The following is a 57,671-nucleotide window of genomic DNA, read 5'->3' as shown; positions in this document are numbered from 1 at the left end:
CTGAAGCTGGAGTTGGTACAGGTAAAACATTTGTGTATTTACTTTATGCCATTTGCTATGCGCGATATAAAGGTAAACCAGCAATTATCTCTTGTGCAGATGAAACGCTTATTGAGCAACTTGTAAAAAAAGGTGGAGATATTGAGAAGCTAGAAGAAGCTCTAGGTCTTAACATTGATGTTCGTTTAGCGAAAGCACGAGAAAATTATGTCTGCGTTAGAAAACTAGATGCTTTAATTGAACATACAGAGGATGAGAATATCTTTCGAGTTCATGATGAAATTCCTGATTTCGTATTTGATACAAGTGCAGCAAAGAAAAAATTCGAGCGCTATGGAGATCGGAAGGAGTACCCTTGGGTGCCGGATGAAACGTGGGAAAAAATTGCATGGGATCCACTACAACAATGTTCCACATGTGATTGGCGACACCGAAGTGGACAGACCCTGAACCGTGATTATTACCGTCATGCAACAGATTTAATCATCTGTTCCCATGATTTCTATATGGAGCATGTATGGACGAAGGACTCAAGAAAACGTGAAGGACAAATGGCATTACTCCCAGAAGCCAGTTGTGTCGTCTTTGATGAAGGGCATCTTCTAGAGTTTTCTGCGCAAAAGGGACTAACATACCGATTCAATGCAGAAACGTTAGAAAATGTGTTAACTGGATATATGGGACAGGATGTTACGGAGGAAACACTTTATCTTATAGAAGATATCCTTACGCTTCATGATGAATGGTTTCAAATGCTACAACAGTCTTCTTCATCTGTGAAGGGCTCTAATCGACAGCAAGTTTCTGTATCAAAAGATTTACTTCTAATTGCAAGAGATTTATATGAAAAGGTAGAACGATTGCTTGATCAACTCGTATTCGATTCAGAAATGTTTACGATCGATGACTACCATATTAAAATCATTGAAGAATATCTAGAGTTTTTCTTCCATGGACTGTCAATTTTCTTAAAAAGTGATGAAGGAATTTTTTGGTTGGAAGAGAATGAAAACACAACTTCCCTTGTGTTGATGCCACGATTGGTAGAAGATGTTTTAAACAAGGAAGTATTCTCAAAGGATATTCCTTTTGTATTTTCTTCAGCAACTCTTTCTCAAAATGATGATTTTTCTTATTTAGCATCAAGTCTTGGTATAGAAGACTTTGATTCATTTACGGTTTCTTCTCCTTTTGATTATAATGAGAAGATGACAATACGGGGTCATTTGGAATCGAATGATAAATGGGAGAAAATTGAAAATCAATTAACTCAAAATAAAGGCAAATCATTAATATTATTTTCAGATCGTGAGGAAATGGAGCAATTTCGTACCTCTGTCACTGAAAAAAATCTTATGTTCCAACTCCATTTTGAAGGTGATCGTGAAATAAGTGATATTGTTAGTGATTTTCAAAAAGATGTAAATTCTGTTTTATGTGCGTATCATTTATGGGAAGGATTAGACATACCGGGTGAGGCACTTACACAGGTTATTATTTCTTCACTGCCTTTTCCACCTAAAGACCCAGTCTTTCAGGCTAAACATAAACACGCTGTTGATCCATTAGTCGATGTTGATCTACCTTATATGCTGCTTAGATTGAGACAAGGAATTGGAAGATTGATTCGAACCAGTGATGATTATGGTTCCATACACTTATGGATGAAAGAGAAGGAAAAAGAGAAGTTTATTACGAATATAAATGAAGTTTTACCAGTAGAGATGCAATGGAAATAAGAACATCTTAAGAAAAGGAGGACAAGGTGATAACATGCAAGTCAAAAAGGTATTAAATAATAATGTTGTGATTGCCGAACAATCCTCCGAAAAAGAAGTGTTATTAATTGGTAAAGGTATTGGTTTTTCAAAAAAGGAAGGACAAGAAATAAGTGCTGATACAGCTGAGAAAGTCTTTCGATTAGAAGATCCAACTGAACAAGATAAATATAAACAATTATTACCACAACTAGATGAAGACTTTATTCAATTTATGCATGATGTTTTGAGCCATATTGAAAAGGAAATGGGTCAAATTGTTAATGAACATATTCATATTGGCTTAACGGATCATATTGCTTTTGCAATTAAAAGAGCAAAAGAAGGAATTAATATTAAAAATCCATTTTTGGTAGAAACAGAAGTCCTGTATCATAAGGAATATATGGTAGCGAAGACCATTGTTTCTATGATTAAGGAATTTAGTGGGGTTCAACTTCCTGATGGCGAAATAGGATTAATTGCTATCCATATTCACAGTTCAGTAACTGATAGAAATTTAAGTGATATCAATAAAAATTCAACCCTTGTTTTTCAACTTATTCAAATGATTGAAGATGGATTAGATATTACCTTAAAGAGAGACAGTATTAATTACTTTAGACTCGTTCAACATATTCGGTTTGCCATTGATCGTGTAAGTTCAGGGGTAGCTAATAAAGAACAAACAAGTTTAGGAAAAGTATTGAAAATGGAATACCCAATGTGCTATAATCTTGCTTGGAAAATCGTTAAGGTTATGCAACAAACTCTAAAAAAGCCAGTTGTTGATGCAGAGGTTATTTACTTAACCATCCATCTTCAGCGACTACTAAATTGAATAATATCATACCGTTTATTCATTCTATGCGTGTAACTGATTAAATTCAGGCATGAGCTAAGCAGAATAGCGTCATCAAGGGAGGAGTATACTCTCTTGGTTTCGCATTCGTCTTTGCTCATGCTTTTTTGCGTTTTAATAAAGGATTTCAGATGCATGCATTACCTTAACTGCTTATAATTTAATAACACTAGGAGGTTAAAGCATGTTTAAAGAAGCGTTCGGTTTACTACAACGAGTAGGTAAAGCGCTAATGTTACCTGTATCTGTTTTACCAGCTGCAGGTTTATTATTAGGGATAGGGCATGAAAATGTACTAGATATTCCAATTATGGCACAAGCCGGTGGAATTATATTTGATAATCTACCACTACTATTTGCGATTGGTGTAGCGATTGGTTTAGCTGATGGAGATGGAGTGGCTGGTTTAGCAGCTGTAATTGGGTTTTTAGTTATGAATGTCACGTTAGGAATAATGGCAGAATCTAAAGGTGTTGAAACCATTGAGATGCTGGGTATATCCACTCTACAAATGGGTGTTTTTGGTGGTATCTTAATGGGGATTGTGGCTGCCTATTTATATAAAAAGTTTTATCAAATACAACTACCACAGTTTTTAGGGTTCTTTGCAGGAAAACGTTTTGTACCAATTATTACAGCTGCAACAGCAGTTATATTAGGAATGCTGTTCTTCTATGTATGGCCACCAATTCAAGATGTTATTGACTGGTTCTCGGTATTAGCAACTGAAACAGGCTCTACTGTAGCAGCGTTTATTTTTGGGTTTGGACAACGTGCGCTAATTCCATTCGGATTACATCACATTTTCTACCAGCCATTCTGGTATGAATTCGGATCCTTCGTTAATGATGCTGGAAATGTTGTAAAAGGTGATATGACTCGTTACTTTGCAGGAGACCCTACCGCGGGAACGTTTATGACGGGGTTATTTCCATTCATGTTGTTTGGATTACCAGCTGCAGCACTAGCAATTTATCATGAAGCAAAGCCGGAAAACAAGAAAAAAGTAGCAGGTATTATGGCATCTGCTGCATTGACATCCTTTTTAACAGGGATTACAGAACCAATTGAATTTGCATTTCTATTTGTTGCACCAGTATTATTTTTAATCCATGCAGTATTTGCTGGATTATCATTTGTTGTAATGGACTTATTAAATGTAAAAGCTGGATTCACATTCTCTGGTGGATTTATTGATTATGTATTATATTGGGGATTATCTACTAATGCGTGGATGGTTATTCCAGTAGGTATTGGGTTTGCCTTTCTTTACTACTTCGGATTCCGATTTGCCATTCGTAAATGGAATTTAGCAACACCTGGACGTGAAGAAGATACAGGGGAAGAAGAGGGAGAAGTACAAGAAGCAGGAGACCTTCCGTACGATGTACTAGAAAGTCTAGGTGGTAAGGAAAACATTGCTCACTTAGATGCTTGTATTACTCGTCTTCGTGTGTCTGTTAATGATAAGAATAACGTAGATAAAGATAGATTGAAGAGGCTTGGTGCTTCAGGTGTTATGGAAGTCGGAAATAATATCCAAGCTATATTTGGTCCTAAATCGGATACAATTAAAGGGCAAATTGCTGATATTATTAGTGGAAAAACACCAAGAGTCACAAAAGAAAAAATACAAAAAGAAATCACAGTGGATGAAAAAGGAGAAACAAATATAACAGGCCCTATTAAAGGGAGATTACTACCAATAACGGAAGTGCCTGACCAAGTATTTTCTGGAAAAATGATGGGGGACGGTTTTGCGATCGAGCCGACTGATAATATGATTGTCTCTCCTGTCGACGGTGAAATTGTTAATGTATTCCCTACGAAGCATGCGATTGGTATTCAATCTGACTCAGGCCGAGAAATTCTCATTCACTTTGGTATTGATACAGTGAAGTTGCAAGGAGAAGGCTTTGAGGTATTTGTTCAAGAAGGGGATAAAATTAAAGCTGGTCAAAAACTGATGACGGTCGATTTGGATTATATTAAAACTAATGTTCCGTCTATAATTACTCCAATAGTGTTTACGAATCTTCAAGAAGATGAAGAAATAGTCCTTCTTAAAGATGGAGAAATAACCCTAAATGAGCAAAATATTATATCTATTAATAAAGCGTAATGTTAATTAGAGGCTGTCCCAATGAAGGGCAGCTTCTTTTTTTGATCATTTTAGAGACGTCTATCTGTGAGCAGTCAAAATCTTTTTATGATAAACTAAAAAGTAGAGAATTTACATAATCTTGGGAATAAGAGGAGGAGAACATCAATGGATTTAGGGTTATTATATTTAGGACTAGGATTAGCTGCTTTCGGATTTTTTATTGGCGATGGGTTAAAGAACTTTAAGAATCCTTCAGCAAAACTATCGGATGCCTTTGATGATGAAGAAGAAGAGTATAAGCTAATTAAGCAAAATGAGTTATATTGGGTTATTGGAGTATCGAAGGAGGATGCTAAGAAAATCATTGAAGAGTATCCAGACATTCCACATATTACGATAGATGGAAACGTATATTATCCGAAAAAGAAAGTAAAAGAGTGGTTAATGACGATAGGAGATAGGTAATAAGAGAGGGTCTCAATGCTACAATCTTTACTAAAAATTACGAACGAATCATTTTAAGAGGAGTAGTGGGACTGAATCCACTACTCCAATTTTTATTCCTTCATAAGGTCTAAAAAGTGACGTAAAATCTTAGCCGTTAATCCCCAAATCACCTTTCCATCGTATTGATAGAATAGTTCATTTATGTGCCTTACTTGCCAATTGTAATTTTCCCCACCTACGATTCGATCAAATGGAAAATCTTCTTCTGGAATGACTTGTAATTTAACTTTGTATGTTTCAGGAGGATTATTAAGAAGATAAGATAATGGAACCGTAAATACTTCTCCTACTTCTGCTTCATTAGGTTGTATTTTTTCTGGGGTAGTAATTGTCCCAACGAATGGATAAATGATTCTCCCTGTATCAGAGACAATATAGTCCAAGGGGTGTACGTTTTCAATTGATGCTTTTGAGACACCGAGTTCCTCCGTTGTCTCGCGAATGGCACAATGTAGTGGGGTACGATCATCTTCGTCTTTTCTTCCTCCAGGAAAACAAATATCACCTGGCTGACTGCGTAAAGTCATTGATCGTACTTCGAATAATACATGTGTTTCTCCATTTTTTTGAACAAGAGGTAGAAGCACAGCAGACTTTTTATAATGCTCATGATCAAGAATAGAAGCCTGTCTACCTAATAGTTTTACATTAATATCTGAAAGCTTCACTAGATCCCCTCCAAGGACATTGCTTTCCTTCATTATACAAATACTAGTATTGAAGTAAAACTAAAATGATTAATTGTTGACGGGAAGTAAAAAAAGGTTTATGATTTAAACATAAGTTTAATAATAAAACAAAAGTTTAAGGTGGTGCTTGGGTGGAATTAAATGAAAGAGAAAAACGAGTACTAGAACTTATTCAAAGGGACCCGTTTATTTCTCAGCAAGCATTAGCAGATGAATTAGAGTTATCACGTCCATCCGTTGCGAACATAATTTCTGGCCTTGTAAAAAAAGGGTATATTCGTGGCAAGGCATATATTTTAAATGAGCCAGAGCAAATAATTTGTGTTGGAGGAGCTAATCTCGATCGCAAATTCTATTTGAAAGAGGCCATGCAGCTTGGAACATCAAATCCAGTTAATTCTACTCAAAGTGCTGGTGGTGTTGCCCGTAATATTGCAGAAAATCTTGGACGCATGGGAGAAAATGTATCTTTGCTAACGGTCTGTGGAAGAGATGCAGAATGGGATTTTATTGAACAAGCATCTATACCTTATGTAAATATGGATCATGTTGAAAAGCTTTCCGAATCATCTACAGGTTCTTATACAGCTGTTTTAGATGAAGAAGGGAATATGAAGATTGCACTAGCAGATATGGATATATATGATCAATTGTCTCCAGAGATTATTCAGGAGAACGTCCCGATTTTGAAACAGTCAAAATGTATATTGGCTGATTTGAATTGCCCATCAGAGACTTTATCTTATTTAAGTCAGGTTGCTACAGGAAATAAGATCCCACTAGTAGTTATTGCAGTTTCTGCACCTAAAATGAAACGGTTACCGGAAAATTTAGGGGCATTAACATGGTTAATCACCAATCAAGATGAAACAGAAGGTTACTTTAATATAACGATTACGAATAAACAGGATTGGAAAGCTGCAGCTGAAAAATGGCTGGACCTCGGAGTAAAGAATATTGTTATTACCAGTGGAGACAAAGGAGTAATGATAGGCAACTCAGAAGAAGGGGTCGTACACATTCCAGCCGTGAAGGTCGATGAAGTAGTTGATGTTACAGGAGCAGGAGATGCCTTTTCTGCAGCTGCTGTTCATGCTTGGCTATCGAGTAATAGCATTGAGCAAATTGCAAAAGCAGGGGTTGTTAATGCTGCGAAGACATTGCAATCATCTTTTACTGTACGACAAAACCTTACGTCACAACAACTTAAACATGATATGGAGGAATTTTAAATGAAAAACTATATTGAATTATCATCAGAGGTACAACAAGCAAAAGAGGCAGGAAAACCAATTGTGGCATTAGAATCTACAATTATTTCACATGGCATGCCATATCCACAAAATGTACAAACTGCACGTGAAGTAGAGCAAATCGTTCGAGATAATGGGGCAGTACCAGCTACAATTGCAATTATTGATGGCAAGATAAAAATCGGTTTAACAGATGATGAATTAGAGGATTTCGGTAATAGTAAACATGTAGCGAAAGCATCACGACGCGATTTACCTTATTTACTTGCAACGAAACAAAAAGGAGCAACAACGGTTGCAGCAACGATGATTTGTGCTGAGTTAGCTGATATTAAAATCTTTGTAACTGGTGGTATTGGTGGGGTTCACCGTGGTGCCGAAACGACAATGGATATATCAGCAGACTTAGAGGAATTAGCGAAAACGAACGTAGCAGTTGTATGTGCTGGTGCTAAATCAATTCTAGATTTAGGTTTAACAATGGAATACTTAGAAACGAAAGGTGTACCGGTGATTGGATATCAAACGGAAACTCTTCCAGCATTCTATACAAGAAGTAGTGAGTTTGACGTAAACTTCCGTGCAGATGACGTAGAGACTGTTGCATCTACACTAAGAGCTAAATGGGATCTAGGATTACAGGGAGGCGCAGTTATTGCTAATCCAATTCCAGAAGAAAATGCAATGTCTGAGGAAGTTATCACAAATGCAATTGAATCGGCATTAAAAGAAGCAGAAGAAAATGGAATTAAAGGGAAAGATACGACTCCATTCTTGCTTGCAAAAGTTAAAGAATTAACAGAAGGTAAAAGCTTAGAAGCTAATATTGCTTTGGTAAAAAACAATGCAGTAATTGGTACTCAAATTGCAGTGAACATGTAGACAGGAAGCTGATTTAATTTAGTATAAATCACTTCTTCTCGGGGAAACTCATACCATGGGATTTTTTCCTGGAAATATTTTCTCGAGAAGGAGTCGTTCAAGTGGCAAATGTAAATTTAGCAGTAATTTATTACAGTTCAACCGGAACCAATTATCAATTAGCACAATGGGCTGAACAGGGAGCAGCTGAAATAGGTGCTGAAGTTAAAGTACGTAAAGTTCCAGAGTTAGCACCTGAAGAAGCCATTGCATCCAATGAAGCATGGAAAAGTCATTATGATGCAACTAAAGATGTTCCAGATGCAACCTCTGATGACATTGAATGGGCAGATGCGATTATTTTCAGTGTACCAACTCGTTTTGGAAATGTAGCATCACAAATGAAGCAGTTTATAGATTCACAAGGTGGCTTATGGGCATCTGGAAAAACAGTCAATAAAGTGGTAAGTGCAATGTCATCAGCACAGAACCCACATGGTGGTCAGGAAGCCACGGTTTTATCTCTTTACACATCCATGATGCATTGGGGGGCAATCATCGTTCCACCAGGATATTCCGATCAAGTATTGTTTGGTGCAGGTGGTAACCCATATGGTACAAGTGTTACCCAAGGACAAGATGGTAATATGGTAGAGGATGTAGAAGCAGCTGTAAAATATCAAGCAAAACGAACGGTAGAAATAGCGCAGAAAGTAAAAGGGAGCTAATAACTCCAAGGGCTAACATTAGGTTAGCTCTTTTTATTTGAATTAAGTTTTATATAGATGACAGAAGGCCAATTAATAAGTAAAATATATAGGGAGGAGGAAGCGTAATAAATGACTAATTTTAGACAAAAATGTGCACGAATCTCCGAAAATCCTCTATTTACAAATATAATAATAGGATTAATTATAGTTAATGCTATTTTAGTAGGTTTGGAGACTTATTCTTTTTTTACTGATCGTTTTCATCAATGGTTTTTTATTGTAGATGCAGTCCTTTTGTGGATTTTTTCAATTGAAATTATCATTCGTTTAATAGGTAGTAGGTCTGTGGGTTCGTTCTTTAAAGATCCTTGGAATGTGTTTGATTTTGTCATTGTTGCAAGTGGACATTTATTGGTTGGAAGCCATTATGTGACAGTACTACGTATATTAAGGGTACTTCGTGTATTACGTGCAATTTCTATCATTCCATCATTGCGTAAAATGGTTAATGCCTTAATTAAAACCATCCCTTCTATGGGGACGATTATGCTATTACTTGGTCTGTTCTTTTATATTTATGGTGTTATAGGTACGATGATGTTCAAGGACGTTGCTCCGGAATACTTTGGAACATTACATGAGTCATTATTATCCCTATTCCAAGTGATTACATTAGAATCTTGGGCGAGTGGTGTAATGCGACCAATATTAGAACTTGAACCATCATCATGGTGGTATTTTGTGACGTTCATTTTGGTTGGATCATTTGTCATTGTTAACCTATTCGTTGGTGTTGTTGTGGGGAATGTGGAAGAAGCAAACAGAGAAGAGACACCTACACCTACCGATATAAAGCTAGAAGAAGTGCAGAAGGAATTACAGGAAATTAAGCAGTTGCTAAAAAAAGAAAATAAGTAAGCCGCGATTATAGCTGAATCGCGGCTTTTCCTTTTACTCACTCATAAGTTCTGAAACAATCTCATACGAACGAAGGCGATCTTTATGATGATAAATTTGTGAGCTAATTATTAACTCATCTGCACCAGTTTCTTTTATAAAGCTTTCTAACCCTTGTCTCACCGTATCTTTATCCCCAACAAGTGTGGATTTGGAATCCAGTGTTTTACCTACAGCTTCAATTTCAAGAGGGGAATATAGCTCCTCTAAATTATCGACTGGTGGCTTCAATTGTGTTGGGTTTCCTCTTCGTAAGCTTAAGAATTGTTGTTGCTGAGAAGTAGCAATTCGTTTTGCTTCTTCTGTAGTGTCTGCAGCAATAACATTTACTCCAAGCATGACATAAGGTTTTTCAAGTACTTCAGAGGCTTGGAAATTATCTCGATATAAGCTGAGCGCATGGAATAAATGATCAGGTGCGAAGTGACTAGCAAATGAAAATGGAAGCCCCTTTTGTGCAGCTAGTTGTGCACTGAATCCACTTGAACCTAAAAGCCAAATTGGAATGTTTAATCCTTGACCTGGAACAGCCTTTACTCTCGATACAGGTTCATCTGAGAAGTAATCTTGAAGCTCGTTCACTTGCATAGGAAAATCTTCTACACTCATGTTTAATGTCCTTCTAAGTGCGAAGGCAGTTGCTTGATCACTTCCAGGCGCACGCCCCAATCCTAAGTCAATACGTCCCGGATATAGTGATTCAAGTGTACCAAATTGCTCTGCAATTACTAACGTCGCGTGGTTTGGTAACATAACTCCTCCAGCACCGACTCTCATATGCTTCGTTTTTCCTGCAATATGTCCAATTAATACACTTGTTGCAGAACTTGCAATCCCTGGCATATTATGGTGTTCGGCTAGCCAGTAACGGTTAAAGCCCCAGTTTTCTACATGTTGAGCGAGATCCACACTGTTATTGAATGACTCACTCGCATTACTACCTTCATTTATCGGAGCAAGGTCTAATACAGATAACGGAATATGATTGAATTTCTTTGCATGACTCGTAATCATGTCATCAACTCCTAACATTTACTTATTAAGAAATGATACGTGTTTTGTAAGGAAAGTTCCAACTTAGTGCTTGAATAATGTATTTGGGGTCTTTGCTTATCAGGACATATAATCAGTTATTTCTCCCAGTTTAAGATACTTTCTTAATTTCACGGACATGTAATCAGTTATTTGATAAAAAACACAATAAAATTCTCTATAATAATTCCTATAACGGAATGGATGTCCAAAAACCTCCGTCAACCTCCTTTTTCTACAAAATAACGGAACAAATGTCCATGGCGACACAGGATTGCATATCCCTTCCCCACAAATATCCATTTGCATTGGCTTCTTTTTTTCAGTAGTATAGATAGGTAGTATATCGATTTGAAACGAGGGTAAAACATGGAGAAGAAATCCATTTACGGATTAACATATGAGCAATTGACAGACTGGCTTATAGAAAATGGTCAAAAACGCTTTCGGGCAGACCAGGTGTGGGATTGGTTATATAAAAAGCGAATTCACTCATTTTCTGATATGAGAAATGTTAACAAAGAAACAATCGCTCTTCTAGAAGAACATTTTGTTGTTGAGACGTTAGAAGAAGAGATTAAACAAGAATCAAAGGACGGCACAATTAAATTCTTGTTTAAATTAGCCGATGGAAATTTAATTGAGACCGTATTAATGAGGTTTCCTTATGGATTATCCGTTTGTGTAACAACACAGGTAGGTTGTAATATTGGCTGTACATTCTGCGCTAGTGGTCTATTACGAAAAAGCCGTGACTTAAATAGTGGTGAGATTGTAGAGCAGATCATGAAGGTACAAAAGCATCTTGATCAGCAAGGAAAAGATGAGCGTGTTAGCCATATTGTCGTGATGGGAATTGGTGAACCGTTTGATAACTTCACGAATCTCGTTGACTTCATTAATGTTGTGAACGATGATAAAGGACTAAAAATTGGCCAGCGTCATATTACAGTTTCAACAAGTGGTTTGGCACATAAAATCTATGAGTTTGCAGATACTGGGCTACAAGTGAACCTAGCAATCTCATTGCATGCGCCAAATAATGAACTTAGAACGAGCATTATGAAAATCAACAAAGCCTTCCCTATTGAAAAGCTAATGAAAGCCGTTGATTATTATTTAGAGCAATCCAACCGACGCATTACGTATGAATATATCATGCTAAGGGATGTCAATGACCATAAGGAAGAAGCGTTGCAATTAGCGAAATTGTTACGAGATAAACGTCACTTATCTTATGTGAATTTAATTCCATATAATTCTGTAGAAGAGCATAACCAATACCAACGAAGCACAACAGAAGATATTCAAGCATTTTACGAAACATTAAAAAACCAAGGTATTAACTGTGGGGTTCGTTGGGAAAATGGTGCAGATATTGATGCAGCATGTGGTCAGTTAAGAAGTAAACAAATTAAAAAGAAAAATGTAGGTTAATTAGAAAACTTCCCGAATCTATTGGGAAGTTTTTTTACTCTTAAATTAAATTCTTCAAATCAATCCCCCCGATAATGGGAGAGTCCCTTCTTGTTTATACCACACTTTGATACCTCAGTACGAACTCGTTAAAGATAGACTTTCACAAAAAATCCCAAATAACCTTAAAAGAATTTCATTTAATGAAAACCAATTTAATATGTAATGGGTATATAGAATAGATAGCAAATATCCTTGCCGATTTTTAGATTAAAATACTATAAATTCGTGAAAACCTTATTGAATTTTACAGGGTATATATTATGAAGAAAAGGAGGTAAAGTATTGACATCACAGGATAAGAAACTCATCAAAAAGATAAAAAAAGGAAATCAACGTGCCTTTAAACAACTATATGAGATTCATTCAAATTATGCTCTACGCACTGCATATGCAATAACGAGAAACCAAAGTGATGCATCTGACATTGTCCAAGAAACTTTTATCAGAGTTTATAGGAATATTGATTCTTTTGATGTAAGTAAGCCATTCAAACCTTGGTTTTATCAGATTTTAATTAATGAATCAAAACGTTACCTGAAGAAAATGTCACAAGTAGAGATGAATGTTGAATTTGAGCATGTCTTAGATTACCTCTTTTATTTTTCCAATGAAGGTGACATGTCAATTCGAGAGGATATTGAATGGGGAATAGAGCAATTGGACGAAATCCATCGCCTCGTCATCACATTAAAATATCTGAATGGATTTTCCGTGAAAGAAATCGCAGAAATGTTAGAAGTAAATGTAAATACGATAAAATCTAGATTATTTAAAGGTCGTAAACAACTAAAATTAATTCTAGGGGGTACAAACAATGAGTAAGCCTGAATGGAATAAAAAAATTAAAAATCACCTTATTGACCAAACAGAGTCTATAACTGAACTAAAAGAGAGTACTTGGCAAAATATAGATAAGGAATTATTTCCCACGGTTAAAAAGAAAAAACGGAGACGGCGAACAAAACAGGTAATTGTATCCATCGCTGGAGCTGCAATGATTATGTTATTCATTATGTTTAGCTCAAATGAACAAGGATTAGCAATGATGCAAAGTATTAGAGAAATTTTTGTTGAAGAAAAGAAACAGATTGTGGAATTGGAGGGAAATAAGGAGGTAAGGGATGTTCATTTGAATAAAAATTATCAGCTTGAATATGTGTTGTATGTAGACGAATCGTATTATAAAGTTATTGAACAAGAAAACAGTGATTTGATTCTTCCTAAAATGGAATTTGAAGATATTGATGTTCCTGAAATATCTATGGAAATCATGCAACATACAGATATTTCCAAAGATGAGTTAATAGACGAAGTTATAACAGAAATTACTGACAGTGGCTTAACTATTAATCAAGAAGAGGAAGTTATGTATCCTCTAGAAAGTCTGGTAATTAAGGGAGTTGGTAATACTGAGGAATATGCTAACCCTGGAGATACACCTATCCACAGGTACTATATAAAAGATACGGGAAGTGGCCAGTTATTTTTAATTAAACAAGTTTACTTTTTAACGGCAGCCGAAGGGCATGGTGTTCGTCTTAACTCTATGTTAGAAACTTTTGAAGTTATATCTAATAATTGAAGCTAGTTGAGCTTCCTTCCAAAGGGAGCTCTTCTTTAATATAGAATTATTTTTTCAATAGAAGTCACCATATGGGGGGCATGCTTCATAAGTAATATGTAATAGGTCAATATTAGAAAAAAATAAATGGGGGCAATTAAGATGACCTTAAAATTGTTAAGTAAATGGTGTAGGTTATGTTTGGTTACGTAGGAATACTACCAAACGAGAGCTCAGAGAATACTTTAGATTATGGCTTTAGTGAGAATAAAAAAAGACCACCTATGCTGGAGGGGCTTAGTGTTCAAGATGAAACTAATTCTGCAATGTTCCAGTCAGATTTAAAGAGCAACAGCCAAATAATTCTTTTTGATCATGGCCGATATTTATTAATATTTAACGGTAATATTCTTAACAAGGAGTCTCTTATTAAAAAGTTAAAGAATAGAGGTTATTGTTTTAGGTCTAAATCTGATACAGAGGTAATCGCTTCTTTATTTCTTGAACAGGGATTAGACGCTTTTCTAGACTTAAGAGGAATGTTTACAATTGTAATTTGGGATTCAAAAACCAAAACAACGTACGGTGTGCGAGATCCATTTGGAATTAAACCAATTTACCTATTAGACAATGAAGAATCACTAGTATTTGCATCAGAAAAAAAGAAACTACTAACATTGGTAAATAGTCATACAGTTAATAAAGTAGCACTACAACAGTACTTTTCATTCCAATATGTTCCCCAACCAAGAGATATTGTTGAGGGAATTCAACAATTAGAACCTGGTCACTACTTCATCAAACCTACTAATAAACCTCTAAGAAAAATCCGATATTTTAATCCTACTTTCAATCCCGTTAAAAGTAATCAAAATTTAATCGTTAATCGTATTCAAGAAGTTTTAGTTGATTCAGTAAAACAACATATAATGAATGATGTAAAAGTAGGGGCATTCTTATCAGGTGGTATTGATTCAAGTTTTATTACTGCAATAGCAAAAGACTTTGTCCCAGATTTAACAACAATCTCGGTAGGTTTTGATATAGAAGGCTATTCTGAAATACCATTAGCTGAAAAGACTGCAGAAAGTATTGGTGTTGATCATCATTCCTATATTGTTACTCCTGAGGAATTTGTTGAAAGTCTCCCAAGAATAATTTGGCATTTAGAAGATCCTTTAGCCGATCCAGCTTGTATACCTCTTTATTTTGCATCTAAGGAAGCTAGTAAGTATATGAATGTAGTGCTATCTGGAGAAGGGGCAGATGAATTATTTGGAGGGTATAACATATACCGGGAATATCTCTCATTGAGGTATTTTAACTATATACCTTCTCTTTTATTAGATTTCATTAATCGCCTTGCCAAAATCATCCCAGAAGGCATAAAAGGAAAAAGTTTCTTAGAGCGTGGAACGACTCCTTTAGAAAACCGATATATCGGTAATGCTAAAATATTTGAAGAACAAGAAAAACAACTATTTCTTAAAAACTATGATTTACAGCATACGTACACGAATATTACGAAGGAGTTATTCAATCAAATTAAGGATTATCATCCATCTGAACAGATGCAATATATTGATATAAACACTTGGTTGTCTGGAGATATTCTTCTCAAGGCGAATAAGATGACAAATGCTCATTCACTAGAATTACGTTCTCCATTCTTAGATAAAGAAGTATTTCAAGTGGCAAGAAATATCTCTATAGATTGCAAATATCATAACAAGACAACAAAATATATTTTACGTAAAGCAGCAGAAGGGATAGTTCCGGATCATGTGATTCATCGTCCAAAGCTTGGTTTTCCAGTACCAATTAAACACTGGCTTCGAAATGAATTGTACGAGTGGGCCAAAACATTAATTGATGAGAGCAATGTAGATGAATTTATTAATAAGGAATATGTAAAAAGCTTATTAGCACAACATATCAATCTACGTGCAGATCATTCAAGGAAATTATGGACAGTTCTTATGTTTATGGTATGGCATCAGGTATTTGTAGAAGATAAGTGTCTAACTATTAATGAACCAATGCATAATAACGACTTAGGTCGAAAAACTATACTCAGAAACAGATAAAGGGAGTAGATGTTATGGATTGGAGTTTTATCTGGAAGGCAATTGTTGTGGTTGTTGCAGGTACCATATTATTACGAATGGCAGGACGGAAGTCTATTTCTCAAATGACATTACCACAAACCGTAATTATGATTGGAATTGGCTCTTTATTAATTCAACCAGTTGCTGGAGAGAACATTTGGAGAACTGTGGGTGCGGGTGCAGTTTTAATATTGACATTAATCGTCATAGAATACTCACAAATTAAGGGAAACTTTTTTGAAAAGTTTATCTCTGGGTCTTCAAAAGTACTCGTTGAAAATGGAAAAATAAATGAAACCAATTTGAAGAAGGTGCGATTAACGGTTGACCAATTAGAGGGTAATCTTAGGCAACAAAATGTTACAAATCTAAAAGATATTCAATATGCAACATTAGAACCAAATGGTCAACTAGGGTTTACTCTAAAACCAGAAGCTCAACCGGTAACAAAAAAAGAATTCAAACAACTTGTTGATCTACTCCAACAAACGATGATTCAATCCAATCCAAATATTAATATTCAGCAGTTGAGCGAACAAGTTCAAGACATTAAAAAACAGTTAGAGGAACAACAAGTGAATGATACAATTTTTACGGAGGTTGTGAATAAAGGGCATGATAAACAAGTGCCAAAACACCTTCAATAAAAGGCAAGGAGTTTTTGCTTGCCTTTTTTTGTGGTGCTAGAGAGCCTATAATATGACTCAAAAAGTGCTTTAGTAATACTCTAGATACTAAGCTTTCCCTTCAATATATTGATTATTTACTGAATTTTTTATATAGTATAGATAATATTCGATGGAGAGGGACGATTCCAATGATAACTAAATAATTTTCTCGCAAATTTTAATACAAAAGGGGATTATGATGAAAGCATTATTAGTAATCGATGTACAAAATGGAATTGTTAACTTTGGCAATTTTAATGAAGAACTAAACAAAATAGAAACGATAATTAAAGATTTTAAGAAAGAAAATTTACCAGTTATTTTCATGAAACATTTTGATCAAGTAGAAGGAAGTCCATTAAATAAAGATTCAGATGGTTTTAACTTACATCCTTCGTTAGAGGGATATGCAGAATATGTTATTGAAAAGGAAACACCGAGCTCTTTTTATAAAACAGAGTTAAATAGTCTACTAGAAAAACTAAATGTTGATCATCTGTTCATTGTCGGATTTAACACTGAGTTTTGCTGTATGTTTACAACCATTGCAGCATATGACAGGGGTTATCGAGTCACATTGATTGAGGATGCAACAGGTACTGTAAACAATGAAGATACGTATGAAATGAAAGGATTAGATATTAGAGACTTTGTTGGTACAGTTCTACATTGGTCTGAAGTAATTGAAGTATTAGATTTTGAAGAATACATTGATGAGTATCAAATTGAAAAAGGATAATTTAAGAGGGGCAGATGCTCCTCTTTTACTTTTGTCTATGGAATGTCTCGTGTTGAAAGTCTCATTCTCCAATGTTTTATAGTCTTAGTAATAATACATTACCAGTTTCTGGACAAACTAACCCAGAGTGTAGCGAAGTCTTGGAAAGGAGAATACATATGAAAGAAAATGAAAAAAGAATCAATGAAAGTAGCAAACATGAACAGCTTGACCATTATCGAGTAGACGACTCTGGGAAGGACTTGACGACAAACCAGGGTTTGAAAATGAGTGAAGATGAGTTTTCCTTAAAGGCAGGGGAACGTGGGCCGACCTTAATGGAGGATTTTCATTTTCGTGAAAAAATAACCCACTTTGATCATGAGCGAATCCCTGAACGTGTGGTGCATGCAAGGGGATACGGAGTTCATGGTGAGTTCGAGGTTTATGAATCAATGAAAAAATATACCAAAGCGAAATTTCTTTCGGAAGCAGGGAAGAAAACACCTGTGTTTGTAAGGTTCTCAACAGTAGTTGGTTTTCGTGGGTCGGCTGATACGGTTCGTGATGTTCGTGGATTCGCGACGAAATTCTATACCGAAGAAGGAAACTACGATCTAGTCGCTAATAACATGCCTGTATTCTTTATTCAGGATGGAATTAAATTTCCAGATATTGTTCATGCGATTAAGCCTGAACCACATAACGAAATGCCACAAGCATCTGGCGCGCATGATACATTTTGGGATTTTGTAGCAAACAACCAGGAGTCCGCTCATCAAGTGATGTGGCTAATGTCAGATCGAGCAATTCCTAGGAGTTATCGAATGATGCAAGGGTTTGGAATTCATGCTTTCCGTTTTGTAAATGAAGACGGGAAAGCCCACTTTGTTAAATTTCATTGGATACCGAAACTGGGTGTTCATTCTTTGGTTTGGGATGAAGCGCAGAAAATTGCGGGAAAAGACCCTGATTATAATCGCCGTGATCTTTATGATGCGATTGAAAAGGGAGATTATCCAGAGTATGAATTAGGTGTCCAGATTATTGAAGAAAAAGATGAACACAATTTTGACTTTGATATTTTAGATTCAACGAAAATATGGCCAGAGGAAGATGTACCTGTACAGATTATCGGGAAGATGACATTAAATCGTAATGTCGATAATGTGTTTGCAGAAACAGAGCAGGTGGCCTTTCATCCTGGACATGTTGTTCCAGGTATTGATTTTACCAATGATCCATTGCTTCAGGGTCGCTTATTTTCTTATACAGATACGCAATTAATTCGACTTGGAGGGCCGAACTTCCATGAGATTCCGATAAACCGACCAGTGTGTCCATTTACAAACAATCAACGCGATGGTTATCATAGGCAAACAATTAATCAAGGGAAAGTAGCTTACCATAACAATTCATTGGCTGCCAATACCCCAGCGACCGTCCCGAAAGAGCAAGGTGGTTTTGAGCATTATCAAGAGAAAGTGGAAGGGAGAAAGGTTCGGGCTAGGAGTGAGAGTTTCAAAGACCATTTTTCCCAAGCTAAATTATTTTGGAACAGTATGAGTGAACCTGAGAAGATGCATATTAAACAAGCATTTGCCTTTGAAGTCGGCAAGGTCAAAAATAAAGCAATTAGACAACAAGTGGTTGATATGTTTGCTAATGTTGACCTAGAATTAGCAACGGCATTTGCAAAAGATATTGGTGCCACCCCTCCAGCAAAAGGTGGTTCTTCTGTAACTAAAAGTTCTCCTGTATTAAGTCAGGAAAATACAATGAAAACAGCTGTTACTAGAAAAGTTGGCGTAATTTTAAATAATGGATTTAACGATATGGATGTAAAAACAATCTTTGATACTTTAAAAGAAGTTGGACTACACCTTGAAGTTATTAGTGAAAAACAAGGAGAAGTTACGGGTGAAAACGGAGTACAGATCATGGTAGATCATACATTCACAACTACAGATTCTGTAGTATATGACGCACTATATATTGTGGGTGGTAATGGAGAAAATAAAAAATTTCACATGGAAACAACGAAATTTTTACATGAAGCCTTTATGCACTACAAACCAATCGGTGCGACTCATGATGGGAAGAAGTGGTTAGTAGAAAATGAAATGGCAACTAGTAAAGGTGTTGTCGCAACAGACGACATTAATAAATTTGCTACATTATTTGTTGAAGCAATAGCTGCGCATCGTCATTGGGACAGAGAAATTATTTAGATGATGAATTTCCGTTATTAGCCAAAGGCAAGGGGCAGCTTATATGAACTTCAATAACTGAATCAATATATATAACAGTACGCAAAGCATACCAAAACATCGGTATGCTTTTTTACATAATGATTAAGTTTCTGTGTCACGCTTAATCATTATTGATGTACAAGGTTTGGGCAGGTATAATTAGAAAGATAGGCAATGGCCAAGGAGACGATGAAATGAAACATAAAGCAGTAATTTTAGGGAATAATTATTATATAGGATTAAGTACGATAAGATGTTTAGGAATAGAAGGAGTACATACGGTTGCGGTTGATTACTCAGAAGAAGATCGATATGGTGCTGCCTCTAAATACTGTTCAGAAAAAGTTATTGTGCCCCATTACAAAAAGGAGCCAAATGCATTTATTCAAGCATTAATTGAGTATGCAAAAAATCAAGAAGAAAAACCAGTATTAATACCATGTCATGACTCTTATCTAGAGGCAATTGATGCTCACTTAGATCAGTTAAAGGAATATTACTTATTGCCACAAACACAACAAGGGCTTGCAACACAGGTTATTAACAAAGATACCTTACATGCCTTAGCTTTAGAAAAAGGAATTAAAGTTCCTGAAAGTGTTTCTATTGATGATGAAAATTTACGTGAAATAGTTAACGAAAAAATACATTTTCCATGTTTAGTTAAACCTGTGGATTCACCTAGTTTTATGAGAGTTTTCCGTACTAAGATTTTTAAAGTTTATAATATGAATGAGCTTGATGAAGCGGTATTAAAAGCTAAAGAAGCGAACTTAGATGTTTTTATTCAAAGAATTATCCCAGGTTTTGATGACCACATGTATACATTCGATGCTTATTTGAATCAAGATTCCAAGGTTACTCATTGGACAACTGCTCAGAAATTACGTCAATATCCGATTAATTTTGGAGCGTCAGTCTATACGATTCAAAGATACGTGCCTGAATTGTATGAAGTTGGTTCGAAGTTTCTAGAAGCCATACAGTATAAAGGCTTTGGTGAGATTGAATTTAAGAAAGATGCTGAAACAGGAGATTTCTATTTAATTGAAATTAATGCGAGAATCACTAATTTTAACCACTTGCTTTATAAAGTTGGTTTGAATTTTCCATATATCACATATAGAGAGCTAATTGGGGATCCTTTACCACCAAAAGCTATAAAAGCAACGACAAATCGAGCATTTTGGTATGCATATGAGGATATACTTGCAGTTAAAGGATACTTAAAAACAAAACAACTTTCTTTTGGTCAAGTGTTTAAATCATTCTTTCGACCAAAGGCTTATGCAATATGGAGCTGGAAAGATCCAAAACCGTTATTAGTATTTTTAAAGTCAAGAATCGGAAAGCTATCCCGTTTTAAACAAGGAGGTAGGGATCATGCAAGTTAATGATTTAATTAAAGAAATCGATGTATTAAATAATATTAATGTAGAAGGTATGGGGATATCAGGAATATCTTATCATTCCGGAAAAGTGGAAAAAGGTCATTTGTTTGTTTGTGTTAAAGGTTACAAGACGGATGGACATAAATACCTAAAGGATGCAGTTACACGTGGTGCCGTTATAGCTGTTGTAGAAAAACTACAACAAGACGTAGATATTCCACAAATTATAGTGGAAAACAGTAGAATTGCTCTAGCTAGATTAGGAGCGGCTTTTTATGGTTATCCGTCAACAAAAATGAATATGATTGGTATAACCGCTACTAATGGAAAAACAACGACTTCTTATATGGCAAATGCAATTCTTGAAAATGAAGGAAAACGTACAGGTTTAATTGGTACTGTGACTATTAAGAATGGTGAAAAAGCAATACCTGCTGAGCTTACTACTCCTGAATCATTAGACTTGCAAAAATATCTTAGTGAAATGGTAGAAAATGATGTATCACATGTAACGATGGAAGTTTCTTCAGCGGCTTTAGAACTTCATCGGGTAGAGAAAGTTGATTATGATATTGTTACACTAAATAACATGAGTCGAGAACATATGGAAATGCACGGAACGTTTGAAAGTTATTATAAAGTAAAATCCAGCCTAATTCGCAATGCCTCAGAGAAAAGCGTTGCGATATTAAATCTTGATGATCAATATTCTGCATCACTTGTGAATGAAACAAAGGCTCAAGTAATTTCCTTTGGAATTGAAAATAAAAATGGGCATATTCATTGCAGAGATTTAGATTTAACAACGGGTAGAGGTAAATTCACTGTTGAAATACGAGAAGGTTTTACAGCTAATGGCATTGAGTATAAACCAGGTGAATTTAAAGTAGAATTGGCCGTACCTGGACTCCACTCCGTTTATAATGCGATGGTTGCTATTATCATTGGTTTACTTAGTGGTGTATCAATCAAAACAATTCAGAATACCCTGAAGGAATTTGCTGGAGTTCCTCGTAGATTTGAATTTATTTATGAGGATGAATTCAAAGTCGTTGATGACCATTTCGCAAACCCTGGAAATATAAATGTTACTCTCCAAACGTTAGATTTTATGAAATATAATAATCTACACTTAGTGTATGCGATTAGAGGACAACGTGGTGCAACAATTAACCGTGAGAATGCTGAAGTAGTGGTTGACTGGGCATCGAATTTAGGACTAAAAGAACTGATTGCAACTAGAAGTGTTTCCAATACGACATCAAAAGATGAAGTTACGGATGATGAAGTGCAAGCATTTTTAGATGTTATGTCTAAAGCGAATATAAAGGTTCGTTTATATGATGAGTTATCAGATGCAATTGAAGATGGAATCAACCAAGCTAAAAGAAATGATTTAGTTTTACTTGCTGGTTGTCAAGGAATGGATGATGGTCCAGAGATTGCATTAAAATTGTTGAAAAGAGAAAATGTAGAAGTAAGATAAAAAGTATTTGAATTTAAATGATTGGAGCAACTGCTCTCAGTGTTATATTAATGAATATGAATAGCTCTAGTGCCTAGCTCTCGTAGTCATAGTTTTCCCCTTCATAGTGTGATTAAGGTGCTTGTGCTTTTCTAATTTACTATTCTTATATTAGGTTGTTTTAAGCAGGTGGTTTAACATGAAAAAGAAAAAACTTGGTGTATTAGGTGGAATGGGACCAGCAGCCACTTCCTTATTTTTTGAACGAGTTATCGAAAATACAGTTGCTCATAAAGATCAGGATCATATTGATATGGTTATTCTTAACCATGCGACCATACCTGATCGAACCAAAGCAATACTTGAAAATAACAAAGCCCCATTCTTAGAAGCAGTAGCAACGGATATGAAACTGTTTGAACAAGCAGGTGTCGAAAATATTGCTATACCTTGTAATACATCGCATTATTTTTATGAGGAAATGCAGGCGATGACATCAATCCATATCATTCATATGATTGATGAAACCGTGAAACATATTCGAAGTACCTATGGTGAGAGTGCTAAAGTAGGGATATTAGCCACTGACGGAACGATAAATACAGGAATATATCAAAATGGATGTCATAAATATAATATTAATCCAGTTATTCCAGAAGTGCATGCGCAAGAAAAAGTGATGCAAACGATTTATGATTTTAAAGCGAATAAGCCAATTGACGTTAAGGGATTCGAAGGAATTATTAATGACTTATTATCTATACATCAATGTGACTGCGTCATTCTAGGCTGTACTGAACTATCTTGTATCGATATAGAAGAATCCTTACGTGCATTTTGTATAGACGCGATGCAGGTTTTAGTGAATGAATCGATTACACTATCTGGAAAAGATCTTAAACCACATTATAAATCTCCAATTTAAGTAAGGAGGGGTTTCATGATTTTGAATCAGAAAGAGTTTGATGAGTTTTTATTTGAATCCTTTAAGGATGGAAGAAGTATTCGAGAATTAAGACTGACAGAAGACGAAGCCAATTACTTAAAATGGAAGATTCCAAAGGCAAAGTTTAAAAAGCTGCGTGAATGTGAAAAAGCATCTACTAAAAATTGGTATGAAGTAAATACTAGACCATAAATTTACAAGGGAGCCTTAGATAATAAGGGCTCCCTTTTCTTAAGAAATAAGTGCAGATTACTCCATTAAGTGTGTGCTGTGCGCACTAATTTTAGCTTTTGGATCCATGTATTTTTTTGCATGGTTAACGGCAATAGTAGCTTCACCAAATCCTGTAGCTATTAATTTTGGTTTTCCTTCGTAATTACATATGTCCCCTGCCGCATAGATACCTGGAATATTTGTCTCCATTTGCATATTAACATTAACAGCATTTTTACTTGTTTCAAGTCCCCAAGACTTTATTGGGCCAATGTTCGTGATAAAGCCAAAATTAACAATGACATCATCAATAGTTATTATTTCTTCATGATTCCCTTTAACCTCTTTTATTATAACCTGTTCAATTAAGCCACCATTTCCCTGAAGTTCTTCTATTTCATAAGGAGTATGAATAGCGACATTAGATTGCTCTAAAAGAGTAAGACTGTGTTCATGTGCTCGAAACTGATTTCTTCGATGGATGAGTGTTACTTCTTTGGCTAATGGTTCTAAAGCTAGCGCCCAATCTACAGCAGAATCTCCTCCACCACATAATAAAACACGACGATCTTTGAAATAATCTAGATCCTGCACAAAATAATGTAATGTTTTATCTTCAAATTCGCTGGCGTTATCTAGTTTTAATTTTCTAGGTTGAAATGCTCCAGCTCCTGCAGTAATGATGATGGTCTTTGTGTAATGGGTAGAGGTTGTAGTAGATAGTTGTAAGGTTCCACCTTCTAGTTGATGGACTTCTTTAACAGATTCGTTTAAACAGATTGTAGGTGTGAAGGTCTTAGCTTGTTCGTGTAATTGTGAGACAAGGTCCTTTGCTTTAACCTTAGGAAATCCACCAACATCATATATATATTTATCTGGATATAGTGCAGCTAATTGTCCACCAACTTCAGGCATACTATCAATTACTTTAACAGATGCTTCTCTCATACCAGCATAAAAAGCGGTGAAAAGTCCAACGGGACCTGCGCCAATTATCGTGATATCAAAAACTTCTCCTTTGGTCATTCCGTTCACTCCTAATCTAGTTATTTATATAACGAATTAACGACGGCTTAAGTGATTTAGTTATATAAAGAATACGAAATGTATAATAGTGTGTCAATATAAAAAAATACTTCAACTAAGATCTAAAAACCAACACAGATTTAAAATGGAAAAAACTGTAACCTTTCTCCTACATTTGTAGACAAGTAAACCTCAAAATCAACTAATTTCGACTAAATTATGCATAAATTTCACCTTATATAGACTACAAAATTCAAATTATATTGGTATTTCATATATTTTCAATAACATTGACATCTTAATATTTTGACTATACTATTGTTAATAACGAAAATTAAACGTAATTAATAAATATGTTATAAATGTACAAGAAATTACTAGTAAAGGACTGGTTACATGGTAAAAAAATATAAAATTAGTGATCTTCAAAAAGTGGTGACAAAGGAAAAAGAGCCACCACCATGTGATGACACGATGCAAATAACCGTTCAACATAATGTAGACGGAATAGCAGAAGGTGTTTGGGAAGTTGATGAAAAGTTTATAAACGGTATGGGAATTGCAATGGGAGGTTTTCTTTCTTCGGCTGCAGATATAATGATGGCATATGCAATATCCTCTAAGCTAACAGACGAGCAGGAGTTTGCTTCTATTGATTTACATACTACGTTTCACCGACCAACAATGGTAGGAGAAGTAAGGGTGGTTGCAAAGGTTGAAAAGATGGGGAGGAAGTTGGCTTACTTAGTTGCTGATTTAGAACAAAATGGCAAGAAGGTTGCTAGCTGTGTCTCATCTGTACTAATTATTGCTAAATAAATTACGTAATTATAGGGAGGAATTAGATAACATGATTTATCGGTATAAGAGTCATATTCCTAAAATTGATGATAGTGCATTTATAGCAGATGGAGCAAAGGTTATTGGTGATGTTGAAATTGGTGCTAAATCTAGTATTTGGTTTAATGTTGTTCTTCGTGGGGATGAAGGGCCAATTCGAATAGGAAATCGATGCAATATTCAAGAGAATACGATGTGTCATCTGTATGAAAAATACCCTTTAACATTAGAAGATGAGGTTTCGGTTGGGCATAATGCAATTATTCATGGATGCACTCTTAGAAAAGGTGTGTTAGTAGGGATGGGGGCAACTGTATTAGATGGAGCAGAAATTGGGGAGTATTCCATTATTGGCGCGAACAGCTTGGTTACTTCTGGTAAAAAGATTCCACCACGATCCCTTGTTTTAGGATCTCCTGGTAAAGTTGTTAAAACACTAACGGATGATGACCTTAGTTTAATTGAAGAAACGATACGTACATACGTAAATAAAGGTCAGGAGTTCAAGCAAAAGGAAATATTTGAGAGAATTAAATGAGAAGAGCCAGGAAGTATCCCGACTCTTCTTCTCTATTTATAGAATATGAGGAAAATATCAATCTCATTTTGTAGTAGATAGTTCACCTTGTTCAAAAACTGTTTCAAAAAAGGCAGTAGCAGGTTTATTTAACATGTTATAGTAGTCCGAGAACAAGGAAGCAGCAGAATCCCCTAACCATTTTTCTGGTAATAATTCTTTTGGTAAGTTTGGATCAACAAATAAGAATTTCCTGTATTGATGTACAAGCATTGCACATTTTACAAAACAGTCCCCGTCGGTTAACTCACCTTTGCTAAGTTTATTTTTATCAATAACATATTTCTGACTATACTCTTGAATGAATTCTTGGTAGCGATTATTAACCTCATCTAAGTTCCAACATTTGCTAACCAAATCAACTTCTTTCCCCATTCCTTCATAAGTCGATGAGAAGAAAGAAACATAAGGTGCGATATCGTATTTTTCAATTAAATTTTGAACTTGTTCTTCTAATGGATTTGGGGTGATCCAACAGCTATTGGACAATAAGCCAAACCCACTCCATACTAATTCTTTTCTTAATTCATCTCGAAGGTGCCGTTTCTCTTCAGGAATGGTGTAAACAAGAATTCTCCAATTTCCATCCCATATTGGTGAATCAATTTTATAAATTCTCTTAGAAGCCTCTTCCATACGTGCCTTCCCGCGTTCAGTTAAAGAGTAATAGCTTTTGTTTCCTCTTTTTTCTGATTGAACCCAACCTTGTTTATACATACGTGATATGGCTGCTCGGACGGATTGCTCATTGTGACCAAATTCTTGCAGCAGACGGATTAGGCTACCTATCCATATCACATTACCGTAGTGCCTAATATAATCTCCAAATAAAGTAAAAATCATTGATCGAGTATTAAATTGCTTTTCCATAGACGTCCCTTTCTCTCCGTTTAATAACGAATTTTCTTTCCGTTGATGAAATTTAGTATACTATATTGCTAGTATTATTTCACTTGATTATAGAAAATACTGCTTAAAATCAGAATTTATACATATATTTATTACATATAATGCACGTAACAATGTAAAAATGTAATACAGTTGGTGGTCATATAGAACGAAAATTTGTTAGAAAATTCTTTTATCTATTGAATAATATATAACATATTGTTATTATAACGTTAAATAAACGTAATAGGAGGTATGTATCTTGTATAACTATGTGGAGGATGGAGATTCCAAAACAACGGCTTATGTAGAAGGAGATCAAGATAAATACGAACAGTTTATGGCACGAATTGAAGCAGGCGAAAAGATTGAGGCGGATGATTGGATGCCTGATGAATATAGACAATCACTAATAAAGTTGATCTCGATGCATGGTATTAGTGAAATAATGGGGGCACTACCCGAGAAAGAATGGGTTCCTAAAGCACCGACATTAAAAAGGAAATTAGGAATCATGGCAAAGGTACAAGATGAAATGGGACATGGACAACTGCTATTACGTGTAGCAGAAGATTTAATGAAACCATATGAAAGAACGAGAGAAGATCTAATGGACGATCTATTAAACGGAGAGTTAAAGTTTCATAATGTTTTTCATATGCCAACGAAAACATGGGCGGATGCTGGATTAGTAGGATGGCTAGTTGATGGGGCAGCGATTATTTCACAAACAAATATGTTAGATGCTTCCTATGGTCCATATCAGCGGGCACTACAGCGTATCTGCCAGGAAGAAGTTTTCCATGCTCAACATGGGGAAGCGATTATTATGGCCTTAGCAGAAGGAACGGAACATCAAAGGGAGATTTTACAAGAAGCATTGAATCGCTGGTGGCCAGCGTTATTAATGTTTTTTGGACCTGCTTCTAAGGAGACGACAGGGTCTTCTAAGCAAGATGTGATGATTAAATACAAGATACGAAAAAGTACGAATGAAGAACTCCGACAGGCATTTTTGGATAAATATTTACCACGAGTATTTTCTTTAGGTTTAACTGTACCAGATAAAACAGTTCATTATGATAAAGCAGAAGAAAAATGGATTTATCAGCAACCTGATTGGGATGAGTTTAAACAAATTATTCGTAATAAAGGTCCGCGCTCCAAAGAACGTCTTCGTTTACGGGAAATTGCATATGAAAACAATCGCTGGGTTCGACAAGCATTAGCACCAGAAACTGTTGAAGTGTAAAGATAGGGGGATGAAGATGGCAGAGGAACGAGATTTTTACCAAGTTTATGAGGTGTTCTCTAGACGAGGAAAAAAAGCACCAATGCAGCATCAATTCAGTCTGTTGGCACCGAATCAAGAAATGGCCTTAATGATGGCACAAGAAAATTTTATGCGCCGTGAAGATGTCATTGACGTCTGGGTTGTGAAGCAAAGCGATATGAGAAAAATGACGAGTGAAGAACGGCAGCGATGGACAAAACGATTGGATAATAAGCAATATCGTACAACGAAAGGATACGGATACTTACGTCAAAAGTGGAAAGAGAAAGAACAAGGCATGCTAGATGAGAAAGAAATCTTGTCTTGGAAAGAGGTGAAGAAGAAGTGATTGAATCAGCAGAGCAGGCTAAAAAGAATTCGGTGTACTTAAATGCTCTAAAGGAACTTCTTTATCAATTGGCAGATGATGACTTCATTATTTCTTTTCGAGGTTCAGAATGGTTAGGGTTAGCTCCTCACATTGAAGAAGATGTTGCTTTTTCATCCATTACCCAGAATACAATGGGGCATGCTGCAATGTATTACCATTTGTTAGAAGATCTAGGTGAGGGGGAAGCAGACGCCATTGCACATGACCGGAAACCTGAAGACAGAAGAAATGGTATTTATTTGGAAAAGCGAAATGGAGAAGGGACCTACCTTGAGGAACCCTACTACGATTGGGCGTTAGCGGTTGTCAGAAATTATTTCTATGAGTCTTTCAAAAAAGTAAAATTGGAAGCGATTGCAGAAAGTTGTTCATACAAACCACTTGTTCAAATTGTAAATAAAGTTTTGATGGAACAGACGTATCACTTAGCACATTGGAAATTATGGGTGAGTCAATTACAACAGGCACCTAAAGATGCTAAGGAGAGAATTGAAAATAGAGTAGAAGAAGCTTGGGATGAGTTTGGAGATGTTTTACAACTAGGAAAATATGCCAATGAAATGGTGGAGCAACAACTGATGATTAGTGAAGACAAATTGAAAGAAATGTGGACAAAGGAGATTAGTAGTGTTCTAGTAAGCTATCCTGAGAAACCTTTAGGTAATAAATATGGAAGTGGTAGAGAAGGAGATCATACAGCAGACTTAGATCAAGCTATAAAAACATTTTCCGAAGTTTATTTTAGTGATAAGGAAGCTGTTTGGTAACGCCATTTTATGGAACTGATTTCTAAAAACGTCTCTATCAGAATAGGCATGTATGGAGGAGTTGATGAATATGAACGTGGATAAAAAGGTGAATGAGATACGTGCCGTTCTAAAAACTGTAGACGATCCGGAACTTCCAGCGGTAAGTGTCTTAGATTTAGGCATGGTTAATGACGTGCAAATTGAGAATCAACACGTATATGTGAAGATGGTTCCTACTTTTGCTGGTTGTCCAGCATTAGATCTCATTGAACGGGATGTAAAGCTTGCTGTGGAAGAAGTAGAATGGGTTGAAAATTGTGATGTTCGGTTTACTTTTGATGTGCCGTGGTCAACGGATGCCATAACAGAAAATGGAAAAGAACAGTTAAAGAAACATGGTATCTCACCCCCACCAGAGGATTACCATCCAGGAGACGAATGGACGGTAAACTGTCCATATTGTAATTCAGACTATACATCAATGGAAAACGTATTCGGCCCGACAGCTTGTAGAAGTATTTTATATTGCAGCGCATGCAGAAATCCGTTTGAAGCAATGAAACCTGTTGTTAGTGTAACAAAATCATAATATAAAAGGAGATTGATAGAATGGTAAAATTAATCGCTTTATACAAGCAACCGGAAGATCAGGAAAAGTTTGATGAGCATTATTTCAATACCCATGCACCATTAACTAGAAAAATACCTGGTTTACGAGATATGAAAGTGACAAAAGTTGTCGGTTCACCAATGGGAAAAAGTGAGTATTACCTTTTGTGTGAGATGTTTTATGATGACCATGAATCATTGCAAAAAGCAATGAAAACAGATGAAGGAAAAGCTTCAGGTAAAGATGTCATGCAATTTGCAGGAGATATAGTAACGCTCATGATTGGTGAGGAAATCAATGAGTAAAACGTTTATTCATGTTTTGGTAGAAAACGAGGTTGGTATTATCCAACTCAATCGTCCCAAAGCATTGAATGCATTAAATCGAAAAATGGTTGATGAAATTGTGGAACAAATGGAGGCATTTGATGCAGATAACTCCATACGGGTAATTGTTTTGAAGGGGAATGAGAGGGCATTTGCAGCTGGTGCTGATATTGAAGAAATGATGGAAGAAACGCCATTAACTTTAGAGGTGCTAGATCCATTTGCAGTGTGGGATCGTCTTTCCTTGATTAAAAAACCGACCATTGCAGCCGTTAATGGATTTGCCCTAGGTGGAGGCTTCGAACTTGCATTGCATTGCGATTTGATCATAGCTGCAAGGGATGCAAAATTTGGGTTCCCTGAGGTTAAGCTAGGTGTTCTGCCTGGAGCAGGTGGAACACAGTTTTTAACAAAAGCTATGGGGAGAAGGAAAGCATTAGAGTGGATTTGGCTAGGTGAATCAATGACAGCTCAAGAGGCTGAAAAGTATGGAGTAGTGAATCGAGTCGTGGAAGCAGAATTAGTCGAAGAAGAGGCAATGAGATTGGCTACTAGATTGGCGAAGCAAGCGCCTATTTCCCTTCGTTTAATCAAAGAGTCAGTTTATAAAGCAGAGGATTTACCGATTGTGGATGGCAAAATGCTGGAACGGAAAAATTTTTACCTTGCTTTTGCCTCGGAGGACCAAACTGAAGGAATGCGAGCATTTAAAGAGAAGCGGCCTCCTACTTTTAAAGGAGAGTGATTTATTGGACTTTCAAACAATTGATTATGAGTTGATAGATCAAGTGGCAACCATTACATTAAATCGCCCTTCGGCTTATAACGCAATGACAGAAACGATGAACAAAGAAATTATAAAAGCATTGAAGGTAGCAACTAAGGATGACTCGGTGAGGTGTATTGTTCTAACGGGAAGTGGAAAAGCTTTTTGCTCTGGTCAGGACTTAGGTGATATAGAGAAGGATACAAATCATGCAGAATTTTTACGTGAGCGTTACCATCCTATGGTTAGAGCAATCAATCAAACTCCTAAACCGATAGTCGCTGCGATTAATGGTACAGCAGCAGGAGCTGGGATGAGTTTGGCGTTGGCAGCTGATTTTAGGTTAATGAAAAAGGGTGCAAAGCTAGTAAGTGCCTTTATGAATATTGGGTTAGTACCTGATTCTGGCTTCTTATACATACTTCCTAGATTAGTAGGATATGCAAAGGCAATGGAAATATCCGTACTCGGTAAACCAGTAAGTGCAGAAGTGGCGAAAGAAATTGGACTTGTTACGGAGCTAATCGAAGAGAAGGAATGGCAAGAAGGAGTGAACCAGTTTACTCGGAAACTAGCCAACATGCCAACAAAGGCGTTTGCTTTAGTTAAGAAAAATATGATGAGTGGACTCAATCAAGACGTGGATGTATTTCTTGAGTATGAGGCTCAAGCCCAACGGATTGCAGGAATGTCAAACGATCATCTAGAAGGAATTCAAGCATTTGAGGAAAAACGAAAACCTAGATTTATAGGAAAATAGAGGAGGATCATTATGGCAGACACAATTGCAAAAGAAACGATTACTGAAGTTGGAGCAATGAAACGCAGTCATTATGCAATGATTATCAATGGGGAACGTGTGGAAGGTAGTGCAGGGCAAGTATTTGATACTTATAATCCAGCAAAGGGTGAGAAGTTAGCAACGGTTGCAAAGGCTAATGAAGAAGATGCAGAAAAGGCCGTTCAAGCAGCGAGGAATGCATTTGATTATGGGAAATGGAGAAAGTACCCCGTTGGTAAACGTGCCAGGGTGTTGAATAATATTGCAGCCATTATGAGAGCGCGATTTAAGGAGTTAGTTGAAATTGAAGTGCTTAATAGTGGAAAATCGGTTGGTGCTGCTCAAGTACAAATCAATCAATCGATTGAGGATTTCGAGTTTTATGCTGGGGCAATAGTTGGCCACCGTGGAGATGTCAATAATATGCCGTATGGATTCTTTAACTATACACATAAGGAACCTGTTGGTGTTTGTGCGCAAATCATTCCATGGAATTATCCGATGATGATGGCTGCATGGAAAATTGCACCTGCAATTGCTGCTGGATGCTCGGTTGTTGTAAAACCAGCAAGTCTTACTCCGATTACAGCGATTATTTTAAATGAAATTTGTCATGAAGCAGGAGTACCAGAAGGAGTAGTAAATACAGTTCCTGGTTCTGGTGAAGTTGTTGGAGATTATTTAGTTCAACATAAAGATGTGAATAAAGTTGCTTTTACTGGTTCAACACCAACTGGTAGAGACATCATGGAAAAAGCTTCTGGAACATTAAAGCGTCTAACGTTAGAGCTAGGTGGGAAATCACCAAGTATTGTGTTTGAAGATGCTGACTTAGAAGCAGCTGTGGCAGGCTCGATTTTTGGAATCTTCTTTAACACAGGCCAGTCATGTGAAGCGCGTTCAAGATTGTTTGTTCATGAAGCAATTTATGATGAATTTATGGAGCAGTTCGTTGCAAGAACAAAGAAATTGAAACTAGGAGATCCATTTGATAAAGGAACCCATGTTGGATCCATTATTAGTCGTGATCAATTAGAGACCATTCATAGTTATGTTCAATCAGCCATTGATGATGGGGCTACAGTGTTGACTGGTGGAAAAGAAATGAAAATCGAAGGGTTTGAAAATGGCCATTGGTATGAACCAACCATTATTACGGATGTTACCCCTGATATGAAAGCGGTTCGTGAAGAAATTTTTGGACCAGTAGTTGTCGTTGAGAAATTTACGGATGAAAAAGAGGTTGTTAAACGTGCGAATGATACCGAGTATGGTTTAGGTTCAGCAATTTGGACGACAAATCAAGCACGTGCTACCCGTGTAGCTCACCAAATCCAAGCTGGAATAGTGATGGTGAACAGTCCATTTTCTGCATTCCCAGGAACTCCATTTGGAGGGTATAAGCAGTCTGGATTTGGAAGAGAATTATCCGTGGAAACGCTAGATTTATATATGGAAGATAAAAGTGTGTTGGCATATTACGGAAATAAACCATTGAATCCTTTTGGTGTTTAAGAAGAACGTAGGAGGCGGAACATGACAGTTACCAATATTGCTGTCGTGGGAGCAGGTGTAATGGGGCGAGGCATTGCCTATGTCTCGGCCCTTGCTGGTTTTCACACGACATTAGTAGATGTATCAAAAGAACAATTAGATGATGCATACCGATTTGCTGAACTTACAGCAGAAAAAGGCATTAAACGTGGGAAGCTAACAGAAGAACAGTCTATTCAGCTTCTTACCCAATTACATACTTCGCTTGACTTAGAAGACATCGCAAAAAATGCAGACTTAATCATTGAAGCCGTCCCTGAAAAACAAGTGTTAAAACAACAGGTGTTAGAAGTAGCTGATCAATTTTCTCCACAACATGCAATTATAGCTTCTAACACATCAACGATTAGTCCGACAGAATTAGGTTCTTATACAAATCGTCCTGAACAGGTTGTAGTCATGCATTTCTTTAATCCTGTCCATCGTATGAAACTCATCGAAATTGTAAAGGGATTGGAAACTGGGGACGAAACCGTTCGTGTAATTGAGGAAGTAGCTAAGACAATGGGGAAAGAAACCGTACAAGTGAATGAATTTCCAGGTTTTGTAACTAGTCGAATTAGTGCACTAGTTGGAAATGAAGCGTTTCACATGTTACAAGAGGGCGTTGCGAGTGCAGAAGACATTGATAAAGCAATTAAACTGGGGCTTAACTATCCTATGGGGCCGTTAGAATTGGGTGATTTAGTGGGATTAGATGCGAGGTTAAATAATTTGCGCTATTTACACGAAACATTAGGAGATAAGTTCCGGCCAGCACCGTTATTAGAACAATATGTGAAAGCAGGTCGACTAGGTAGGAAATCTGGTAGAGGCGTTTATGACTATAATGAAAGTGGCGAGAAGGTGACGAAATGAGAGAAGTTGTCATAGTTGATGCCGTTCGTACTCCTATTGGAAGATATAAAGGTGCATTAAAAAGTATTCGACCGGATGATTTAGCTGCCATTGTTATCGAAGCATTACTAAAACGGAACGAAAACTTACCACCTGAGGAAATTGAAGAAGTTGTTTTAGGAAATGCCAATCAAGCAGGGGAAGATAATCGAAATGTAGCAAGGATGTCTGCTTTATTAGCGGGTTTACCTGTAACTGTAAGTGGTACAACAATCAACCGGTTATGTGGGTCAGGTTTAGATGCGGTGATGTATGCAGCAAGAGCTATTGCTGTTGGTGAAGGGGATATTTTTATTGCAGGTGGCACAGAGAGCATGACACGTGCACCTTATGTGATGCCAAAGCCGGAAAAAGATTTCCCACGAGGTAATATGGAAATGTATGATACGACAATTGGCTGGCGCTTTATTAATAAAAAGTTAGAGGGCATGTATGGAACAGATTCTATGCCACAGACGGCTGAGAATGTAGCAGAGATGTACGGGATTAGTCGAATAGAACAAGATCAGTTCGCATTGGAAAGTCAACATCGAGCGAAACAAGCGGTAGCATCTAACCGTTTTTCGGAGGAATTGGTTCCTGTCATCTATCATGATAGGAAAGGAAAAAAAAGCGTTGTCGATCATGATGAACATCCACGACCAGAAACGACGATAGAAAAACTAGGGAAATTAAGACCGCTATTTGAAGAAGGAACAATTACTGCAGGTAATGCCTCTGGTGTAAATGATGGAGCATCGGCACTCCTTATTATGAGTAAAGAAAAAGCAGAGAAATTAGGATTGAAGCCATTGGTAAAATATGTTGTTGGAGCAACAGCAGGTCTAGAACCCCGCGTTATGGGACTTGGACCAATACATGCCACCCAAAAGGCGGTAGCACGAGCAGGCTTAACCATGGATCATATCGGATTAGTGGAATTGAATGAAGCATTTGCCTCTCAATCCTTGGCCTGCATGCGACAATTAGAACTTGATCACTCAAAGGTAAATGTAAACGGTGGTGCAATTGCTTTTGGACATCCATTAGGTGCTAGTGGAGCTAGAATTTTAACTACTCTTATCCATGAAATGAAAAAGCGCGATACAAAATATGGTCTGGCAACAATGTGTGTAGGAGTTGGTCAAGGGATTTCAGCTATTGTAGAGAATGTTGACTAAAGGAAGTACTAAATAGGAGGCGTATCATTTGAGTAAGGTAATTTATACGAAAGACCAACATATTGCCTATATTACAATCAACCGTGAAGAAGTATTAAATTGTTTTGACTACGATACTCTTCAACAGTTGCATAATATTACTGCTCAGATTCATCTTGACCCAGAAGTGAAAGCTGTCATTATAACAGGCTCTGGGGATAAGGCATTTAGTGCAGGTGCTGATTTAAAAGAAAGAAAGACATTAACAGAGGTTGAAGTAAGGCGAAATGTAAAAGCAATTCGTGATGTGTTTAATTGTGTTTCACAATTACCTCAGCCGACCATTGCCGCTATTAATGGATATGCCTTAGGTGGTGGATTTGAACTCATGCTTGCCTGTGATTTTGCGATTGCTGCTAAGGGCGTGAAAATGGGACTAACAGAAACTAGTTGGGGAATTGTTCCAGGTGCAGGTGGTACTCAAAGATTACCAAGATTAATAGGTGATATGAGAGCAAAAGAACTTATCTTTACTGCAAAAAGAATCACTGCTGAAGAAGCGTTAGAATTAGGGATTCTTTTAGAAGTTGTAACTAAAGAAGAATTAATGAGGTCTGGCCAAAATTTAGCTGAAAGGATCATGGCTAATGCTCCAGTTGCAATTAAACAGGCAAAGTATGCGATAGATCAAGGGATGAATACAGATTTACAAACAGGGTTAGAAATTGAATCGAAGGCATATGAGCTTACAATTCCAACTGAGGATCGAATGGAAGCATTACAGGCCTTTAATGAAAAAAGAAAACCAGTTTTTAAAGGACGCTAAATGATCAACTACCCCCATAAAGGAGGATCTATTATGAATAATATATGTGATATGCTACAAATCAACTATCCAATTATACAAGGTGGAATGGGGAATATTAGTAATGCGCCGTTAGCTGCAGCTGTCTCAGAAGCAGGTGGATTAGGAACGATTGGCTGTGGAACGATGTCACCTGAAGAAGTAGAGGAGATAATTCTTTCTACTAAAAGGTTAACAGACAAACCTTTTGCCATCAATATTGCCATTACAGTTACTGAGTATACAGAAGAACTCATAACCCTTGCGATTAAGCATAATGTACCTGTAGTCTCTCTATCTGCAGGGAATCCAGCTCCTTATATCCCACTTCTTCATGAACATCAAATTAAAGTTATAGCCATCGTAGCTGCAGTTAAGCATGCTATGAAAGCAGAAGCAGCCGGTGCAGATATACTCGTTGCGGAAGGATTTGAAGCAGCGGGGATAAATTCAAATTTAGAATTAACGACCTTTACCTTAATACCTCAGATTGTTCAGCAAGTAAATATCCCAGTTCTAGCTGCTGGTGGTATTGGGGATGGCAAGGGTCTTGCAGCGGCAATGATGCTAGGAGCAAGTGGAGTACAAATGGGAACTAGATTAATAGCAACAAAAGAAGCACCATTTCATGATTCATATAAGCAACACTTACTGGAGGCAAATGGTACGGATGCGATGATTATTGGAAGATCTCTAGGGAGAATACGGAGAGTGTTAAGAACGGAATATGCCAATAAGATTCATGATCTCGAACAAAAAGGAATTTCGTTAGAGGAATATTCAAAGCTCACTTCAGAAGAACATCATATAAAAGGTGCTTTAAAGGGTGATTTGGATGATGGTTTTCTTAATAGTGGTCAGGTTGCAGGTTTGATACAGTCAATCCCTTCTGTTAGAGAGCTATTTCAGGGGATGATGGAAGAAGCTAATGAACAGGTTAGTAATATAGGGAAGCAAATGAAAAGCTACAATATAATTTAAAGAGTTTTCAAAAAATAATTGACTAGAACTATCACGTGATGATAAAATAACGTGTAAATAACGTCATATACACTCTTGAATGTAAGCGCTTTACATTTATACTAATCTATTAAACCAGCCACTCTTTATTCGTTTAACACTATTGTCATCATGGTTAACTTAACTTAACTTTGCATTAAGCAGTTACGACCAAACAATCCATTCATATAACCAACCACTCGAATAGAAGTACCCTAACATTATTTATAAAACACAATAGAAGATATAAATAACGGAAATTTAATCCTTGCAACACGGTTAGGAGGATTTTCTTTGGAATTAGTTAAAGGAGTTTCAGTGGGAAATGATTTTTCTCTACTGGAAAAGATGTCCGAACACGAACAGGTTGTATTTTGTAATGATCCCCATAGTGGATTAAGGGCGATTATTGCTATACATAATACCACTCTAGGGCCAGCACTTGGGGGATGTCGAATGCAACCTTATCGTAATATTGATGAAGCACTTGAGGATGTGCTCCGTTTATCAAAAGGGATGACCTATAAATGTGCAGCTGCCGATGTTGACTTTGGTGGTGGGAAAGCAGTGATTATCGGAGATCCAAAAAGAGATAAATCACCAGAGTTATTTCGAGCCTTTGGTCAATTCGTTGATTCCCTTAATGGGCGCTTTTTTACTGGGACGGACATGGGAACAACGATGGACGATTTTATTCATTCGATGAAGGAAACGAGAAATATTGTTGGAGTCCCTGAAGCATATGGTGGAGGCGGAGATTCTTCTATACCAACAGCACAAGGTGTCATTTATGGAATTCAAGCAACGAACCAAATGCTATTCAACACTACTAAATTACGTGGAGTAACATACGCTATTCAAGGATTAGGTAAAGTTGGATACCGAGTGGCAGAGCGATTACTAGAAGATGGTGCTGACATCTACGTAACGGATATTAGCAATGAAAAATTACAATCGATTAAGAATCAAGCTGAAACGACAAAAGGAAATGTAACGATTGTAAAAGAAGAGGAGATTTATTCTCAGGATGTAGATATATTTGTGCCATGTGCAATTGGTGGAGTTATTAATGATAAAACTATACAGAAATTAAAAGTAAAAGCGATAATAGGATCTGCCAATAATCAACTGGAATCGGAGGCACATGGTAAACAGCTAACAGAAAAAGGGATTTTGTATGCGCCAGATTACATTGTCAATGCTGGTGGTCTGATTCAAGTAGCTGATGAATTATACGGTTCCAATAAAGATCGGGTGTTAGCGAAAACTAAAGAGATTTATAACATCATTCTAGAAATCTATCAGCAGGCTGAAATAAATCAAATTACAACGAATGAGGCAGCAAATCAAATTTGTGAAAACATTATTCAAGAGAAAGCTAGACGGAACAGTTTTTATAGTCGTTCAGTAAGACCAAAATGGGATATTCCTAATTAACTTACTAGAATCGGAGGTTATTCAATGACAGGGCATTTTCCTATGAGGCAGATTATAGATGATCATGGTAATTTGTTGGATGAATCTTATAAAAAGGATCTAAATGAAGAATTGGTTCATAGACTTTATTTTCATATGTATCGTATTCGTACGTTCGATTTGAAGGCAAAAAGTTTACAAAGACAGGGCCGAATAGGTACATATCCACCGTTCGAAGGGCAAGAAGCAGCACAAGTAGGTAGTGCACTTGCACTCGGGGATGACGATTGGATGTTTCCGACTTATCGAGACCATGGCGCGATGCTTACATTCGGTGCTAACATGATGCGAACCTTTTTGTATTGGAATGGTAGAGTAGAAGGTTGTGTTCCACCAGAAGGGAAGAAAATATTCCCTGCAGCAGTACCAATTGCAACTCAACTTCCACATGCAGCTGGTGCGGCCTGGGCTGAAAAGAAAAAGGGAACTAAAAATATATCCATTGCTTATTTTGGGGATGGTGCCACTTCGGAAGGTGATTTTCATGAAGGAATGAACTTTGCGAGTGTGTTCCAGACTCCTACCATATTCTTTAATCAAAATAATCAATATGCCATCTCTGTTCCAATTGATAGACAGATGAATTCAGAAACAATTGCACAAAAATCAGTTTCATACGGTATTCCTGGTGTTCGTATAGATGGAAATGACTGCTTTGTCGTTTATTTAGAAACAAAAAAGGCGATTGAACGTGCGAGAAATGGTGGAGGCCCAACTTTAATTGAGGCAGTTACTTGGAGAACAGGAGCCCATACAACGGCAGATGATCCGACGAAATATCGGAATAAAGAGCAAGGTGCTGATGTAGTCGATCCTATTGTTCGATTAGAACGTTTTATGAAAAATAATGGGTATTGGGATGAAAAGAAGACGAATTCAATTCATGAAGAACTAAAGGTTGAAGTTGAGCAAGCAGTAGAGGCAATGGAAAGCTATCCAAAGGCAAATGTTGAAGATTTATTTGATCATGTCTATGCAAACCCTCCAGAACAATTATTAAGACAAAAAGAATTGTATATGGAACAACTGAGGAGGTAATGAAATGGTGATAAGCACTAAAAATTTAACGGAAACGAAATCAATGACGGTTATACAAGCAATCAATGATGGAATGAGGGTGATGCTTGAAGCGGATAACACAACACTTGTATTAGGAGAAGATGTTGGGAAAAATGGTGGCGTTTTTCGTGCAACAGATGGACTTCAAGAACGTTTTGGGGATGACAGGGTTATTGATACACCATTATCTGAATCTGGAATTGTTGGGACATCGGTAGGTCTTGCAGTTAATGGATTCAAACCGATTGCTGAAATGCAGTTTATGGGATTTATTTATCCAGCATATGACCAGATAATGACACATGTTTCAAGAATCCGTATGCGAACGATGGGGCATTTTTCAGTTCCAATGGTCATTAGAGCCCCGTATGGTGCTGGAGTTCGTGCGCCAGAAATTCATTCCGATAGCGCGGAAGCACTATTTACGCATATGCCAGGGCTTAAGGTAGTGTGCCCATCAAGTCCATTTGATGCGAAAGGACTGTTAATTGCATCAGTAAAGGACCCTGATCCTGTATTATTCATGGAGCCGATGAGAAATTACCGTGCTTCTAGGGAAGAGGTTCCTGTTGATTCCTATTCAGTCGAGATAGGAAAAGGCAAGTTAGTAAAAGAAGGGAATGATGTATCAATAATCACTTGGGGAGCAATGGTTCCTGTCGTGGAAAATGCCGTTCAGCAAATAGAAAATAATGGTGTTTCTTGTGAAATTATAGATTTGCGTACATTGTATCCATTGGACCAAGATATTATTGCTCAATCAGTGGAGAAGACTCAAAGAGCTGTCGTTGTACATGAGGCTCAAGGAACAGGTGGGTTCGGCAATGATGTTGTAACTAGTATTAATGATACTTCATTCTTGTATTTGAAAGCACCTGTTGAAAGAGTCACTGGTTTTGATATTCCAGTTCCATTTTCAGCTTTGGAGGACCATTATCTACCAACTCCGAAAAGAGTACAGGAGGCAGTTGAGAAGGCTATGAATTTCTAGAAGGTAGCTAAGTCAGGATTGAAAAAAGGCTTAGGTATGTTGGACTTAAAATTATTTTAAAAATTTTATGATTGAAACAACAAGTGATTAAGCGTTTACATAAATTTAAAATTTTTAGAATAGCTTGACTACCTTTGCCGGTGTGTTATAATTTGTAAAATATTTCATCAATTAATAATAATGAATAAGGGGGAATACGTAATGAAGAAGTGGCTTCAGTTAACCGTTTTAGCATTAATTAGTATTTTAGTTTTGGCTGCATGTGGATCAGATGACACAAATGATAATTCAGAAGGTAATGATGGTGGCGAGAAGTATGTAGTCGGTGCTTCCCAAATTGTGGAACACCCATCTCTAGATAATGCTTATGAAGGATTTAAAGCAGCAATTGAAGAGGCTGGATTAAATGTTGATTTTAAATTTGAAAGTGCACAAAATGACCAAAATAATGTGAAACCAATTTCAGATGGATTTGTTGCAGATGGGGTTGACTTAATTTTTGCTAACTCAACACCTAGTGCTTTAGGTGCGTTAGAAGCTACGGATGAGATTCCTATCTTATTCACATCTGTTACAGATGCTGTAGATGCTAAACTTGTAGAATCAATGGACCAACCTGGAGAAAATATTACCGGTGTTCTTGATTTACATCCAGACGCTATTAATGAAACAGTGAATTTTATCGAAACGTATTTTGAAGGAGCAACAGTAGGATTAGTTTATAATGCTGGAGAACCAAACTCGGTTAGCCAAATTGAGGCTGTTAAGGAAGCTACAGAAGGAACTAGTTTAAGTCTAAAAGAAGCTACTGTAGCAAATGGTGCAGAGGTACAACAAGCTACACAATCTCTAGTATCTGATGTAGATGTATTTTATATCATTACTGATAATACAGTTGTAGAAGCGTTAGATAGTGTAATTGCTGTGGCAAATGATCAAGATATTCCACTAGTTGTGGGTGAGCCTGATTCTGTAGCTAAAGGTGGATTTGCTACTTTCGGAATTGACTACTATACCATTGGATATCGTACAGGTGAAATGGCCGTTGAGATTCTAACAGGAGAGAAAACAACTAGTGATATTCCTGTTGAGTATCCACCTTCTATCCAACTATTTATTAATAAAGATGCTGCTGAAGCTCAAAATGTAGAGTGGAATGCTGACTGGGATGATGATGCACAATTTATCGAACCTGCAGAATAAGAATTAAATTGGTATTGATAGGTCATTATTGAAGCAGGCTTAGGCCTGCTTCTCTACTCTAAAATGGTAATGGACGCAGGTAGGGGAAACATAATACTTTTACTAACAAGGGAAAACACATAAAAATACGTGCGTGGAGGAAAACAACATGCTATTAGCTTTATTTGGTGCAGTCGAATCAGGAATAATATATGCCATTATGGCTTTAGGAGTATATTTAACATTCCGTGTGTTAGATTTTCCTGACTTAACGGTTGATGGTAGTTTTGTAACTGGTGGTGCAGTAGCTGCGATATCGATGATGAATGGAGTCCCTCCAGTAATGGCTACTATTCTTGGAGCGTTGGCAGGTTTCATCGCTGGATGTATTACTGGTATCATCCATACGAAAGGGAAAATTAATGCTCTTTTATCAGGGATATTAATGATGATCGCTCTTTACTCAATTAATTTAAGAATTATGGGGCAGCCTACACTATCTCTACTAAATGAGTCTACTTTCTTTAGGCAACTAGAAGGTATTTGGGCAAAAACAGGAATGGATGATTTCTTCAATGGAATTCTGCAATCTTTAGGAGCAGAACGCGTGCCGTCCACGTGGGTCATAGTTATAGTGATGATTTTTGTAACATTAGCCATTAAGTTTGTAACGGATTACTTTTTAAAGACCGAAGTTGGATTGGCACTAAGAGCGACCGGAGATAACCAAAAAATGATCCGAAGTCATTCTGCTAATACAGATATTTTAATCATTTTAGGTGTTGGATTGTCCAATAGTCTTGTTGCACTTTCTGGTGCATTAATTACTCAACACCAATCCTTTGCCAATGTAAATATGGGGATTGGGATGATTGTAATTGGGCTTGCTTCGGTTATTATTGGGGAAGCATTATTTGGAAAGAAAACCATTGCCATTGCAACCATTGCTGTTATAGGTGGTGCGATTATCTACCGTATCGTAGTAGTACTAGCACTGAGAGTCGATTTCTTAGATTCTGGAGATATGAAATTGATAACGGCAGTACTTGTTATCTTGGCATTGGTAACACCTAAGATTTTACAGGCTCGAAAAGAGAAAAAACGTCGACTCAAGAAACGTGCCGAACTCAATTCCCGAGCGGAGGGTGCATAAAATGCTGAATTTAAAAGACATATCTATGACATTTAATGAAGGAACACCAGATGAAAAGAAGGCATTGCAACAGGTGCAATTAGAGTTAAAACAAGGTGATTTTGTAACGGTAATTGGTAGTAATGGTGCTGGTAAATCAACATTAATGAATGTAATTTCTGGTAACCTTACTCCAGATGTAGGTGACGTTTTAATTGATGATAAAAATGTCACATTTTATCCGGAATATAAGCGTTCAAGAATGATTGGTAGGGTCTTTCAGGATCCGATGGCTGGTACAGCACCGTCGATGACCATTGAAGAAAACCTTGCGATGGCATTCTCACGGAATAAAAAGAGAACATTAAAATTAGGTGTCACAAAGAGTAGAAAAGATTATTTTAGAGAGTATTTAACGAGTCTAAATCTTGGTTTAGAAGATCGTCTAAATGCTAAAGTCGGTCTATTATCAGGGGGAGAACGGCAAGCTCTTTCTTTACTAATGGCTACCTTCACAGAGCCAAAGATTTTACTATTAGATGAGCATACGGCAGCACTGGATCCTTCACGTGCTGAACTCATTACTAAAATCACAGAAGATGTTGTGAAGAAATTTAATCTTACTACTTTGATGGTGACACATAATATGCAACAAGCATTGGATTTAGGAAATAGGCTTATTATGATGGATAAGGGTCAGATAATATTAGATATTCGTGGAGAGAAAAAGCAAGATCTTACTATTGAAGATCTATTACAAGAATTCCGTCGTATTAGGGGAGAACAGTTTGAAAGTGATCGTGCTGTATTGGGATAACGATGTATCATACGTGTTTAAAATTAAAGGCGTCGCCAACATTAAAATTGTTGCGTCGCCTTTTAATTTACTATGCTGAAATATATCGATCTAACTTCAGTAAAAATTCTTTAACGGATTGGTCGTTTATGATGTAATCAGCATACGGATCCATCGGAGTTTCTTCTCTATTTACAATAATCAATGTAGCACCATGTTCTTTTGCTAAAATCGGGAACATATTTGCAGGGGTTACAGTTAGTGATGAACCCAGTACAATAAATACTTCTGAATGTATAGTAAGTTCTTCTGCTTTCAAAAATGTATCTTCAGGGAGCATCTCTCCAAATAAAACAATCCCAGGACGAATTGGCCCATTACATCGGGAACAGTTTGTTTGTCCTTCTAAAAACCGCTCGCGTTCAACTTCCTTCTTACAATGGTGACAGAAAAACTTTCGAAATGTCCCATGTAATTCCATAACGTTATTATTACCAGCATCATGATGAAATCCATCAACATTTTGGGTGATAATTCCATCAATTATTCCGTTTTTCTCCCATTTTGCAAGTGTGTAATGCCCATCATGTGGATGATACGCTTGTATTTCATTCAGTCTAAACTGATAGAAATTGACAAACTCCTCTTGGTTATTTTCTAAAGCATCGACATTGGCAAGCTCATCAGGGTTAAATTTTCCCCATAGACCTCTATTCTTAGAACGAAAATCAGGCAGCCCACTCTCAGTGGACATGCCTGCCCCTGTAAAAATAACCGTACTAGTTGAGTTCTTGATCAAGTGAGCAATTTTTTCCATTGTATTTCCCCCTATAATTGTGGGATGACACGGTGTCAAGAAAAAGTTCCCTTATGTGATACCTTGGGCAATCATTGCATCAGCTACCCTTGTAAAACCAGCTATTGTTGCACCTTTCAATAAGTTATTAGACTTAGTATTCTCGTCACCACAAGCTTGAATGCTATCATGATAAATCTTTTTCATGATTTTCTGTAATTGGCTGTCTACCTCTTCAAAAGACCATGCAGTTCTTGAGGAGTTTTGAGCCATTTCTAAGGATGACACAGCAACTCCACCAGCATTTACCGCCTTTGCAGGACCAAACAATATGTTGTTCGCTAAAAATGCTTCTATTGCATCTGTCGTTGATGGCATGTTAGCACCTTCAGCTATCAATTGAACTCCGTTTTTAATTAAATTATTTGCTGCATCTCCATTCAATTCGTTCTGAGTAGCACATGGTAAAGCGATATCACAGGGGATATTCCATATTTGGGAGCTATCATCGGCATAGGTAGCCAGTGGATGTTCCTGTAAATAATCTTCAATACTATTTTGTTCCACTTCCTTAATACGTTTGATCGTTTCTAGATCGATACCATTCTCTTCATAAATATAACCATTGGAATCACTGCATGCAATAACCTTAGCACCCAGTTCAATCGCTTTTTCCATTGCGTAAATCGATACATTTCCAGAGCCAGAGATTATAACTCGTTTTCCTTCTAGGTTATCACCATAATCGTTAAGCATTTCTCGAACAAAATAGATGACGCCATATCCAGTGGCTTCTTTACGAGCAAGACTACCCCCATAAGATAATCCTTTCCCAGTTAATACACCAGCTTCAAAATTACCTTTAATCTTTTTGTATTGTCCAAATAAATAACCGATTTCTCTTGCACCAACACCAATATCTCCAGCAGGAACATCTGTGTCTGGACCGATATACCTGACTAGTTCATTCATATAGCTTTGACAGAATCGCATAATCTCTCCGTCTGATTTTCCTTTAGGATCAAAATCGGCGCCACCTTTTCCTCCCCCAATTGATTGACCAGTAAGGGCATTTTTAAAGATTTGTTCGAATCCTAAAAACTTTATAATACTCTCGTTAACTGAAGGATGGAATCGCAATCCTCCTTTATAAGGACCTAGAGCGCTGTTGAATTGAACGCGATACCCCCGATTTACATGGACATTTCCGTTGTCATCAACCCATGGAACACGAAAGGAGATTAATCGTTCTGGTTCTGTTATTCGTTCTAAGATATTTTGTTCCATATAGATCGGATTCTTTTTAAGTACTTCTGTAATAGACTTAAATATGGTGTAAACAGCTTGATGAAATTCTGCTTGATTAGGATCTCTTTGTTTTATTTTATTAAAAACTTTATTTATGTACTCTTGAACTTGTGTATCTCTATTTTTAATGGATGTGGTTGAGTTCATATTGAACCTCCTACTTAATTAAATTTCGATATTAGTATATAGTTTAGCATTTTTATTTAAGCATACATAGTACCTTTATAACATAAAATCACTTCAATGTTTACTGATAGTTCGGTATATTAGAAAAAAGGACATAAAATGGGGAGATATAATGAAAATAAGGAAATATAAACCAATAGATGAAAAAGATTGGTTACGTTGTAGAATTATATCATTTTTAGACACTTCATACTTTGATAATGTATTAAAGGAAAAGGAAACGTATGATAATTCTTCGATTGAATTAGTTGCTGTTCATGAAGAACAAGTTGTGGGTTTGATTGATATTGAGTATGAAGAAAAAGAAAAAACGGTTTGTACGCAGTCTAATGGTTTAGGTGGCATGATTTGGCATATTGCTGTTCACCCAGATTATCAGCGTTTAGGAATCGGGAAGAAGTTATTAACAGAAGCGGAGAAATTAGCAAGAGAATGTGGCTTAACATACTTAGAAGCGTGGACCAGAGATGATCCGTGGGTGCTTGATTGGTATAAGAAAAGTGGCTTTGTAAAAACAACAGATTATCTACATGTATACTTAGAAGGTACTAACGAAATACAAGGAACACTAACAGCTGAAGTATCATCCTTAATTCCTCAAACAGTTTTTGCGCATTATACGGGTGAGAATAAAGAAGAAATTAGAAAAAAATTTAACCGAGTACATGACTGTAATGGTTTCGTGAAATATTTATAAAGGAGATTAAAGGAGAGAATGAGGGTGGAAAAAAGTTTTGTAGATGTATCAAAACTCCATGCAATATATTATTTGTTCGGATTATCTGAAAGTGCGAGAAAATGATATTTGTGGGGCGAGTAAACACAGTCCCAAGGAAGGCTTCGAAAGCATGCGCATCAAACGAAGTAAATTGTTCTTTATTTCCGAGGGGTCTTCGAGATTTCCTTTGCTAGTTTTTGTATCTATGGCAATTTAAAATATTACAGTATAGATTGTTGATTGGAGCGGATGGGAGTCGACTCCTTGAAAATGCATTTACATGTGCATTTTCTGTGTGCGATGCTCCTCTGACGTAGCCTTCCTTGTCCTGCGGGAACAGCACGTGTCCGAAGACCCCCAAGAGATGTACCTGCGTCTACTAGAAAATCTAAGAAGTCAATTTCTCGGTACAAGGCAACAAAGAAGTTTATTCGAGTAGTCGCCTGGCTGAGGCCGTGCCCGAGGAAAGCGACTGCCAGGAGTGGAAATCAACTAAGCACTTACTTTGAGTCTTTTATTAACTATAAAAAGTTACCATTCCTCTGTTTACTAACATTATCTAACTTAATCGTTCGTTTTTAAAGCGCATATAATTAGTTATGTCTCATCTTCATCTCTCCCATGGAAAAAGTCCATTAACCCCTTTGCTATTGCCTTTGCTACTAAGCTTTGATACCCATCGGATTGTAGTGTTTTTAATTCCACAGAATTTGTGATAAAACCAAGTTCAATCAGAACAGAAGGCCTTTGGTTTTTTCTCAACACTCGATAATCATCTTCCAATAAGCCACGATTGTGTAAGTTGACTTCTTCTGCTAATGATCCATGTATTGCTTTTGCTAAATTTCGATTTGTTGCAGAAGAGAAATAATACGTGTTAAATCCCTGGACATTTTCGATTGAAAAGGCATTGTAGTGGATGCTAATAAAGGCGTCAGCATTATGAGCATGAGCGATATTGATTCGTTCATCAAGAGATACAAAGTAATCGTCAGTACGTGTTAATACAACTTTAGCGCCATTTTCACGTAATTGTTTAGCAATTTTCTTTGATGTAGAAAGAATAAGGTCTTTTTCGTGAACACCATTAATTCCAATCGCTCCCGGATCTTTTCCACCATGTCCAGGGTCGATGACGATAGTATAGCCGTCTAAAAGTTCAGGAGTTATGAAGAAACTATCTTGCTCTTCCTCTTTAGCCGGGATGATAAAATCTGAAGCAACCCAAGCTTCCTTTCCATCAAAATTTACCTTACTCCAATTAGCCTTATGTTGAAGAACTTGCAAGAAATTCCCTTGCACTAATCTACCTAGCACATCACTTTCTATGGAAGGGTCTTCACGCATATTTAAGATTGGAGTATTCACGATGTAAACTTGCCCTTTTTTCTCTTCTGCAAATACCAGCGAAAATTCAAATAATAAAAAAAAGCATAGAATGACTGAAACACTTGGTAAGACTTTCATTTTTTTCTCCTTTTTATAACTCCATAAAAATACAATTAGTAATTAGGAATCCCCTTAATGGTTCCCTTTTAAACGTTTATGCAGGAAAAACAGACGAATATGTCGAAAAGGTAAAGTAAAACATTAACCTTTGATAGAGATAGATATTGATTCATTATTTCTACATATATATTAATAGCCCGAAGAGAATTAAGTTATGCACATAAAAAATTTGAAGGGAGAGATGAATGTGGAAAATAAAGTTGTTCTTATTACAGGAGCGGCAAGTGGGATAGGGAAGTCAATTGGTATAGAGTTTGCTAACAATGGAGCAAGTGTAGTATTTACGGATATTAATGAGAAAAAGTTGAATGAAGTAACCGAGGAATTGAAGGAGAAGGGTTTGCAAGTTATTGGAATTCCATGTGATGTTACAATAGAAGAGGATATTCAACTGTCTATTAAAAGGACAATGGATGTTTTTGGAAGGATTGATGTACTCATTAATAATGCAGGTCTACAACATATTGCACCCATTGAGGAATTCCCAACGGAAAAATTTGAACTGATGACTAAAATTATGCTTGTGGCCCCTTTTGTAGGGATCAAACACGTATTCCCAGTGATGAAAGAACAGGGGTTTGGCCGAGTAATCAATATGGCATCCATTAATGGACTAATTGGTTTTGCTGGAAAAGCAGCCTACAATAGTGCCAAACATGGTTTAATTGGCTTAACAAAGGTGGCTGCTTTAGAGGCAGCCGATTATGGAATAACGGTAAATGCGATTTGTCCTGGATATGTTGACACGCCATTAGTAAGAAATCAGTTAGAAGACTTGGCAAAGAATCGAAACGTATCGTTGGAAAAGGTGTTAGAAGAGGTGATCTATCCTCTAGTACCACAAAGACGATTGTTGGAGGTACAGGAGATTGCTGATTATGCCATGTTTTTAGCAAGTGAAAAGGCGAAAGGAATTACTGGTCAAGCGGTTGTATTAGACGGGGGATATACGGCGCAATAGCAAAAAATATTGGGGTAAATTTTACATAATATATTGAATTAGCGATGGACGCGATGCGCTTTTCATATAAATTAATGAATTCATGAACGGGGATAGAACATGGGTATCAATGACATTATCATAATCATAATAGTAGTTTTTCTTTGTGTTGGTGGAATAGATTATTTAATAGGGAATAAATTTGGGTTAGGAGAGCAATTTGCAGATGGCTTTAATGCCATGGGTCCACTAACATTAGCGATGGTAGGGATTATTTCTATAGCCCCAGTGTTAGCAACATTTATTACCCCAATTGTAGTTCCGGTATATGCTTGGTTTGGAGCTGATCCTGCAGCATTTGCTAATACTATTTTGGCAATCGATATGGGAGGATATGCGTTGGCAACTGAGATGTCCTTGAGCGAAGAAGCAGAACTGTTTTCGTGGATCTTTTTAGGGACTATGATGGGGCCAACGATTGTATTTACAATTCCTGTTGCGCTAGGAATTATAAAAAAAGAAGATCATGCTTTCTTTGCTAAAGGGATTTTAATAGGGTTAATCACAGTACCAATCGGCTGTTTTCTAGGTGGATTAGTTGCGCAGTTTGATACGGTTATGATGATCCGAAATCTTTTACCTACTATCCTATTTTCTGTAGGGATTGCAATCGGTCTATGGCTTATACCGGATAGCATGATTAAAGGATTTAAGGTCTTTGCTAAAGCAATTCAAATAATTGCTATTGTTGGTTTAATAGCGATTATAATTGAAACATTAACTGGATTTGTAGTCATTGCTAATATGACCCCACTTGATGAAGGAATTGTCATTGTAGGGAGGATAGTTCTATTTTTAGCAGGTGCGTTTCCACTAGTTACATTTATTAGAAAGGCTTTTAAATCTCCTTTGGAACGTGTTGGAAGTGTCATGGGAATGGATAAAAATGCTGTAGCTGGAATAGCTGCGTCATTAGCACACGTAATTCCAATGTTCGTTCTATTTAAAGACATGGGAAATCGAGGAAAGGTGATATGTGTAGCTTTTGCAGTAAGTGGTGGATTTGTATTAGGAAGTCACCTTGGATTTGTGGCAGGAATAGAAAAGGATATGATTTTTGCTTTAATTATTGGAAAGTTGGCAGGTGGAATTAGTGCAGTGTTTCTGGCATTAATAACAACGAGTAAAACGGAAACTAATGGCTGATTAAATACGTAAATAAAAGGAGGAAGCAAAGTGCAATCATATAACAGACCAAAAGGATTTGGAGAAATATTAGATGAAACATTTAAACTCTGTAAAAACAATTTCTCTAAGTTTTTCCTTATTCTTCTTATTATAATGGGTCCAATTTATTTACTAGAAGCTATTATTCTATTATCTAATGGTACTAGTTTCTTTCGAGAGCTAGGTGCTGGTGAATCATTAGTAGATCAAATTGTTGCTGAAATAGATGCTGAAGCGACAGCGTCTATCAGTTGGAGTAGAGAATTTGGGAATATTTTTATCGGTTTAGCATTGTTAGTGGCAGGTCCTATTGCTCAAGCATCGATTTTAATTGGTGTAATGAAACAAAAAAATAATGAAGGATTTACTGCAGGGATGGTAATAAAGAATGCCTTTTCTAAATTCTGGCCAATTCTTGGAAGTAGTTTAATATTTGGCGCGATACTATTTGGCTTAGTCCTTATTTCATTTATTATCATTTTAATTGTTGGTGCTGTAAGTGGAATTGCTATCCCGTTCGTCGGCATAGTACTAACAATCCCACTATTTTTAGGGGTTGCAGCAGGTGTTATTTTTCTACTGACACGCTGGAGTCTATATTTATGCGCTGTCGTATTCGAAGAGGATTTCCCAGGGTTATCGAGAAGCTGGCATTTAACGAGCAACAATAGTTGGAGATTAATCGGTCTTTACGTCGTCCTCTTTTTAATTACATTTGCTTTAAGTTTAGCGATTGAAGGATTATTTACCATTTTCTTAGGATACAGTGTGTTACATACCATCATTGTAAATCTAATCAGCTTTATAACTTCTATGATTTTTGCCGTCTGTTACGCTGTCATATACTTTGATTTACGTGTAAGAAAAGAAGCTGACGACCTAAATGAAATGATTGATGACTATAAAACTGAACAACTGTAGTTCAGTGTTTCAGGATAGGGATTGTATCGTACATTTTTTTACTAGTTTGCAAGTGAACTATATGAAGAGTTAGGTGATGCCTTTGGAAAATATCGATGAAACAAGAGATGAATTAGAAAAAATATTAAGTGAGAGAGAATATCAAGTTTATTTTGAGGATAATCGAAGTTTTATAGAAAAATGGTGGGACAATATTAAAGAATGGATAATGGAGCAGTTATCTAAAGTATTCTCATCTTTAGAACCAACAAATGGTTTAGCAGATGCTGTTCTTTTTTTCATTGTTGCTGTCTTAATTGGTTTATTAATACTGGCTCTATTTCTTTGGATACGGTCCGTTAATCGCAAGCGGAAATTTCATGAACATAAACCATTGTACTCCGTTAAAGAAATAGATTGGACATATCAACAGCATTTATCAGAAGCGGAAAGTCAGGAAGGAAACGAAGATTACAGAAAGGCAACAAGGCATTTGTTCCTATCTATATTGTTGTATTTGAATGACAAGGAATGGCTTGAGGCAAAAGTGTGGAAGACAAATTTAGAGTATGTTGAAGAACTACGTAAAATTAATAAAAACCATGCACTATCATTTTATCAATTAGCGCAATTTTTCGATGAGGTTGTGTATGGTGAACGAGAGATTAACCAATCAGAGTATGTGGAATTTAAGGAATTAGCCCACAAACTCTGGCAGTTAGAAGAATTGGAAGCATAAGGAGGGGCAGAAAGTTTTGCGAAATTTGTTTACAGGTAAAAAATCTTGGGTTTGGCTAGTTATCTTTTTACTTGTTTTTATTAGCATAAGTTACTTTTTAATATCCAAGCAACCTCAGGATTACCCGAATTATGTTTCTGATTCTCCAGCTCCAATGGGAACAAAAGCGATTTATACATATTTAGAGCAAGAATACAACATAGTTGATCGTTGGACTCACTCTCCGAATCTACTAATAGATAATGGATCTAATCAACTACTAGTTATGATTGAGCCAATCTTTATACCGGATGCAAAGGATATGAGTGAGTATATTGATTTTATGGAAAATGGAAATACCATTATGTTATTTCAAAACAATCCACATGGTATGTTTGACATAAGTACGGTTCCAATTGCAACTATGCAAGAGAATACGACGAAGTTGAACAACAATCAAGGATTAGAATATGAGGCATTCCTTCCATCTTATGAACGGTTACTAACAGAAGAAAAGGACCGGGTGATTTTATCGGACATGGAGGGTGTAGTAGCACTGGAGAGAAACTATGGCGATGGTACCCTTATTGTTGCCAATACCCCAATTTGGATGACGAATGAACACATTCTTGAAGAAGATCACTTAGAGATAATCCAAACGGTCTTTCATCATGCAGGAGGCGAGTGGGGGAGTATCCTTTTTGATGAATATAGTCATGGAACTGGTAATAAGCCAACTGTGAATACATTATATCCACAATGGATTCTCGTGTTAGGTTTTCAACTATTACTGTTAACGATTTTTTACATATGGAACCAAGGAAAACGTTTTGGACCTATAGTCACTCCGAGAGAGGAAACGGTACGATTTAGCAATGAACGGATAAAGGCACTAGCAGCATGGTACCAACGTGGAAAGAGATATCAAGATTCCCTCATTATTCAAGCGGATTACCTAAGGATAGTGATGCAAGAAAAATGGGGAATATCGTATCGGAAGGATTGGGAAGACATTACAAATAATATCAATCAACGATCTGAGCGAGACCCTAAAGAGCTAAAATCATTTATCAATGGAGTTTCAACGGTTCTAACCAAACCAACGATTACTAAACAAGAATATTTGCTATGGTCTAGGAAGATTGACCAATTACGGAAAGAGGTGGAGGACGAATGAGAAGTGAATTATCTGCGTTATTGAAAAAATACGATGAGCGCATTCTAGGTCAAACAATGAATCTAAAGTTATTATTATCTGCTATATTGTCAGGTGGACACGTATTAATTGAAGGAGTTCCCGGAACAGGTAAAACACAAATGGTCAGAACCCTCGCTAACCTTATTGGAGGAGAGTTTAATCGTATTCAGTTCACTCCTGATTTGTTGCCGAGTGATATTACTGGAAGTACGATCTACAATATGAAAGACAGTTCGTTTCAAACACTAAAAGGGCCGATTTTTACTAACATTCTATTGGCTGATGAAATTAATCGCACCCCTGCAAAGACGCAAGCAGCTCTTTTAGAGGCGATGGAAGAAAAGCAAGTCACCATACAAGGAGAAACCTATTCTTTAGCAGATGTGTTCTTTGTAGTTGCCACTCAAAATCCGATTGAGTTTGAGGGAACATATCCACTTCCTGAGGCTCAACAAGATCGTTTTCTGTTTAAATTAACTATTGACTTCCCTTCATTAGAGGAGGAAACAAACGTATTGAAACAGGTCTTAGAAGGCCAGTTTACAAAAGAAGTGTTACATGCAGAAATGGATGTGAAAACATTTCTTGATATACAAGAAGAAATTAAAACGATCACATTAAATGATGAGGTCCTTGCTTATATTATGAAGATTGTGCGAAAGACTCGTGAAACCGAATCAATTCATTTTGGGGCTAGTACTCGTGCAGCGATATCTATCGGAAAAGCAGCACAAGCATGGGCCTATTTATCAGAAAGAGACTACGTTACACCTGATGATGTAAAAGTTGTTGCAAAACCGGCATTGAGGCATCGAATTCAAGTATCTCCACACGTGGAATTGGAGGGAGTGACCAATGACCAAATCATTGAGGAATTGGTGGGGTCGATTCCTGTTCCAAGGTAGGGGGATAGTACCTTCCAAACGACTAGTCACTATTTTGTTGCTTTTATCGGTAAGTATCATAATTTTGACTGTGGTTGGGCTGGATTGGATATGGATCATTACCTTTAATAGTTTATTCCTTCTATTTAGTTTAGTAGATTTATTGTTTTCACCTAAGAAGAAGGAAATGAATTTTACTAGAGAAATCCCACATGAGTTAGAAAGAGGTTTACAGTACCAGGTACAGATTAAAGTGCGAAATACTTCTGATTATGGGTGTTCTTTAACTCTAGTAGATGATGTCCCCCAATCATTTCGTAAAACATTTCCAATAAAAGGGAAGCTAAAAAAGGAATGCAATTTTACTTATGATATAGAAGCTCCTGTTAGAGGGGATTATTATTTGCGCCACTTATATGTTCGGTATGCTAGTCCACTAGGGTTATGGGAAAAGCAGATGACGATTCCGTTAGAAGATCATGTAAAAGTAATTCCCGATTTAACTGAGACAAGACGATATTTACAAAGTGCCCAGCAATTTTTACTTTATGATGGTGAAAAAATTCGTAAGCAGAAAAGTGGAGTTGGTGAGTTTGCTAGAATCCGTAATTATGTTGTTGGTGATGACCCAAGAAAAATAAATTGGCGACAAACAGCAAAATTACAGGAAGTAATGACAAATGAATATGAACCAGAGCATGGGAAGTATATTACGATATTAATTGATTGTGGTCGGATGATGGGGGCCGAGTTAAAGGATGGTAATCGTTTAGAGAAATCTCTAGAAGCTGCCTTAACAGTAACTGCTGCAGCACTAAAGAACGGTGATTACGTTGGAGTGTTGGTCTTCTCTAAAGATGTTAACGTATTTATTCCTCCAGCTAAAGGAATGGATCAATTACAAAGGATACTACAGGCTATTTATAATGTGAAAGTAGATGCAACAGAATCCAATTATTCTGCCGTAATGAATTACTTACAAACATACCAAAAGAAAAGAAGTTTACTCTTATTATTTAGTGATGTGCATACGTTTCTTTATGAAGAAAGTGCATTGTATTATTTCAAGCGTCTAAGGCAAAGGCATCTATTTTTCATGATAGGAATTGAAGATGATGAATTAAACACGACAGCTAAACAAGACACAAGAAATGTTCATCATACGATGGTGAAGAGCATGGCGCAACAACAACTTTTATTTAAGAAGCGAGAGATCGCAAAATGGGAAAAACAAGGACTCATAATGGTTGAAGCAACAGAGGAACAATTAGCTACAGTTGCTGTTTCTTATTATATTAATTTATTAAATGAAGGTTTATTGTAATGATACATGTATGTTGAATGAAGGGGGTGCGCCAGTGAATCGAAAGCAATTTGTAAAGCGTAATCGTGAAGACTGGAAACAGTTAGAAGAATATATAAATACGCTAGGAAAAAAAAGAAAAGGAATTCCTGGCAATAATATTGATGCGTTTAATCGATTGTATCAAAAAGCTGCACAGAATCTTTCTTATAGCCAAACGTATTTTCCAGATGAAGATGTTACGATTTATTTAAATGAATTAGTGGCAAAATCTCATAATCTACTCTATAAAGACCAAGTTTCAAGTTTTCAACAAATACGCTACTTTTTTAGTACGAAATTTATTGGTCTATTATTAGAGCAATGGAAAGCGGTAGTTATCGCCATGGTTTTATTTGCGTTAGGTGGATTAGCAAGTTTCTTGTCCGTTATGGATGACCCACTTCATCTTTATTCTATTCTTCCTGCTGAACTTTCACAGGGCGTGGATCCTGAACAATTAGGAGCTAATCATGACTCAATCGATTCCTCGTTTATGTCAGCTCAAATTATGACAAACAATATCCAAGTGGCATTCTTAGCATTTGCGGGTGGTATAACATTTGGATTACTAACGGTTTATCTATTAATTTATAATGGCTTTATAATTGGAGCATTAGCAGCACTTTTTTGGCATTATGATATGACCTATGAATTTTGGGCATACATAGTTCCACACGGTATGATTGAATTAACAGCTATTTTTATAGCAGGTGGGGCTGGACTGTTAATGGGATATAAATTATTTGTTCCTGGTAAATACTCCAGAGGATTTCAATTGAAGGAGCAATCCAAACGGTCAGTGCAACTCCTCTTGGGAACAATACCATTATTTATTCTTGCAGGGATTATTGAAGGGTTCATCACGCCATCTGATCTATCATTAGAGGCGAAATATGCTGTTGCACTTATAACAGTTATTGGACTGGTGTTATATATGGTAGTAGGAAAGCTATTACTTGAAAAGAAAAATAATTAATCTGGCAAAGCGATGGAATGGGGGTAATGACGATAGAGGAAAGAATAAATATAAAGACACCAGAGTATGTTTCATTAAAATTTAGACTTGCAGGATTAGGAAGTAGGGCAGCTGCGATGATAATTGATCAAATCATTATCACAGTAGCTAATGTGATTGTATTCCTTTTGTTCCTTTATAGTGCATCCTCATCGATGTTTTGGTTTACTGATTCAATTTGGCCAATTGCTGTTGCAATAATAATTATTTTTATCATTAATTGGGGATATTTTTTTATTGCAGAGTATTTTTATAACGGAAAAACAATTGGAAAGCATTTAATTGGAATTCGTGTAATTCAAGAGAATGGCCATAATATTACACTGCTTTCATGTTTTATTCGCAATCTATTACGCATTGTCGACATGTTACCTACAAGTTATTTTCTAGGTATTGTAATGGTGTTTTTTCATGCAAAGCATAAGCGATTAGGTGATTTAGCCGCTGGTACCATTGTAGTCCATGAAAGGTCTAAGAAAAAGAGGAAGGCATCTTCTATTGAGAAATATATTGAAAGACGTGGGCTTTCCAAGAGTACTATTTCCATTGATGATTGGACAATTCAATCATTAGGGAAAAAAGAATGGGATTTATTGCAAGGCTATAGTGAAAAATTATTAGAGTTAGATATCAGCCAACGTAGAGATTTAACTCGAAAATTAGCTGCTATTCTCTTTCCTAAGGTTGGGATGAAACTAGATAATCAGACTGTAAAAGAGTTGGAAGATGCGTTATTAGTTCTATACCTGTATATGAAAGAGGAATGGGAATATGAACTATAAAGGAAGGGGAATTCCCTGCGAAGCGTTATTCCGAATCGTTGCATCCAACCCTTAACAATGAAGGAGCTGGGACAAAATTATTTTAATAAAGCACAAACCCGAACAATGTTATGTTTGGTAAAAGTCATCGCTACGGAAATATACTTCGCTTTCACTTCCAGCACAAGTGCGACATCTGTTCAAGTTTCCTACGGTCACTTTCACAGTGTCTTCTTTGCCGTGGGCGGCTGGTGAGCCAGGGAACTACTTGGTTAGGCTTCCTAGCACCCTTGCGCTGAGGAAGCCCACTGCGTAGCATTACTTGTAGACGCAAGCG

The 57,671-nt window shown here is 36.7% G+C and carries 56 protein-coding genes (1 of these 56 running past the window's edge); 49 read left to right on the top strand and 7 right to left on the bottom strand.

Annotated elements, in window-relative coordinates:
- From BUB12_RS07215 to BUB12_RS07200, 4 genes are all read left to right on the top strand, one after another.
- On the top strand, positions 1-1,739 hold the 3' portion of the coding sequence (locus BUB12_RS07215; RefSeq protein ID WP_072889539.1) for an ATP-dependent DNA helicase. The gene continues 187 nt to the left of window position 1, outside the view; only the last 1,739 of its 1,926 coding nucleotides appear in the window; its start codon lies beyond the left edge, outside the window; its stop codon occupies positions 1,737-1,739.
- 34 nt (positions 1,740-1,773) lie between these two features.
- Positions 1,774-2,598: a glucose PTS transporter transcription antiterminator GlcT gene (glcT, locus tag BUB12_RS07210; RefSeq protein ID WP_072889537.1), complete on the top strand. Its 825-nt coding sequence runs from the start codon at positions 1,774-1,776 to the stop codon at positions 2,596-2,598.
- Between the two features lie 205 nt (positions 2,599-2,803).
- The gene (gene ptsG / locus BUB12_RS07205) at positions 2,804-4,741 is read left to right on the top strand and encodes a glucose-specific PTS transporter subunit IIBC (RefSeq protein WP_072889535.1); all 1,938 of its coding nucleotides are present in this window, start codon (positions 2,804-2,806) and stop codon (positions 4,739-4,741) included.
- 147 nt (positions 4,742-4,888) lie between these two features.
- Positions 4,889-5,188, top strand: coding sequence for a DNA-binding protein (locus BUB12_RS07200; RefSeq protein WP_072889533.1), 300 nt, complete (start codon positions 4,889-4,891; stop codon positions 5,186-5,188).
- A gap of 92 nt (positions 5,189-5,280) precedes the next feature.
- Here BUB12_RS07200 and BUB12_RS07195 read toward each other — a convergent pair whose 3' ends face one another.
- On the bottom strand, positions 5,281-5,898 hold the full coding sequence (locus BUB12_RS07195; RefSeq protein WP_072889531.1) for an NUDIX hydrolase: 618 nt from the start codon (positions 5,896-5,898) through the stop codon (positions 5,281-5,283).
- Positions 5,899-6,050: 152 nt separating this feature from the next.
- On the opposite strand from BUB12_RS07195, the gene BUB12_RS07190 reads away from it, so the two are divergent.
- From BUB12_RS07190 to BUB12_RS07175, 4 genes are all read left to right on the top strand, one after another.
- Positions 6,051-7,151: a PfkB family carbohydrate kinase gene (locus BUB12_RS07190; RefSeq protein WP_072889529.1), complete on the top strand. Its 1,101-nt coding sequence runs from the start codon at positions 6,051-6,053 to the stop codon at positions 7,149-7,151.
- A complete protein-coding gene (locus BUB12_RS07185) occupies positions 7,152-8,054 on the top strand; it encodes a pseudouridine-5'-phosphate glycosidase (RefSeq protein WP_072889527.1) in 903 nt (300 codons plus the stop codon).
- Positions 8,055-8,155: 101 nt separating this feature from the next.
- Positions 8,156-8,761: an NAD(P)H:quinone oxidoreductase gene (gene wrbA / locus BUB12_RS07180; RefSeq protein ID WP_072889525.1), complete on the top strand. Its 606-nt coding sequence runs from the start codon at positions 8,156-8,158 to the stop codon at positions 8,759-8,761.
- Positions 8,762-8,872: 111 nt separating this feature from the next.
- Entirely contained in the window at positions 8,873-9,661 is a 789-nt protein-coding gene (locus tag BUB12_RS07175; protein WP_072889523.1) for an ion transporter, read from the top strand.
- Between the two features lie 33 nt (positions 9,662-9,694).
- Here BUB12_RS07175 and BUB12_RS07170 read toward each other — a convergent pair whose 3' ends face one another.
- Positions 9,695-10,714, bottom strand: coding sequence for an LLM class flavin-dependent oxidoreductase (locus BUB12_RS07170; protein WP_072889521.1), 1,020 nt, complete (start codon positions 10,712-10,714; stop codon positions 9,695-9,697).
- A gap of 387 nt (positions 10,715-11,101) precedes the next feature.
- Here BUB12_RS07170 and rlmN point away from each other — a divergent pair, with 387 nt between their 5' ends.
- The 11 genes from rlmN to BUB12_RS07115 all read left to right on the top strand — a co-directional run bounded on the left by rlmN (position 11,102) and on the right by BUB12_RS07115 (position 23,512).
- Entirely contained in the window at positions 11,102-12,169 is a 1,068-nt protein-coding gene (gene rlmN / locus BUB12_RS07165; protein WP_072889519.1) for a dual-specificity RNA methyltransferase RlmN, read from the top strand.
- Positions 12,170-12,493: 324 nt separating this feature from the next.
- Positions 12,494-13,033, top strand: coding sequence for an RNA polymerase sigma factor (locus BUB12_RS07160; protein WP_072889517.1), 540 nt, complete (start codon positions 12,494-12,496; stop codon positions 13,031-13,033).
- Positions 13,026-13,793 carry a hypothetical protein gene (locus BUB12_RS07155; protein ID WP_072889515.1) on the top strand — a complete coding sequence of 256 codons (768 nt, stop codon included), beginning with the start codon at positions 13,026-13,028 and terminating at the stop codon, positions 13,791-13,793. The genes BUB12_RS07160 and BUB12_RS07155 overlap by 8 nt, the downstream gene beginning before the upstream one ends.
- Before the next feature lie 176 nt (positions 13,794-13,969).
- A complete protein-coding gene (asnB, locus tag BUB12_RS07150) occupies positions 13,970-15,859 on the top strand; it encodes an asparagine synthase (glutamine-hydrolyzing) (protein WP_072889513.1) in 1,890 nt (629 codons plus the stop codon).
- A gap of 14 nt (positions 15,860-15,873) precedes the next feature.
- On the top strand, positions 15,874-16,527 hold the full coding sequence (locus tag BUB12_RS07145) for a DUF421 domain-containing protein (RefSeq protein ID WP_072889511.1): 654 nt from the start codon (positions 15,874-15,876) through the stop codon (positions 16,525-16,527).
- Positions 16,528-16,747: 220 nt separating this feature from the next.
- A complete protein-coding gene (locus BUB12_RS07140) occupies positions 16,748-17,287 on the top strand; it encodes an isochorismatase family protein (protein WP_072889507.1) in 540 nt (179 codons plus the stop codon).
- Positions 17,288-17,445: 158 nt separating this feature from the next.
- Positions 17,446-19,497, top strand: a complete 2,052-nt coding sequence (locus BUB12_RS07135) for a catalase (RefSeq protein WP_072889505.1) — start codon at positions 17,446-17,448, stop codon at positions 19,495-19,497.
- Between the two features lie 215 nt (positions 19,498-19,712).
- Positions 19,713-20,912: a carboxylate--amine ligase gene (locus tag BUB12_RS07130; RefSeq protein WP_072889503.1), complete on the top strand. Its 1,200-nt coding sequence runs from the start codon at positions 19,713-19,715 to the stop codon at positions 20,910-20,912.
- Entirely contained in the window at positions 20,902-22,395 is a 1,494-nt protein-coding gene (locus BUB12_RS07125) for a Mur ligase family protein (protein ID WP_072889501.1), read from the top strand. The genes BUB12_RS07130 and BUB12_RS07125 overlap by 11 nt, the downstream gene beginning before the upstream one ends.
- A 178-nt stretch (positions 22,396-22,573) precedes the next feature.
- Positions 22,574-23,299, top strand: a complete 726-nt coding sequence (gene cuyB, locus BUB12_RS07120) for a cysteate racemase (RefSeq protein ID WP_072889500.1) — start codon at positions 22,574-22,576, stop codon at positions 23,297-23,299.
- Positions 23,300-23,314: 15 nt separating this feature from the next.
- Positions 23,315-23,512: a hypothetical protein gene (locus BUB12_RS07115; RefSeq protein WP_072889498.1), complete on the top strand. Its 198-nt coding sequence runs from the start codon at positions 23,315-23,317 to the stop codon at positions 23,510-23,512.
- A 57-nt stretch (positions 23,513-23,569) separates the two neighbouring features.
- Here the strand turns inward: BUB12_RS07115 and BUB12_RS07110 are convergent, their stop codons facing one another.
- On the bottom strand, positions 23,570-24,559 hold the full coding sequence (locus BUB12_RS07110; RefSeq protein ID WP_072889496.1) for an NAD(P)/FAD-dependent oxidoreductase: 990 nt from the start codon (positions 24,557-24,559) through the stop codon (positions 23,570-23,572).
- Positions 24,560-24,955: 396 nt separating this feature from the next.
- On the opposite strand from BUB12_RS07110, the gene BUB12_RS07105 reads away from it, so the two are divergent.
- Together BUB12_RS07105 and BUB12_RS07100 are read left to right on the top strand one after the other, a co-directional pair.
- Entirely contained in the window at positions 24,956-25,378 is a 423-nt protein-coding gene (locus BUB12_RS07105; protein ID WP_072889494.1) for a PaaI family thioesterase, read from the top strand.
- A 31-nt stretch (positions 25,379-25,409) separates the two neighbouring features.
- Positions 25,410-25,937, top strand: a complete 528-nt coding sequence (locus BUB12_RS07100; RefSeq protein ID WP_072889492.1) for a gamma carbonic anhydrase family protein — start codon at positions 25,410-25,412, stop codon at positions 25,935-25,937.
- Between the two features lie 63 nt (positions 25,938-26,000).
- On the opposite strand, the gene paaX is transcribed toward BUB12_RS07100, so the two are convergent.
- Positions 26,001-26,846, bottom strand: coding sequence for a phenylacetic acid degradation operon negative regulatory protein PaaX (gene paaX / locus BUB12_RS07095; RefSeq protein WP_072889490.1), 846 nt, complete (start codon positions 26,844-26,846; stop codon positions 26,001-26,003).
- A gap of 358 nt (positions 26,847-27,204) precedes the next feature.
- Between paaX and paaA the strand changes: the two genes are divergently transcribed.
- From paaA to BUB12_RS07005, 18 genes are all read left to right on the top strand, one after another.
- Positions 27,205-28,116 carry a 1,2-phenylacetyl-CoA epoxidase subunit PaaA gene (paaA, locus tag BUB12_RS07090; protein WP_234982606.1) on the top strand — a complete coding sequence of 304 codons (912 nt, stop codon included), beginning with the start codon at positions 27,205-27,207 and terminating at the stop codon, positions 28,114-28,116.
- A gap of 16 nt (positions 28,117-28,132) precedes the next feature.
- The gene (paaB, locus tag BUB12_RS07085) at positions 28,133-28,486 is read left to right on the top strand and encodes a 1,2-phenylacetyl-CoA epoxidase subunit PaaB (RefSeq protein ID WP_072889489.1); all 354 of its coding nucleotides are present in this window, start codon (positions 28,133-28,135) and stop codon (positions 28,484-28,486) included.
- A complete protein-coding gene (gene paaC, locus BUB12_RS07080; protein WP_072889487.1) occupies positions 28,483-29,295 on the top strand; it encodes a 1,2-phenylacetyl-CoA epoxidase subunit PaaC in 813 nt (270 codons plus the stop codon). The genes paaB and paaC overlap by 4 nt, the downstream gene beginning before the upstream one ends.
- A 70-nt stretch (positions 29,296-29,365) precedes the next feature.
- Entirely contained in the window at positions 29,366-29,866 is a 501-nt protein-coding gene (gene paaD, locus BUB12_RS07075) for a 1,2-phenylacetyl-CoA epoxidase subunit PaaD (protein WP_072889571.1), read from the top strand.
- A gap of 20 nt (positions 29,867-29,886) precedes the next feature.
- Positions 29,887-30,192 carry an EthD family reductase gene (locus BUB12_RS07070; RefSeq protein WP_072889486.1) on the top strand — a complete coding sequence of 102 codons (306 nt, stop codon included), beginning with the start codon at positions 29,887-29,889 and terminating at the stop codon, positions 30,190-30,192.
- Complete coding sequence (locus BUB12_RS07065) at positions 30,185-30,958, top strand: enoyl-CoA hydratase/isomerase family protein (protein ID WP_072889484.1); 774 nt, start codon at positions 30,185-30,187, stop codon at positions 30,956-30,958. Before BUB12_RS07070 ends, BUB12_RS07065 begins: the two co-directional genes overlap by 8 nt.
- Before the next feature lie 4 nt (positions 30,959-30,962).
- Positions 30,963-31,739, top strand: coding sequence for an enoyl-CoA hydratase-related protein (locus BUB12_RS07060; RefSeq protein WP_072889482.1), 777 nt, complete (start codon positions 30,963-30,965; stop codon positions 31,737-31,739).
- A gap of 12 nt (positions 31,740-31,751) precedes the next feature.
- A complete protein-coding gene (locus BUB12_RS07055) occupies positions 31,752-33,275 on the top strand; it encodes an aldehyde dehydrogenase family protein (RefSeq protein WP_072889481.1) in 1,524 nt (507 codons plus the stop codon).
- Positions 33,276-33,296: 21 nt separating this feature from the next.
- On the top strand, positions 33,297-34,172 hold the full coding sequence (locus BUB12_RS07050; protein WP_072889479.1) for a 3-hydroxyacyl-CoA dehydrogenase: 876 nt from the start codon (positions 33,297-33,299) through the stop codon (positions 34,170-34,172).
- On the top strand, positions 34,169-35,371 hold the full coding sequence (locus BUB12_RS07045) for an acetyl-CoA C-acyltransferase (protein ID WP_072889477.1): 1,203 nt from the start codon (positions 34,169-34,171) through the stop codon (positions 35,369-35,371). The genes BUB12_RS07050 and BUB12_RS07045 overlap by 4 nt, the downstream gene beginning before the upstream one ends.
- Positions 35,372-35,399: 28 nt before the next feature.
- The gene (locus tag BUB12_RS07040) at positions 35,400-36,176 is read left to right on the top strand and encodes an enoyl-CoA hydratase-related protein (RefSeq protein ID WP_072889475.1); all 777 of its coding nucleotides are present in this window, start codon (positions 35,400-35,402) and stop codon (positions 36,174-36,176) included.
- Between the two features lie 33 nt (positions 36,177-36,209).
- Positions 36,210-37,175, top strand: coding sequence for an NAD(P)H-dependent flavin oxidoreductase (locus BUB12_RS07035; RefSeq protein ID WP_072889473.1), 966 nt, complete (start codon positions 36,210-36,212; stop codon positions 37,173-37,175).
- 366 nt (positions 37,176-37,541) lie between these two features.
- A complete protein-coding gene (locus BUB12_RS07030) occupies positions 37,542-38,630 on the top strand; it encodes a Leu/Phe/Val dehydrogenase (protein ID WP_072889569.1) in 1,089 nt (362 codons plus the stop codon).
- Positions 38,631-38,654: 24 nt separating this feature from the next.
- On the top strand, positions 38,655-39,707 hold the full coding sequence (gene pdhA, locus BUB12_RS07025; protein WP_072889471.1) for a pyruvate dehydrogenase (acetyl-transferring) E1 component subunit alpha: 1,053 nt from the start codon (positions 38,655-38,657) through the stop codon (positions 39,705-39,707).
- Positions 39,708-39,711: 4 nt separating this feature from the next.
- Complete coding sequence (locus BUB12_RS07020; RefSeq protein WP_072889469.1) at positions 39,712-40,719, top strand: alpha-ketoacid dehydrogenase subunit beta; 1,008 nt, start codon at positions 39,712-39,714, stop codon at positions 40,717-40,719.
- Positions 40,720-40,920: 201 nt separating this feature from the next.
- Positions 40,921-41,922, top strand: a complete 1,002-nt coding sequence (locus BUB12_RS07015; RefSeq protein WP_072889467.1) for an ABC transporter substrate-binding protein — start codon at positions 40,921-40,923, stop codon at positions 41,920-41,922.
- 148 nt (positions 41,923-42,070) lie between these two features.
- Positions 42,071-43,054, top strand: coding sequence for an ABC transporter permease (locus tag BUB12_RS07010; RefSeq protein ID WP_072889465.1), 984 nt, complete (start codon positions 42,071-42,073; stop codon positions 43,052-43,054).
- Position 43,055: 1 nt separating this feature from the next.
- Complete coding sequence (locus BUB12_RS07005) at positions 43,056-43,850, top strand: ABC transporter ATP-binding protein (protein WP_072889463.1); 795 nt, start codon at positions 43,056-43,058, stop codon at positions 43,848-43,850.
- A 70-nt stretch (positions 43,851-43,920) separates the two neighbouring features.
- On the opposite strand, the gene BUB12_RS07000 is transcribed toward BUB12_RS07005, so the two are convergent.
- Positions 43,921-44,646: an SIR2 family NAD-dependent protein deacylase gene (locus tag BUB12_RS07000; protein WP_072889461.1), complete on the bottom strand. Its 726-nt coding sequence runs from the start codon at positions 44,644-44,646 to the stop codon at positions 43,921-43,923.
- 51 nt (positions 44,647-44,697) lie between these two features.
- Entirely contained in the window at positions 44,698-46,080 is a 1,383-nt protein-coding gene (gene gdhA / locus BUB12_RS06995) for an NADP-specific glutamate dehydrogenase (RefSeq protein WP_072889459.1), read from the bottom strand.
- Between the two features lie 151 nt (positions 46,081-46,231).
- On the opposite strand from gdhA, the gene BUB12_RS06990 reads away from it, so the two are divergent.
- Positions 46,232-46,816: a GNAT family N-acetyltransferase gene (locus BUB12_RS06990; RefSeq protein WP_072889457.1), complete on the top strand. Its 585-nt coding sequence runs from the start codon at positions 46,232-46,234 to the stop codon at positions 46,814-46,816.
- 618 nt (positions 46,817-47,434) lie between these two features.
- Here the strand turns inward: BUB12_RS06990 and BUB12_RS06985 are convergent.
- Positions 47,435-48,304: an N-acetylmuramoyl-L-alanine amidase family protein gene (locus BUB12_RS06985; RefSeq protein ID WP_072889455.1), complete on the bottom strand. Its 870-nt coding sequence runs from the start codon at positions 48,302-48,304 to the stop codon at positions 47,435-47,437.
- A gap of 229 nt (positions 48,305-48,533) precedes the next feature.
- Between BUB12_RS06985 and BUB12_RS06980 the strand changes: the two genes are divergently transcribed.
- From BUB12_RS06980 to BUB12_RS06940, 9 genes are all read left to right on the top strand, one after another.
- Entirely contained in the window at positions 48,534-49,307 is a 774-nt protein-coding gene (locus BUB12_RS06980) for a 3-hydroxybutyrate dehydrogenase (protein ID WP_234982603.1), read from the top strand.
- A 99-nt stretch (positions 49,308-49,406) separates the two neighbouring features.
- Positions 49,407-50,492, top strand: a complete 1,086-nt coding sequence (gene eutH, locus BUB12_RS06975) for an ethanolamine utilization protein EutH (protein WP_072889453.1) — start codon at positions 49,407-49,409, stop codon at positions 50,490-50,492.
- A gap of 30 nt (positions 50,493-50,522) precedes the next feature.
- Positions 50,523-51,434 (top strand): hypothetical protein, encoded by a 912-nt coding sequence (locus tag BUB12_RS06970; RefSeq protein ID WP_072889451.1) that lies wholly within the window; start codon positions 50,523-50,525, stop codon positions 51,432-51,434.
- An 82-nt stretch (positions 51,435-51,516) separates the two neighbouring features.
- Positions 51,517-52,152, top strand: coding sequence for a DUF4129 domain-containing protein (locus tag BUB12_RS06965; protein ID WP_072889565.1), 636 nt, complete (start codon positions 51,517-51,519; stop codon positions 52,150-52,152).
- 16 nt (positions 52,153-52,168) lie between these two features.
- Positions 52,169-53,308, top strand: coding sequence for a DUF4350 domain-containing protein (locus tag BUB12_RS06960; RefSeq protein ID WP_072889450.1), 1,140 nt, complete (start codon positions 52,169-52,171; stop codon positions 53,306-53,308).
- Complete coding sequence (locus BUB12_RS06955) at positions 53,305-54,234, top strand: AAA family ATPase (protein WP_072889448.1); 930 nt, start codon at positions 53,305-53,307, stop codon at positions 54,232-54,234. Before BUB12_RS06960 ends, BUB12_RS06955 begins: the two co-directional genes overlap by 4 nt.
- Positions 54,197-55,537 carry a DUF58 domain-containing protein gene (locus BUB12_RS06950; RefSeq protein WP_327196138.1) on the top strand — a complete coding sequence of 447 codons (1,341 nt, stop codon included), beginning with the start codon at positions 54,197-54,199 and terminating at the stop codon, positions 55,535-55,537. Before BUB12_RS06955 ends, BUB12_RS06950 begins: the two co-directional genes overlap by 38 nt.
- A 34-nt stretch (positions 55,538-55,571) precedes the next feature.
- A complete protein-coding gene (locus BUB12_RS06945) occupies positions 55,572-56,534 on the top strand; it encodes a stage II sporulation protein M (protein ID WP_072889444.1) in 963 nt (320 codons plus the stop codon).
- A gap of 26 nt (positions 56,535-56,560) precedes the next feature.
- Positions 56,561-57,355, top strand: coding sequence for an RDD family protein (locus tag BUB12_RS06940; protein ID WP_234982602.1), 795 nt, complete (start codon positions 56,561-56,563; stop codon positions 57,353-57,355).
- Positions 57,356-57,671 lie beyond the last annotated feature (316 nt).

The sequence above is a fragment of the Ornithinibacillus halophilus genome (genome assembly GCF_900129485.1).
GTDB classification, from domain to species: Bacteria; Bacillota; Bacilli; order Bacillales; family Amphibacillaceae; genus Ornithinibacillus; species Ornithinibacillus halophilus.
Note: the sequence above shows the minus strand (reverse complement) of the source record. Positions and strands in the feature narration are given on the sequence as shown.

Excerpts from the sequence above, each read along its gene's own strand:
- BUB12_RS07045 (WP_072889477.1), top strand. The coding sequence starts at position 34,169 with ATGAGAGAAGTTGTCATAGTTGATGCCGTTCGTACTCCTATTGGAAGA.
- BUB12_RS07175 (WP_072889523.1), top strand. The coding sequence starts at position 8,873 with ATGACTAATTTTAGACAAAAATGTGCACGAATCTCCGAAAATCCTCTA.
- paaD (WP_072889571.1), top strand. The coding sequence starts at position 29,366 with ATGAACGTGGATAAAAAGGTGAATGAGATACGTGCCGTTCTAAAAACT.
- eutH (WP_072889453.1), top strand. The coding sequence starts at position 49,407 with ATGGGTATCAATGACATTATCATAATCATAATAGTAGTTTTTCTTTGT.
- BUB12_RS07185 (WP_072889527.1), top strand. The coding sequence starts at position 7,152 with ATGAAAAACTATATTGAATTATCATCAGAGGTACAACAAGCAAAAGAG.
- BUB12_RS07170 (WP_072889521.1), bottom strand. The coding sequence starts at position 10,714 with ATGATTACGAGTCATGCAAAGAAATTCAATCATATTCCGTTATCTGTA.
- BUB12_RS07115 (WP_072889498.1), top strand. The coding sequence starts at position 23,315 with ATGATTTTGAATCAGAAAGAGTTTGATGAGTTTTTATTTGAATCCTTT.
- BUB12_RS07070 (WP_072889486.1), top strand. The coding sequence starts at position 29,887 with ATGGTAAAATTAATCGCTTTATACAAGCAACCGGAAGATCAGGAAAAG.
- BUB12_RS06985 (WP_072889455.1), bottom strand. The coding sequence starts at position 48,304 with ATGAAAGTCTTACCAAGTGTTTCAGTCATTCTATGCTTTTTTTTATTA.
- BUB12_RS07065 (WP_072889484.1), top strand. The coding sequence starts at position 30,185 with ATGAGTAAAACGTTTATTCATGTTTTGGTAGAAAACGAGGTTGGTATT.
- BUB12_RS07030 (WP_072889569.1), top strand. The coding sequence starts at position 37,542 with ATGTCCGAACACGAACAGGTTGTATTTTGTAATGATCCCCATAGTGGA.
- BUB12_RS06955 (WP_072889448.1), top strand. The coding sequence starts at position 53,305 with ATGAGAAGTGAATTATCTGCGTTATTGAAAAAATACGATGAGCGCATT.
- BUB12_RS07020 (WP_072889469.1), top strand. The coding sequence starts at position 39,712 with ATGGTGATAAGCACTAAAAATTTAACGGAAACGAAATCAATGACGGTT.
- ptsG (WP_072889535.1), top strand. The coding sequence starts at position 2,804 with ATGTTTAAAGAAGCGTTCGGTTTACTACAACGAGTAGGTAAAGCGCTA.
- paaX (WP_072889490.1), bottom strand. The coding sequence starts at position 26,846 with ATGGAAAAGCAATTTAATACTCGATCAATGATTTTTACTTTATTTGGA.
- paaA (WP_234982606.1), top strand. The coding sequence starts at position 27,205 with ATGGCACGAATTGAAGCAGGCGAAAAGATTGAGGCGGATGATTGGATG.
- BUB12_RS07105 (WP_072889494.1), top strand. The coding sequence starts at position 24,956 with ATGGTAAAAAAATATAAAATTAGTGATCTTCAAAAAGTGGTGACAAAG.
- BUB12_RS07000 (WP_072889461.1), bottom strand. The coding sequence starts at position 44,646 with ATGGAAAAAATTGCTCACTTGATCAAGAACTCAACTAGTACGGTTATT.
- BUB12_RS07050 (WP_072889479.1), top strand. The coding sequence starts at position 33,297 with ATGACAGTTACCAATATTGCTGTCGTGGGAGCAGGTGTAATGGGGCGA.
- BUB12_RS07100 (WP_072889492.1), top strand. The coding sequence starts at position 25,410 with ATGATTTATCGGTATAAGAGTCATATTCCTAAAATTGATGATAGTGCA.
- BUB12_RS07015 (WP_072889467.1), top strand. The coding sequence starts at position 40,921 with ATGAAGAAGTGGCTTCAGTTAACCGTTTTAGCATTAATTAGTATTTTA.
- rlmN (WP_072889519.1), top strand. The coding sequence starts at position 11,102 with ATGGAGAAGAAATCCATTTACGGATTAACATATGAGCAATTGACAGAC.
- BUB12_RS07135 (WP_072889505.1), top strand. The coding sequence starts at position 17,446 with ATGAAAGAAAATGAAAAAAGAATCAATGAAAGTAGCAAACATGAACAG.
- BUB12_RS07035 (WP_072889473.1), top strand. The coding sequence starts at position 36,210 with ATGAATAATATATGTGATATGCTACAAATCAACTATCCAATTATACAA.
- BUB12_RS07125 (WP_072889501.1), top strand. The coding sequence starts at position 20,902 with ATGCAAGTTAATGATTTAATTAAAGAAATCGATGTATTAAATAATATT.
- BUB12_RS06940 (WP_234982602.1), top strand. The coding sequence starts at position 56,561 with ATGACGATAGAGGAAAGAATAAATATAAAGACACCAGAGTATGTTTCA.
- asnB (WP_072889513.1), top strand. The coding sequence starts at position 13,970 with ATGTTTGGTTACGTAGGAATACTACCAAACGAGAGCTCAGAGAATACT.
- BUB12_RS07130 (WP_072889503.1), top strand. The coding sequence starts at position 19,713 with ATGAAACATAAAGCAGTAATTTTAGGGAATAATTATTATATAGGATTA.
- BUB12_RS07055 (WP_072889481.1), top strand. The coding sequence starts at position 31,752 with ATGGCAGACACAATTGCAAAAGAAACGATTACTGAAGTTGGAGCAATG.
- BUB12_RS07005 (WP_072889463.1), top strand. The coding sequence starts at position 43,056 with ATGCTGAATTTAAAAGACATATCTATGACATTTAATGAAGGAACACCA.
- BUB12_RS07145 (WP_072889511.1), top strand. The coding sequence starts at position 15,874 with ATGGATTGGAGTTTTATCTGGAAGGCAATTGTTGTGGTTGTTGCAGGT.
- pdhA (WP_072889471.1), top strand. The coding sequence starts at position 38,655 with ATGACAGGGCATTTTCCTATGAGGCAGATTATAGATGATCATGGTAAT.
- glcT (WP_072889537.1), top strand. The coding sequence starts at position 1,774 with ATGCAAGTCAAAAAGGTATTAAATAATAATGTTGTGATTGCCGAACAA.
- BUB12_RS07010 (WP_072889465.1), top strand. The coding sequence starts at position 42,071 with ATGCTATTAGCTTTATTTGGTGCAGTCGAATCAGGAATAATATATGCC.
- gdhA (WP_072889459.1), bottom strand. The coding sequence starts at position 46,080 with ATGAACTCAACCACATCCATTAAAAATAGAGATACACAAGTTCAAGAG.
- BUB12_RS07110 (WP_072889496.1), bottom strand. The coding sequence starts at position 24,559 with ATGACCAAAGGAGAAGTTTTTGATATCACGATAATTGGCGCAGGTCCC.
- paaB (WP_072889489.1), top strand. The coding sequence starts at position 28,133 with ATGGCAGAGGAACGAGATTTTTACCAAGTTTATGAGGTGTTCTCTAGA.
- cuyB (WP_072889500.1), top strand. The coding sequence starts at position 22,574 with ATGAAAAAGAAAAAACTTGGTGTATTAGGTGGAATGGGACCAGCAGCC.
- BUB12_RS07200 (WP_072889533.1), top strand. The coding sequence starts at position 4,889 with ATGGATTTAGGGTTATTATATTTAGGACTAGGATTAGCTGCTTTCGGA.
- BUB12_RS07140 (WP_072889507.1), top strand. The coding sequence starts at position 16,748 with ATGAAAGCATTATTAGTAATCGATGTACAAAATGGAATTGTTAACTTT.
- BUB12_RS07155 (WP_072889515.1), top strand. The coding sequence starts at position 13,026 with ATGAGTAAGCCTGAATGGAATAAAAAAATTAAAAATCACCTTATTGAC.
- BUB12_RS06990 (WP_072889457.1), top strand. The coding sequence starts at position 46,232 with ATGAAAATAAGGAAATATAAACCAATAGATGAAAAAGATTGGTTACGT.